Origin of the sequence: Arthrobacter sp. zg-Y238, from assembly GCF_024385525.1 — a bacterium.
Lineage (GTDB): Bacteria > Actinomycetota > Actinomycetes > Actinomycetales > Micrococcaceae > Arthrobacter_B > Arthrobacter_B jinronghuae.
The window spans coordinates 1-57,671 of the sequence record NZ_JANFLU010000005.1; the positions used below are offsets into that span (position 1 = coordinate 1).

General features: G+C 66.0%; 51 protein-coding genes (1 of these 51 running past the window's edge). 37 read left to right on the plus strand and 14 right to left on the minus strand.

The window, feature by feature from the left end:
* Positions 1 to 370 precede the first annotated feature (370 nt).
* Positions 371 to 1,741: a phosphoglucosamine mutase gene (gene glmM, locus NNX38_RS05050; protein WP_255797019.1), complete on the plus strand. Its 1,371-nt coding sequence runs from the start codon at positions 371 to 373 to the stop codon at positions 1,739 to 1,741.
* Between the two features lie 40 nt (positions 1,742 to 1,781).
* On the opposite strand, the gene coaA is transcribed toward glmM, so the two are convergent.
* Complete coding sequence (coaA, locus tag NNX38_RS05055; RefSeq protein WP_255797020.1) at positions 1,782 to 2,762, minus strand: type I pantothenate kinase; 981 nt, start codon at positions 2,760 to 2,762, stop codon at positions 1,782 to 1,784.
* A gap of 123 nt (positions 2,763 to 2,885) precedes the next feature.
* On the opposite strand from coaA, the gene glmS reads away from it, so the two are divergent.
* From glmS to treZ, 6 genes are all read left to right on the plus strand, one after another.
* Positions 2,886 to 4,772 (plus strand): glutamine--fructose-6-phosphate transaminase (isomerizing), encoded by a 1,887-nt coding sequence (gene glmS, locus NNX38_RS05060; RefSeq protein ID WP_255797021.1) that lies wholly within the window; start codon positions 2,886 to 2,888, stop codon positions 4,770 to 4,772.
* Between the two features lie 13 nt (positions 4,773 to 4,785).
* Positions 4,786 to 5,136, plus strand: a complete 351-nt coding sequence (locus NNX38_RS05065; RefSeq protein ID WP_229949943.1) for a holo-ACP synthase — start codon at positions 4,786 to 4,788, stop codon at positions 5,134 to 5,136.
* 10 nt (positions 5,137 to 5,146) lie between these two features.
* Positions 5,147 to 6,679: an NAD(P)H-hydrate epimerase gene (locus tag NNX38_RS05070; protein ID WP_255797022.1), complete on the plus strand. Its 1,533-nt coding sequence runs from the start codon at positions 5,147 to 5,149 to the stop codon at positions 6,677 to 6,679.
* A 74-nt stretch (positions 6,680 to 6,753) separates the two neighbouring features.
* On the plus strand, positions 6,754 to 8,934 hold the full coding sequence (gene glgX, locus NNX38_RS05075) for a glycogen debranching protein GlgX (RefSeq protein WP_255797023.1): 2,181 nt from the start codon (positions 6,754 to 6,756) through the stop codon (positions 8,932 to 8,934).
* Positions 8,931 to 11,267, plus strand: a complete 2,337-nt coding sequence (gene treY, locus NNX38_RS05080; protein WP_255797024.1) for a malto-oligosyltrehalose synthase — start codon at positions 8,931 to 8,933, stop codon at positions 11,265 to 11,267. Before glgX ends, treY begins: the two co-directional genes overlap by 4 nt.
* Entirely contained in the window at positions 11,264 to 13,006 is a 1,743-nt protein-coding gene (gene treZ / locus NNX38_RS05085) for a malto-oligosyltrehalose trehalohydrolase (protein WP_255797025.1), read from the plus strand. The genes treY and treZ overlap by 4 nt, the downstream gene beginning before the upstream one ends.
* Before the next feature lie 56 nt (positions 13,007 to 13,062).
* On the opposite strand, the gene NNX38_RS05090 is transcribed toward treZ, so the two are convergent.
* The 6 genes from NNX38_RS05090 to NNX38_RS05115 are packed head-to-tail and all read right to left on the minus strand — an operon-like array spanning position 13,063 to position 19,787.
* Positions 13,063 to 14,601: a mannitol dehydrogenase family protein gene (locus NNX38_RS05090; RefSeq protein ID WP_255797026.1), complete on the minus strand. Its 1,539-nt coding sequence runs from the start codon at positions 14,599 to 14,601 to the stop codon at positions 13,063 to 13,065.
* Positions 14,591 to 15,472: an ABC transporter permease gene (locus NNX38_RS05095; protein WP_255797027.1), complete on the minus strand. Its 882-nt coding sequence runs from the start codon at positions 15,470 to 15,472 to the stop codon at positions 14,591 to 14,593. Before NNX38_RS05095 ends, NNX38_RS05090 begins: the two co-directional genes overlap by 11 nt.
* On the minus strand, positions 15,472 to 16,398 hold the full coding sequence (locus NNX38_RS05100) for an ABC transporter permease (RefSeq protein WP_255797028.1): 927 nt from the start codon (positions 16,396 to 16,398) through the stop codon (positions 15,472 to 15,474). Before NNX38_RS05100 ends, NNX38_RS05095 begins: the two co-directional genes overlap by 1 nt.
* Entirely contained in the window at positions 16,395 to 17,528 is a 1,134-nt protein-coding gene (locus NNX38_RS05105; RefSeq protein ID WP_255797029.1) for an ABC transporter ATP-binding protein, read from the minus strand. The genes NNX38_RS05100 and NNX38_RS05105 overlap by 4 nt, the downstream gene beginning before the upstream one ends.
* The gene (locus NNX38_RS05110) at positions 17,525 to 18,748 is read right to left on the minus strand and encodes an extracellular solute-binding protein (RefSeq protein WP_255797030.1); all 1,224 of its coding nucleotides are present in this window, start codon (positions 18,746 to 18,748) and stop codon (positions 17,525 to 17,527) included. Before NNX38_RS05110 ends, NNX38_RS05105 begins: the two co-directional genes overlap by 4 nt.
* A complete protein-coding gene (locus NNX38_RS05115) occupies positions 18,735 to 19,787 on the minus strand; it encodes a LacI family DNA-binding transcriptional regulator (protein ID WP_255797211.1) in 1,053 nt (350 codons plus the stop codon). The genes NNX38_RS05110 and NNX38_RS05115 overlap by 14 nt, the downstream gene beginning before the upstream one ends.
* 216 nt (positions 19,788 to 20,003) lie before the next feature.
* Here NNX38_RS05115 and uxaC point away from each other — a divergent pair, with 216 nt between their 5' ends.
* The 13 genes from uxaC (at position 20,004) to tsaD (ending at position 32,310) form a co-directional block, all read left to right on the plus strand.
* The gene (uxaC, locus tag NNX38_RS05120; RefSeq protein WP_255797031.1) at positions 20,004 to 21,434 is read left to right on the plus strand and encodes a glucuronate isomerase; all 1,431 of its coding nucleotides are present in this window, start codon (positions 20,004 to 20,006) and stop codon (positions 21,432 to 21,434) included.
* Between the two features lie 37 nt (positions 21,435 to 21,471).
* Positions 21,472 to 22,698, plus strand: a complete 1,227-nt coding sequence (gene manD, locus NNX38_RS05125) for a D-mannonate dehydratase ManD (protein WP_255797032.1) — start codon at positions 21,472 to 21,474, stop codon at positions 22,696 to 22,698.
* Positions 22,695 to 24,218: an altronate dehydratase family protein gene (locus NNX38_RS05130; protein WP_255797033.1), complete on the plus strand. Its 1,524-nt coding sequence runs from the start codon at positions 22,695 to 22,697 to the stop codon at positions 24,216 to 24,218. The genes manD and NNX38_RS05130 overlap by 4 nt, the downstream gene beginning before the upstream one ends.
* Positions 24,194 to 24,913 carry a bifunctional 4-hydroxy-2-oxoglutarate aldolase/2-dehydro-3-deoxy-phosphogluconate aldolase gene (locus NNX38_RS05135; protein WP_255797034.1) on the plus strand — a complete coding sequence of 240 codons (720 nt, stop codon included), beginning with the start codon at positions 24,194 to 24,196 and terminating at the stop codon, positions 24,911 to 24,913. The genes NNX38_RS05130 and NNX38_RS05135 overlap by 25 nt, the downstream gene beginning before the upstream one ends.
* Entirely contained in the window at positions 24,910 to 25,914 is a 1,005-nt protein-coding gene (locus NNX38_RS05140; protein ID WP_255797035.1) for a sugar kinase, read from the plus strand. The genes NNX38_RS05135 and NNX38_RS05140 overlap by 4 nt, the downstream gene beginning before the upstream one ends.
* A gap of 27 nt (positions 25,915 to 25,941) precedes the next feature.
* The gene (mgrA, locus tag NNX38_RS05145) at positions 25,942 to 26,988 is read left to right on the plus strand and encodes an L-glyceraldehyde 3-phosphate reductase (protein WP_255797036.1); all 1,047 of its coding nucleotides are present in this window, start codon (positions 25,942 to 25,944) and stop codon (positions 26,986 to 26,988) included.
* Positions 26,989 to 27,513, plus strand: coding sequence for a GNAT family N-acetyltransferase (locus NNX38_RS05150; RefSeq protein WP_255797037.1), 525 nt, complete (start codon positions 26,989 to 26,991; stop codon positions 27,511 to 27,513).
* Entirely contained in the window at positions 27,510 to 28,760 is a 1,251-nt protein-coding gene (gene alr, locus NNX38_RS05155; RefSeq protein ID WP_255797038.1) for an alanine racemase, read from the plus strand. Before NNX38_RS05150 ends, alr begins: the two co-directional genes overlap by 4 nt.
* On the plus strand, positions 28,757 to 29,284 hold the full coding sequence (gene tsaE, locus NNX38_RS05160; RefSeq protein WP_255797039.1) for a tRNA (adenosine(37)-N6)-threonylcarbamoyltransferase complex ATPase subunit type 1 TsaE: 528 nt from the start codon (positions 28,757 to 28,759) through the stop codon (positions 29,282 to 29,284). Before alr ends, tsaE begins: the two co-directional genes overlap by 4 nt.
* Before the next feature lie 206 nt (positions 29,285 to 29,490).
* On the plus strand, positions 29,491 to 29,832 hold the full coding sequence (locus NNX38_RS05165) for a hypothetical protein (protein WP_255797040.1): 342 nt from the start codon (positions 29,491 to 29,493) through the stop codon (positions 29,830 to 29,832).
* Between the two features lie 221 nt (positions 29,833 to 30,053).
* Positions 30,054 to 30,722, plus strand: coding sequence for a tRNA (adenosine(37)-N6)-threonylcarbamoyltransferase complex dimerization subunit type 1 TsaB (tsaB, locus tag NNX38_RS05170; RefSeq protein ID WP_255797041.1), 669 nt, complete (start codon positions 30,054 to 30,056; stop codon positions 30,720 to 30,722).
* A 23-nt stretch (positions 30,723 to 30,745) separates the two neighbouring features.
* Entirely contained in the window at positions 30,746 to 31,231 is a 486-nt protein-coding gene (gene rimI / locus NNX38_RS05175; RefSeq protein WP_255797212.1) for a ribosomal protein S18-alanine N-acetyltransferase, read from the plus strand.
* Positions 31,228 to 32,310, plus strand: coding sequence for a tRNA (adenosine(37)-N6)-threonylcarbamoyltransferase complex transferase subunit TsaD (gene tsaD, locus NNX38_RS05180; protein WP_255797042.1), 1,083 nt, complete (start codon positions 31,228 to 31,230; stop codon positions 32,308 to 32,310). The genes rimI and tsaD overlap by 4 nt, the downstream gene beginning before the upstream one ends.
* A 98-nt stretch (positions 32,311 to 32,408) precedes the next feature.
* On the opposite strand, the gene NNX38_RS05185 is transcribed toward tsaD, so the two are convergent.
* Complete coding sequence (locus tag NNX38_RS05185; RefSeq protein WP_255797043.1) at positions 32,409 to 33,554, minus strand: glutamate--cysteine ligase; 1,146 nt, start codon at positions 33,552 to 33,554, stop codon at positions 32,409 to 32,411.
* A 160-nt stretch (positions 33,555 to 33,714) separates the two neighbouring features.
* Here NNX38_RS05185 and NNX38_RS05190 point away from each other — a divergent pair, with 160 nt between their 5' ends.
* A complete protein-coding gene (locus tag NNX38_RS05190; protein ID WP_255797044.1) occupies positions 33,715 to 34,527 on the plus strand; it encodes a shikimate 5-dehydrogenase in 813 nt (270 codons plus the stop codon).
* Between the two features lie 30 nt (positions 34,528 to 34,557).
* On the opposite strand, the gene NNX38_RS05195 is transcribed toward NNX38_RS05190, so the two are convergent.
* Positions 34,558 to 35,775, minus strand: a complete 1,218-nt coding sequence (locus NNX38_RS05195; RefSeq protein WP_255797045.1) for a methyltransferase — start codon at positions 35,773 to 35,775, stop codon at positions 34,558 to 34,560.
* 54 nt (positions 35,776 to 35,829) lie between these two features.
* On the opposite strand from NNX38_RS05195, the gene NNX38_RS05200 reads away from it, so the two are divergent.
* Positions 35,830 to 37,005, plus strand: coding sequence for a MalY/PatB family protein (locus NNX38_RS05200; RefSeq protein ID WP_255797046.1), 1,176 nt, complete (start codon positions 35,830 to 35,832; stop codon positions 37,003 to 37,005).
* Between the two features lie 53 nt (positions 37,006 to 37,058).
* Positions 37,059 to 37,448: a hypothetical protein gene (locus tag NNX38_RS05205; RefSeq protein WP_255797047.1), complete on the plus strand. Its 390-nt coding sequence runs from the start codon at positions 37,059 to 37,061 to the stop codon at positions 37,446 to 37,448.
* An 11-nt stretch (positions 37,449 to 37,459) separates the two neighbouring features.
* On the opposite strand, the gene NNX38_RS05210 is transcribed toward NNX38_RS05205, so the two are convergent.
* Positions 37,460 to 37,762: a hypothetical protein gene (locus tag NNX38_RS05210; RefSeq protein ID WP_255797048.1), complete on the minus strand. Its 303-nt coding sequence runs from the start codon at positions 37,760 to 37,762 to the stop codon at positions 37,460 to 37,462.
* Between the two features lie 245 nt (positions 37,763 to 38,007).
* Here NNX38_RS05210 and NNX38_RS05215 point away from each other — a divergent pair, with 245 nt between their 5' ends.
* The 4 genes from NNX38_RS05215 (at position 38,008) to NNX38_RS05230 (ending at position 41,524) form a co-directional block, all read left to right on the plus strand.
* Positions 38,008 to 38,367, plus strand: a complete 360-nt coding sequence (locus NNX38_RS05215) for a DUF6507 family protein (RefSeq protein WP_255797049.1) — start codon at positions 38,008 to 38,010, stop codon at positions 38,365 to 38,367.
* The gene (locus NNX38_RS05220) at positions 38,367 to 39,677 is read left to right on the plus strand and encodes a hypothetical protein (protein WP_255797050.1); all 1,311 of its coding nucleotides are present in this window, start codon (positions 38,367 to 38,369) and stop codon (positions 39,675 to 39,677) included. Before NNX38_RS05215 ends, NNX38_RS05220 begins: the two co-directional genes overlap by 1 nt.
* Before the next feature lie 87 nt (positions 39,678 to 39,764).
* The gene (locus NNX38_RS05225; RefSeq protein ID WP_255797051.1) at positions 39,765 to 40,154 is read left to right on the plus strand and encodes a hypothetical protein; all 390 of its coding nucleotides are present in this window, start codon (positions 39,765 to 39,767) and stop codon (positions 40,152 to 40,154) included.
* Complete coding sequence (locus tag NNX38_RS05230) at positions 40,151 to 41,524, plus strand: hypothetical protein (protein WP_255797052.1); 1,374 nt, start codon at positions 40,151 to 40,153, stop codon at positions 41,522 to 41,524. Before NNX38_RS05225 ends, NNX38_RS05230 begins: the two co-directional genes overlap by 4 nt.
* Here NNX38_RS05230 and NNX38_RS05235 read toward each other — a convergent pair.
* The 4 genes from NNX38_RS05235 to NNX38_RS05250 all read right to left on the minus strand — a co-directional run bounded on the left by NNX38_RS05235 (position 41,521) and on the right by NNX38_RS05250 (position 45,375).
* Positions 41,521 to 42,279 (minus strand): ABC transporter ATP-binding protein, encoded by a 759-nt coding sequence (locus tag NNX38_RS05235; RefSeq protein WP_255797053.1) that lies wholly within the window; start codon positions 42,277 to 42,279, stop codon positions 41,521 to 41,523. The genes NNX38_RS05230 and NNX38_RS05235 overlap by 4 nt on opposite strands.
* 37 nt (positions 42,280 to 42,316) lie before the next feature.
* On the minus strand, positions 42,317 to 43,333 hold the full coding sequence (locus tag NNX38_RS05240; RefSeq protein ID WP_255797054.1) for an iron chelate uptake ABC transporter family permease subunit: 1,017 nt from the start codon (positions 43,331 to 43,333) through the stop codon (positions 42,317 to 42,319).
* Positions 43,326 to 44,366, minus strand: coding sequence for an ABC transporter permease (locus NNX38_RS05245; protein ID WP_255797055.1), 1,041 nt, complete (start codon positions 44,364 to 44,366; stop codon positions 43,326 to 43,328). The genes NNX38_RS05240 and NNX38_RS05245 overlap by 8 nt, the downstream gene beginning before the upstream one ends.
* A 67-nt stretch (positions 44,367 to 44,433) precedes the next feature.
* The gene (locus tag NNX38_RS05250) at positions 44,434 to 45,375 is read right to left on the minus strand and encodes a siderophore ABC transporter substrate-binding protein (protein WP_255797056.1); all 942 of its coding nucleotides are present in this window, start codon (positions 45,373 to 45,375) and stop codon (positions 44,434 to 44,436) included.
* A gap of 335 nt (positions 45,376 to 45,710) precedes the next feature.
* Between NNX38_RS05250 and groES the strand changes: the two genes are divergently transcribed.
* The 10 genes from groES to NNX38_RS05300 all read left to right on the plus strand — a co-directional run.
* Positions 45,711 to 46,007 carry a co-chaperone GroES gene (gene groES, locus NNX38_RS05255; RefSeq protein WP_146361179.1) on the plus strand — a complete coding sequence of 99 codons (297 nt, stop codon included), beginning with the start codon at positions 45,711 to 45,713 and terminating at the stop codon, positions 46,005 to 46,007.
* Between the two features lie 82 nt (positions 46,008 to 46,089).
* Positions 46,090 to 47,700, plus strand: a complete 1,611-nt coding sequence (groL, locus tag NNX38_RS05260; protein WP_255797057.1) for a chaperonin GroEL — start codon at positions 46,090 to 46,092, stop codon at positions 47,698 to 47,700.
* Positions 47,701 to 47,914: 214 nt separating this feature from the next.
* A complete protein-coding gene (guaB, locus tag NNX38_RS05265) occupies positions 47,915 to 49,432 on the plus strand; it encodes an IMP dehydrogenase (RefSeq protein ID WP_230021053.1) in 1,518 nt (505 codons plus the stop codon).
* A 203-nt stretch (positions 49,433 to 49,635) separates the two neighbouring features.
* The gene (locus NNX38_RS05270) at positions 49,636 to 50,775 is read left to right on the plus strand and encodes a GuaB3 family IMP dehydrogenase-related protein (RefSeq protein ID WP_255797058.1); all 1,140 of its coding nucleotides are present in this window, start codon (positions 49,636 to 49,638) and stop codon (positions 50,773 to 50,775) included.
* A 64-nt stretch (positions 50,776 to 50,839) separates the two neighbouring features.
* Positions 50,840 to 52,564 (plus strand): glycerol-3-phosphate dehydrogenase/oxidase, encoded by a 1,725-nt coding sequence (locus NNX38_RS05275; protein ID WP_255797059.1) that lies wholly within the window; start codon positions 50,840 to 50,842, stop codon positions 52,562 to 52,564.
* Between the two features lie 122 nt (positions 52,565 to 52,686).
* Positions 52,687 to 53,145, plus strand: coding sequence for a PTS sugar transporter subunit IIA (locus NNX38_RS05280; RefSeq protein ID WP_255797213.1), 459 nt, complete (start codon positions 52,687 to 52,689; stop codon positions 53,143 to 53,145).
* Between the two features lie 68 nt (positions 53,146 to 53,213).
* The gene (locus NNX38_RS05285; RefSeq protein ID WP_255797060.1) at positions 53,214 to 54,032 is read left to right on the plus strand and encodes an SURF1 family protein; all 819 of its coding nucleotides are present in this window, start codon (positions 53,214 to 53,216) and stop codon (positions 54,030 to 54,032) included.
* On the plus strand, positions 54,029 to 54,445 hold the full coding sequence (locus NNX38_RS05290) for a DUF3817 domain-containing protein (RefSeq protein ID WP_227918609.1): 417 nt from the start codon (positions 54,029 to 54,031) through the stop codon (positions 54,443 to 54,445). Before NNX38_RS05285 ends, NNX38_RS05290 begins: the two co-directional genes overlap by 4 nt.
* An 82-nt stretch (positions 54,446 to 54,527) precedes the next feature.
* Positions 54,528 to 56,117, plus strand: a complete 1,590-nt coding sequence (gene guaA, locus NNX38_RS05295; protein ID WP_255797061.1) for a glutamine-hydrolyzing GMP synthase — start codon at positions 54,528 to 54,530, stop codon at positions 56,115 to 56,117.
* 147 nt (positions 56,118 to 56,264) lie between these two features.
* Positions 56,265 to 57,671, plus strand: the beginning of a protein-coding gene (locus NNX38_RS05300) for a DUF4011 domain-containing protein (protein WP_370646370.1). Its footprint extends 2,439 nt past the window's final position; the window shows 1,407 of its 3,846 coding nt (coding positions 1-1,407); it begins with the start codon at positions 56,265 to 56,267; its stop codon lies beyond the right edge, outside the window.

The following is a 57,671-nucleotide window of genomic DNA, read 5'->3' on the forward strand; positions in this document are numbered from 1 at the left end:
CCCCGACCCCCACTAACTTACACCACCCTAAAATACCGCCTTCCCGTTCGTGCAGTCGCTGGAGCGACTGCACGAAGGGCCCCTCGCGCTGAATTGGCGCTTGGCTCCACAAGCGCTAGTTGGGTGCTTGGGTGCACAAGCACTGAAGAGCGTGAGGTTTCACCAAGAGGCAGTCGCTACGGCGGCTGCCTTTTGGCGTTAAGGGATGCCTGCAGAGTTGCATTGGCCACACCGATGCCGGTATTTACCCGTCTGGTACGTGCAATGGTCCTTCCCGTTTCGGAGACCAGGGTGCACCGGTGGCAGAATGGGCCAGTAAGTTGCCCGTGAGCGGCTCCCGCTGTGGCTACAACCTGCTTGAGGATACGTAATGACTAGATTGTTTGGAACGGACGGCGTCCGTGGGCTGGCGAACGGGCTGATCACCGCCGAAGTTGCCCTCGGACTCGCTCAAGCCGCAGCAGTGGTGCTGGGCCATCGCCGGGTGGAACAGGGCCGTCGTCCGGTCGCTGTGGTTGCCCGGGACCCGCGCATCAGCGGTGACTTTATCTCCGCCGCCATGGAGGCCGGACTCGCCAGCTCGGGCGTTGATGTCTACGACGCCGGCGTGCTGCCGACCCCGGCCGCAGCGTACCTGGTTGCCGACCTTGGCGCAGATTTCGGCGTTGTCATCTCCGCCTCCCACAACGCAGCCCCCGACAACGGCATCAAGTTCCTGGCCCGCGGCGGGCAGAAGCTGGATGACGCCGTCGAGGATGCCATCGAAGCTGAAATGGCACTTCCCAGCATGCGTCCCACCGGAGGCGAGGTGGGGCGGATCCACCGCTTCGCCGATGCCGAGGACCGGTATGTGGTCCACCTGCTGCAAACCCTCCCCAACCGCATTGAGGGCCTGAAGGTTGTCCTGGACTGCGCGCACGGGGCGGCCAGCGGCTGCTCACCCCAGGTCTTCGCCGACGCGGGTGCCGAAGTAGTGGTCATCGGCGCCGACCCGGACGGCCTCAACATCAACGAGGGTTACGGCTCAACCCACCTCGAGCAGCTGCAGGCAGCTGTTGTGGCGCACGGTGCCGACCTCGGTATCGCCCACGACGGCGACGCCGACCGCTGCCTTGCAGTGGACCACGAAGGCACCGTGGTGGACGGTGACCAGATCATGGCGATCATGGCTGTCGCCATGAAGGAAGCCGGCAAGCTCAAAGACAATGCGCTGGTGGCGACGGTCATGAGCAACCTCGGCCTGAAGCTCGCCCTTCGCGAGGCCGGCATCGAGCTCATCGAAACCGGCGTGGGGGACCGCTACGTGCTCGAAGGTATGCGCCGCGGCGGCTACAGCCTAGGCGGCGAACAGTCCGGGCACGTCATTTTCTCCGAATACGCGACCACCGGAGACGGCGTCCTCACCGGCCTGCAGCTGGCAGCACAGGTGGCCCGGTCCGGCCGGACCCTGAAGCAGCTGGCCGGCGTTATGCAGAAGCTCCCGCAGGTGCTCATTAACGTCAAGGGCGTGGACAAGTCCGCCGTCGAGACCAACGAGCCGGTACGGCTCGCAGTCCAGCAGGCAGGGCAGGAACTGGGCGAAACGGGGCGCGTGCTGCTTCGCCCCTCCGGCACCGAACCGGTGGTCCGGGTCATGGTGGAGGCCGCGGACATGGAAACGGCAGCAGACACCGCACGGCGGCTCGCCGAAACGGTTGAAACCCATCTGGCGCTAAACGCAGGCGCCGGAGCGGCGGTCTAGCAGCACTGCGCCGGTGCGGGACCCGGGTCCCGCACCGGGCTCAGGTCTTGCGCAGGAGCATCCGCCTCACGGAGTGGTCGGCGTCCTTGGTCAGCACCAGCTGGGCGCGGCCCCTCGTGGGCAGCACGTTGGTGGTGAGGTTCGGCTCATTGATCCGCCTCCAGATGTCCAGGGCAGTGGCCCGGGCCTCATCATCCGTCAGGTCTGCGTAGCGGTGGAAGTAGGATGCGGGGTCAGCGAAGGCTCCGGTGCGCAGCGACTGGAAGCGCTGGACGTACCATTCCTCGATGTAGGAGGTGCGGGCGTCCACGTAGATCGAGAAGTCGAAGAAGTCGCTCAGCGCGAGGCCGGAACGCCCGTCGGCGCGTGTCCGGGCCGGGGCGAGGACATTCAGGCCCTCGACAATGAGCACGTCCGGCCGGCGGACCACTATCTCCTCGCCGGGGACAATGTCGTACGTCAGGTGCGAATACTTCGGCGCCCGGACCTCCTCGGCCCCACTCTTGACCTCGCTGACAAAGCGCAGCAGCCGGCGTCGGTCATAGGATTCCGGGAAGCCCTTGCGCTGCATCAGCCCGCGGCGTTCCAGCTCTGCGTTGGGGTACAGGAAACCGTCCGTGGTGATCAGTTCCACGTTCGGGGTTTCCGGCCAGCGGCGCAGCATCTCACGCAGGACCCGGGCCGTGGTGGATTTGCCGACAGCCACGGATCCGGCCACGCCGATCACGAACGGGGTACGGGTGGTCTTCTCGCCAAGGAAAGTGGTGGTGGCACTGTGCAGGCGGCCTGCGGCAGCCACATACAGGTTCAGCAGCCTGGAGAGCGGGAGGTAGACCTCCCTGATCTCATCAAGGTTCAACTGGTCACCGACGCCGCGCAGCCGGAGGATGTCCTCCTGGTTGAGCGGGGAGCGTATCTCGTGTGACAGCCGCGACCAGGTCTTGCGGTCCAGTTCGACGAAGGGAGTGAAACTGCTCTCGGGCGGCTGGGCCGCGGAGGACTTAACATGGCGTTCGGTCACCTTAGGAATTCTGCCCTGAACAGCAGGCAAACCCAAACGGCCCGAAGCGCGCAAAGACTGTGCAACAGGCTGAAGGACACCATGCTTTCGGTATCCCGTCCGCGGGCCGGTACGCTTAGTGCTATGTGTGGAATTATTGGATACGCAGGCCGTCCGGACGTCATTGCAGGTATTAGCGCCGGCGGGCACGGAGCTCTCGACGTAGTAATGGAAGGCCTTCGGCGGCTGGAATACCGGGGCTATGATTCGGCCGGCGTCGCCGTGCTCACTCCCTTGGGTATCGAATACCGCAAGAAGTCAGGCAAACTCGCCAACCTCGTGGCCGAGCTGGAAGCGGCTCCGCTGACCCCGGCCACCACCGGTATCGGGCACACCCGCTGGGCCACCCACGGCGGCCCGACCGACGAGAACGCCCACCCCCACCTGGCCGACAACGGACGCCTCGCCGTGATCCACAACGGCATTATTGAGAACTTCGCCGAGCTGAAGGCCGAACTGCTGAACGCCGGCGCCGAGTTTGTTTCTGAAACCGACACCGAGGTGGCCGCAGCACTGCTGGCCTCCATCTACCGCGGCGACGGCAACGCGGATCTGGCAAAGTCCATGCAGCTCGCCTGCCAGCAGCTCGAGGGTGCGTTCACCCTGCTGGCCGTTCACACCGATTCACCCGGCACAGTGGTTGCCGCCCGCCGCAACTCCCCGCTCGTCGTCGGACTGGGCGAAGGCGAGAACTTCCTGGGCTCCGACGTTTCGGGCTTTATCGACTTCACCCGCCGCGCCGTCGAGCTGGGCCAGGACCAGGTGGTAACCATCACGCCTGACTCGGTCCTGATCACCGACTTCTTCGGCGAAGTGGCCGAAGGCACTGAGTTCTACGTGAACTGGGATGCAGCAGCCGCCGAAAAGGGCGGTTACGACTCCTTCATGGAGAAGGAAATCAACGACCAGCCGCAGGCTGTGGGGGACACCCTCCTGGGGCGGTCGGACATCGACGGACGACTCACCCTCGATGAGCTGCGCGTCAGCCCCGAGGACCTCAAGAACGTCAACAAGATCATGGTCCTCGCCTGCGGGACCTCCGCCTACGCCGGACAGGTGGCCAAGTACGCCATCGAGCACTGGTGCCGGCTGCCGGTCGAGGTGGAGCTTAGCCACGAGTTCCGCTACCGGGATCCCATTGTTGACTCCAACACGCTGGTTGTGGCCATTTCCCAGTCGGGCGAGACCATGGACACGCTGATGGCGGTGCGTTACGCCAAGGAACAGGGCGCGAAGGTCCTGGCCATCTGCAACACCAACGGCTCCACCATTCCCCGCGAGTCGGACGCAGTCCTGTACACGCACGCCGGACCGGAAATCGCCGTTGCCTCCACCAAGGCGTTCCTGGCACAGATCACCGCCGCATACCTGCTCGGCCTGTACCTGGCGCAGCTCCGCGGCAACAAGTTCCAGGGCGAGATCAAGGACATCCTCGCAGACCTGGGCAAGGTGCCGGACAAGATCCAGCAGGTGCTGGACAACTCCGGGCTGATCAAGGAACTGGCGCAGCTGATGAAGGACGCCTCTTCGGTGCTGTTCCTCGGCCGCCACGTCGGCTTCCCGGTGGCCATGGAAGGCGCCCTGAAGCTGAAGGAGCTGGCGTACATCCACGCTGAAGGGTTCGCTGCCGGCGAGCTCAAGCACGGCCCGATAGCACTCATCGAGGAAGGCCAGCCCGTGTTCGTGGTTGTCCCGTCGCCCCGCGGCCGGGATTCGCTGCACGCCAAGGTGGTTTCCAACATCCAGGAGATCCGGGCCCGCGGGGCCAAGACGATCGTGATCGCCGAAGAAGGCGACGACGCCGTCAAGGCCTACGCCGAGCACATCTTCTACGTGCCGGAAACCCCGACCCTGCTGGCACCGCTGCTGACCACCGTGCCGCTGCAGATCTTCGCCTGCGAGCTGGCTACGGCCAAGGGCTTCGATGTGGACCAGCCGCGCAATCTGGCCAAGTCCGTCACGGTGGAATAAGGAGCGTGCTTCGGTGATTATCGGAATCGGCGTCGACGTGGTGGACGTGCCGCGGTTCGGCCGCCAGCTGGAGCGTACACCCGGGCTCCGGGCCCGGCTGTTCGCCCCGGCGGAACGGGAACTGAACCTGCGGTCACTGGCTGCACGGTTCGCGGCGAAGGAAGCCGTGGCCAAGGCCCTCGGCGCCCCTGCCGGCATGAACTGGCAGCACTGCCAGGTCCTGCTGGATCCCGCCGGAGCGCCGCTGCTGCAGATCGACGGAACCGTGGCCGCCGTGGCGGAGGGCAAAGGCGTGCAGACCTGGCACCTTTCCCTCAGCCATGACGGCAACATGGCTACTGCAATGGTCATCGCCGAAGGCTAGGACAAAGCGCATGATCAGTGCGTATACCGGTACCGCGGTCCGCCGGGCCGAAACCCCGCTGCTGGCCGAAGGCCGGGGCGGGGAACTGATGCAGCTCGCAGCCTACGGGCTGTACGCGGCGACCGCGGACCGGCTGGCGGCCCGCCGCGGCCGGATCTACGGAGCCGCGGTGACGGTTCTCGCCGGCCGCGGCAACAACGGGGGAGACGCGCTTTATGCCGCCGCAAGGCTGGCCCGGCGGGGAGCAGCGACGACGGCGGTGCTCACCTCCCACACAGCGCACGCCGAGGCGCTGGCAGCGTTCCGGGCGCAGGGCGGAAAGGTCCTGGCACTCACAGAGTCCAACGCCGCAGCCCTCGCCGGGGCCGCACTCGGGGCCGATGCCGTAATCGATGGTGTCCTGGGTACCGGCGGCAGCGGCGGACTGCGCGGCCCCGTCCGCCTACTCGCAGAGACACTGAACGCAGCACGGCTGCAGCGGCAGGGCCCGCTGGTTGTCGCCTGCGACCTCCCCAGCGGCGTCGACGCCGATTCCGGCCGGGTGGAGGGAACCTGCCTGCGGGCGGACCTCACCGTGACCTTTGGTGCCGTCAAGACGGGGCTGCTCGCCGGTCCGGGTGCCGCGGCCGCCGGGGAAATCCGCTGCATCGACATCGGGCTGGGCCCGCATCTGGGAGCCCCGTCCGCCTACCGCCTGCAGGCAAAAGACCTGGCCGGGCTCCTGCCGGTTCCAACGCCCGCGGACCACAAGTACAGCCGCGGGGTGCTCGGCATTGCCGCCGGCTCGGACACCTACCCCGGAGCCGCTTTGATGGCCACGGGCGCCGCCCTCGCCACCGGCGTCGGCATGGTCCGTTACTTGGGACCCGGCGCCGTCGCCCGGCTGATCAACCTGGCGCACCCCGAAGCGGTCTGCGGCTCAGGGACCGTAGGGGACACCCATGTCCAGGCCTGGGTTGCCGGACCCGGGGCGGGCAACGACGAGGACCAGCGCCGCCGGGCCAGCGACGCCATGGCGTCCGGGCTGCCCGCAGTGATCGACGCCGACGCGATCACGGCGGTCCGCGCGGGGCTGCACCCCGGCGTCGTGCTCACCCCGCACGCCGGCGAACTCACCGCGCTGCTGCGTTCGCTGGGCGAGGAGGCATCGCGGGCCGACATCGAAGCCGATCCCATCCGCTACGCCCGCCTCGCCGCCCAACTTACGGGCGCCACGGTCCTGCTCAAGGGCTGGGCCACGCTGGCGGCGGCTCCCACCGGTGAACTGTACAGCCAGGCCGAGGCGACGCCGTGGCTGGCGACAGCGGGAAGCGGAGACACACTCGCCGGCATCCTCGGCGCTCTCCTGGCGACGGACCGCACCCCGGACACGGAGCGGGAACCGGGACACTATGCGCGGCTGGCCGCGGCTGCTGCCCATCTCCACGGTCGTGCCGGCGCGCTTGCAGCCGTTGACGGGCCGGTCCAGCCGTCGCTGCTGGAACCGCAGATCCGCTCACTTGTGGCAAATCTCACTGGGCGGCCGCGCCGCAAATTCAAGTAAGCTCCAACTCTGGGGTAAAAAAGTAAGTAGACATATCAATTACGTGTTGTCAGGGAACTAGTCAGGAGCACTACATGGAAGTTTGGCCGGGAGATGCCTATCCGCTGGGCGCAACCTACGACGGAAACGGCACCAACTTCGCTCTCTACAGCGAGGTGGCAGATTCCGTAACCCTGTGCCTGTTCGATGAGGACGGCACCGAGCACCAGGTCCGGCTGACCGAGGTCGACGGGTATGTCTGGCACTGCTACCTGCCGCAGGTTATGCCGGGGCAGAAGTACGGGTACCGCGTGGACGGTCCGAACGATCCGGAGAACGGCAACCGGTGCAACCCGAACAAGCTCCTGCTGGACCCCTACGCCAAGGCTGTTGCCGGCGAAATCGACTGGGACCAGGCGCTGTTCGGGTACAACTTCGGCGACGAACACTCGCGCAATGACGAAGATTCCGCTCCGCACATGATGATGGGCGTCGTCATCAACCCGTTCTTCGACTGGGACGGAGACCGGAAGCCGAAGGTCCCGTACCACCAGTCCGTGATCTACGAGGCCCACGTCAAGGGCCTGACCGAGCTGCACCCCGACGTGCCCGAGGACCAGCGCGGCACGTATGCCGGTGTTGCCCATCCTTCCGTGATCGCGCACCTGCAGAAACTCGGCGTCACCGCCATCGAACTGATGCCGGTGCACCAGTTCGTCAACGACTCGACCCTGCAGGAAAAGGGGCTGTCAAACTACTGGGGCTACAACACCATCGGTTTCTTCGCCCCGCACAACACCTACAGCGCCACCGGCGACCAGGGCCAGCAGGTGCAGGAATTCAAGGCCATGGTGCGTGCCCTGCACCTCGCCGGCATCGAAGTGATCCTGGACGTGGTCTACAACCACACGGCCGAGGGCAACCACATGGGCCCGACCCTGTCCTTCCGCGGCATCGACAATGCGTCCTACTACCGGCTGGTGGAAGACGACAAGAAGTACTACATGGACTACACCGGCACGGGCAACTCGCTCAACGTCGGCAACCCGCACTCCCTGCAGCTGCTGATGGACTCGCTGCGCTACTGGGTTACCGAAATGCACGTGGACGGTTTCCGCTTTGACCTGGCCTCGACGCTGGCCCGTGAGTTCTACGACGTGGACCGCCTCTCCGCCTTCTTCGAACTGGTGCAGCAGGACCCGGTAGTCTCCCAGGTCAAGCTGATCGCCGAGCCCTGGGATGTTGGACCCGGCGGCTACCAGGTGGGCAACTTCCCGCCCCAGTGGACCGAGTGGAACGGCAAGTACCGGGATACGGTCCGCGACTTCTGGCGCGGAGAGCCCTCCACGCTTGGCGAGTTCGCCTCCCGCATCACCGGCTCCGCGGACCTGTACGAGTCCTCTGCCCGGCGCCCGGTGGCGTCCATCAACTTCGTCACCGCCCACGACGGCTTCACGCTGCATGACCTTGTGTCCTACAACGAGAAGCACAACGAAGCCAACGGCGAGGACAACAACGACGGCGAATCCCACAACCGCTCCTGGAACTGCGGTGTTGAAGGCCCCACGGACGATCCCGGGGTCCTGTCCCTTCGTGCCCGCCAGCAGCGCAACTTCCTCGCCACCCTGCTCCTTTCCCAGGGCGTGCCGATGATCGCCCACGGCGACGAGCTGGGCCGCACCCAGCAGGGCAACAACAACACCTACGCGCAGGACTCCGAGCTGAGCTGGATCAACTGGGAGACCATGGACGCACCGCTGCTGGAATTCACCGCGGCGGTCAACACCCTGCGTGCCGAGCACCCCACGTTCCGCCGGCGCCGGTTCTTCGACGGCCGTCCCGTGCGGCGCGGCGAGGGTGAGGCGCTGCCGGACATCGTATGGCTGAACGAGGACGGCACCACCATGTCCCCGGACGACTGGGACACCCCGGTCAGCCGTTCCCTGGGCGTCTTCCTCAACGGGCAGGGCATCTCGGGCAAGGACGCGCGCGGACAGCGGATCACCGACCTGAACTTCCTGCTGTACTTCAACGCGCATGACGAAGCTGTGAAGGTCACCCTTCCGGCCAAGGAATACGCACCCATGTGGGACACGGTGATCGACACTGCCGGCGAGTACGCCGACTCGGAGCCGGTTGCCGCGGACACCCAGCTGACCGTGGCTGCCAAGTCCATGGTGGTCCTGCGGGCGCACGAAGAGGAAGAGGAGCACGACCACTCCGTAGCTGCGTCCCTCGCGGCCATGGCCGCCCAGAACACCGAGGCTGCCGAATGAGGACACCCCTCTCCACATACCGTCTGCAGATCCGCCCGTCCTTCACCCTGTTCGACGCCGCGGAACTCGTGCCGTACCTGGCAGACCTTGGCGTGGACTGGGTGTACCTCTCGCCCATCCTCACGGCGGAAGAAGGCTCGGACCACGGCTACGACGTCACTGATCCTTCAGCCGTCGACCCGACCCGCGGCGGAGCGGAGGGGCTGAAGGCCCTCTCCGACGCCGCCCACGCGGCAGGCCTTGGCGTGCTGGTGGACATTGTGCCCAACCACATGGGCATCGCCACCCCGCACCGGAACAAGTGGTGGTGGTCCGTGCTGGCCGAAGGCCGCAACTCCCGGTACGCCGAAGCCTTCGACATCGACTGGGACGCCGGGAACGGGAAGCTGCGGCTGCCCGTCCTGGGCGACGGCGACAACGAGCTCGAGCAGCTCAAGCTGGCGGACAACGAACTGCACTACTACGACCACCGGTTCCCGGTGGCCGAAGGCACCGCAGCGGAAGGCGACAGCGCGCAGGACGTACACGCCCGCCAGTCCTACGAACTGGTGAACTGGCGCCGCGCCGACAATGAGCTGAACTACCGCCGGTTCTTCGGGGTCAACACCCTGGCCGGCATCCGAGTGGAAGAACCGTGGGTCTTTGACGAGGCACACGCCGAAATCCGGCGATGGTTCGACGAAGGCCTCGTGGACGGCCTGCGCATCGACCATCCGGACGGCCTCGCCGATCCCAAGGGTTACCTGGCACGGCTGCGCGAGATCACCGGCGGTGCGTACATCCTCGTGGAAAAGATCCTGGAACCGGGCGAAAAGCTCGCCGCGGACTGGGAAACCGAAGGCACCACCGGCTACGACGCGCTGGCCGACATTGACCGGTTGTTCGTGGACCCGGCGGGCAGTGACACGCTGACCGCACTGGTGCCGATGGAACCGTACGCACAGATGATCCACGGCACCAAGCGGGTCATCGCGGACAACCTGCTGCACTCCGAGGTGCAGCGCCTCGTGCGCCTGCTCCCGGCGGACAGCGGGCTGGACCCGGAAACGGCTGCAGATGCGATCGCGGAACTGCTGGCCTGCTTCCCGGTTTACCGCAGCTACCTGCCCGAAGGTGCCGACCACCTGACCGAAGCCGTCATCGCGGCCAAGGTCCACCGGCCGGATCTCGCGGCGGCGCTGGACATCCTGCACCCGCTGTTGAACCCGCTGCTGGATGAAGACTCCGCTGAGACGGTGTCGCTTTCCCGCCTGGGTGAGCTGGCGGTGCGTTTCCAGCAGACCTCCGGCATGGTCATGGCCAAGGGCGTCGAGGATACGGCGTTCTACCGTTACTCCCGCCTGACCTCGCTCAACGAGGTTGGCGCCGACCCGGCACACTTCGCCGTATCACCGTTTGAAATGCACACCCGGCTGCTCCGCCGGCAGCTGGAACAGCCGGCGGCCATGACGGCCCTGACCACGCATGACACCAAGCGCAGCGAGGACACCCGCGCCCGGATCTCCGTGCTCGCGGAAATCCCGGAGGAGTGGAGCGAAGCGTTCACGCGCCTCGATGCCCTTGTTCCGATGAAGGACGGGCCGATGGCGAACCTGCTCTGGCAGACCTTCGTCGGGGCCTGGCCGCTGAGCCGCGAACGCGCACACGCCTACGCCGAGAAGGCCTCGAGGGAAGCAGCCAGCAGCACCACCTGGACGGCTCCCAACGCGGACTTCGAAGAGCGCATGCATGCAGCCGTTGATGCGGCGTTCGACAATCCGGACGTCACCGCGGTGATCACTGCGCTGGTCGAGCGCATCCGCGAGGCGGGGTACAGCAATTCGCTCTCCGCCAAGCTCCTGCAGCTGACCATGCCCGGCGTACCGGACGTCTACCAGGGCACCGAGTTCTGGGACCGGTCACTGGTGGACCCGGACAACCGGCGCGAAGTGGACTTCGCCCGGCGACGCGAGGTCGCGGCGTCGTTCGCCGACGCCGGTGCACCCGCCCTGGACGAGGACGCGGCAGCGAAGCTGCTCATCACCACCCGTGCGCTGCAGCTCAAGCGGGGCCGGCCGGAGCTGTTCACGGGGTACGTCCCCGTAGCGGTGGAAGGATCCGCGGCAGAACACCTCTTCGGGTTCGACCGCGGCGGAGCGGTCACGCTGGTGACCCGTCTGCCGCTGGGACTGCAGCGTCAGGGCGGATGGCAGGACACCGCCGTCGTCCTGGCTCCGGGCACCTACCGTGACGTGATCACCGGGATAACGCACGAAAGCGGCGGCCGGCTGGCAGCTGCGGATCTGTTCGGCACTTATCCGGTGGCGCTGCTTGTACGGGAGGACGGCAAATGAGGACCAACTTCGACGTGTGGGCACCCAAGGCCGGCACCGTGACGCTGCTGGCCGACGGCCGGCGGCTGTCGATGACCCGCGGCGAGAACGGCTGGTGGCACGTCCAGCATGCCGAGCTCACCGAGGACATCGACTACGGCTACCTGATTGACGACGCCGAGACGCCCGTGCCGGACCCCCGGTCCCGGCGGCAGCCCGAGGGCGTGCACGCCCTTTCGCGCACCTTTGACCCGGATGTTTACCAGTGGCATGACGCCGGCTGGGTCTCCCCGGGGCTCGACGGCGGCGCCATCTACGAAATGCACGTGGGCACCTTCACCCCCGAGGGGACGCTGGACGCAGCAATCGGGCGGCTGGACTACCTGGTGGACCTGGGTGTGCGCTTTGTCGAACTCCTGCCGGTCAATGCCTTCAACGGAACCCACAACTGGGGTTACGACGGCGTGCTCTGGTACGCCGTGCAGGAAACCTACGGCGGGCCCGAGGCCTACCAGCGGTTCGTCGACGCGGCCCACCAGGCCGGACTCGGCGTTATCCAGGACGTTGTCTACAACCACCTTGGACCCAGCGGCAATTACCTGCCGATGTTCGGCCCGTACCTCACCGAGGGGAAGTCGAACACCTGGGGGGACTCCGTCAACCTGGACGGTCCGCTCTCCGACGTTGTCCGCGAATACATTGTGGACAACGTCCTGATGTGGTTCCGCGACTACCACGTGGACGGGCTGCGCCTGGATGCGGTGCACGCACTGCACGACGAACGCGCCGTGCACATCCTCGAAGAAATGGCAGCCGCCACGGACAAGTGCGCCGAAGCCCTGGGGAAGCCGCTGTTCCTCATCGCGGAGTCGGATTTGAACAACCCCCGGCTCATCACCCCGCGGAACGTCAACGGCTACGGCCTTGCCGGCCAGTGGTCCGATGACTTCCACCATGCCGCCCATACCAACCTCACGGGTGAAAACGGCGGCTACTACGAGGACTTCGACTCCCTCGAAGCGCTGGCGAAGGTGCTGCAGGAAGGGTTCTTCCACAACGGAACGTTCTCCTCCTTCCGGGAACGCGGTCACGGACGTCCGCTGGACAAGGAGGTGGTGACCGCGCGCCAGCTGGTCACGGCCATCCAGAACCACGACCAGATCGGCAACCGGGCGGCCGGTGACCGGCTGAGCGCGACGCTGGGGTACGAGCAGCTTGCCCTCGGCGCGGTGCTGAGCCTCGCCTCGCCGTTCACTCCCATGCTCTTTATGGGTGAAGAATTCGGGGCCTCCACGCCCTGGCAGTTCTTCACGTCCCATCCGGAACCCGAACTGGGGAAGGCCACGGCAGAGGGCCGCCTGAAGGAATTCGAGCGGATGGGGTGGGACCCGGCTACGGTTCCCAACCCCCAGGATCCGTCCACCTTCACCAACTCGAAGCTGGACTGGTCCGAGGTGGAAGAGGGCGATCACGGCCGGCTGCTGGACCTGTACCGCAGGCTCCTGACCCTGCGCCGGGAAACCCCCGACCTGATGGACCCGGACCTGCGCAACATCCGGGTGGACTATGACGAAGTGGGCCGCTGGCTGGTTATGCAGCGTGGTTCCACGGCGGTGGCGCTGAACTTTGCCGACACCCCGCGCGAGGTGCCGCTTCCGTTCGGCAAGCAGGCGGACGTCCTGCTCGAAACCGCGCCGGTTGAGCTCTACGGCGATGCCGTGCAGCTGCCGGCATACGGTGCGGCCATCCTGGCCGGCTAGCAGGCAGGAAAACGAATCCGGCCGGGGTGGTTAGGCAACCACCCCGGCCGGACCGGTTAAGGTGACTGGCTCAGGGAGCCGAGCAACTCCGCGGCGTGGGCAGCAACGGCGGTGCGGAAGCCGGGGTTCCCGGCCACCGGGGCTGAAAAAACGCCGGGCAACTCGAACATTCGGTCCACCAGGCCGCCCTGGGGTCCCCGGGCTTTCCCGGCCAGGACTTCTGCGAGCGGATCCTGGAGCGGCAGCTCGTTGCCGAACGCATCCCTGCCGCGGTAGACGAAGACCATCCACCCGGCCACGAGCCGGGCCAGCGCCTCGGGGACCACTCCCCGGGCCAGCAGGTCTTCCACCGCTCCCAGGGCCCGCACAGGCAGCTTCTGTGATCCGTCCATCGCCACCTGCAGGGTGGTGTGGCCCAAGGCAGGGTTCCGGAAACGGGCAAGGATCCCGGCGGCGTATTCCGCCAGGTCCACACCCGGGGGCGGGCTCAGCGTCGGGAGGACTTCGGCCTGCAGTGCGGCAGCCGCGGCCGCCAGCTCCTCGTCCGCGGCTGCCTCGGCAATGGTCCGGTAGCCCCGCAGCGCCCCCAGATAGGCCAGCAGTGAATGGGTGCCGTTGAGCAGGCGCAGCTTGGCCGCTTCGAAGGGCCGCACATCCCGGGTCACCACCGCGCCGGCCAGCTCCCATGCCGGCCGCCGTGCGGCGAAATCATCCGACAGGATCCACTGCCCGAACGGCTCTGCGACTACCAGTCCCTCGTCGCGCAGGCCCAGCAGCGTCTGAGCCTCCCGCCGGTCAGCCTCGGTGGCTGCGGGGACTATGCGGTCCACCATGGTGTCCGGAAAGGAAACGGATTCGCATACCCAGTCCCGGAAGCCGGAACCGCCGGCTGCAGCCATTTCCGTCAACAATGTGCGGGTGACGGACCCGTTGGCGCTGAGGTTGTCACACGAGATGACATTCAGCGGAGCACCCGATGAGCGGTACCGGGCGAAGAGCCCGCGGGCCAGCAGTCCCAGCGGAGTCCGGGCGGCGTCGTCGGAGTTCGCCGGCCGGCGGCTGTCCCGTTCAAGGACGGCCAGGTCCGCCGCAACGGCAGGACTATCCAGCGCCAGGTGCCCGGAGGCATCCCGGGGATACCCCTTTTCCGTGATGGTCATGGTGACGACCGTGGTTTCCCGTGCCGCCAGCGCCTGGATCACCCGCGGCGTGTCCCGGCCCGGGAAGGCAACGCCGCGCAGTGATCCGATGATGCGGGCACTGCTGTCCTCCTCCCGGGAGCCGGCCGCTTTGGTCAGCACGGTGTACAGCCCGTCCTGCGGCTGCAGGGCGTCCGCTACCTTGGCCGTCCGCCCCGTCACGCCGAGGATTCCCCATCCGGCGTCACCCGAGGCAGCGGCTGCGTCTTCCGTATAGACCGCTTGGTGGGCACGGTGGAAGGCACCGAGTCCGAGATGGACCATCCCGATGCGCAGACTCCGCGGCTCCACAGCGGGTCCCGCTGCGGAACCGGCTCCGGACGCAGCGAGGGCGGACAGGCTGAGGCGTTCGGACTCCTGCCCGGCCGCGGCGGCCACACCTGCCTCAGTCCGCATCTTGGCGCACCTGCGAAACCAGCTGGGTGGGGTTGACGAACCGCAGCGCGATCACCAGCAGCACCATCATCATGAGCATGTAGATCACCGCCATGGCGTCCACGGACTGCTGGGCACGGATCCCTGCCCCCGTCATCGCGGTAAAGAGCGCTACGACGAGGGTGTCGGATTCGGAGTTGGACGTGAGGAAGGTCAGTTCGAACATCCCCACCGTGCGGACCAGGACCAGCACTGCCGCCGCCAGGACGCCGGGAATCAGCAGGGGAGCGAGGATCCGGACAAACATGCGCGTCATGTTGGCCCCGCACATCCGTGCTGCGGACTCGATGGACGGGTTGATCTGTTCAATGAAGGGCGTCATGGTCAGGATGACAAACGGAACCGAGGGCACCAGGTTGGCAAGGATTACTCCGGTCAGCCCCGGTGCCAGGTGGTAGTACGTCAGCAGTGTGGCCAGCGGGATGCCGTAGGTGATCGGCGGCATCATGATCGGAAGCAGGAACACGAGCATCACGAGGGATTTGCCGGGGAAATTGCGGCGCGCCAGGACGTACGAGGCCGGCGCCCCGATCAGCACCGACAGGCTCACCACCGTGACGGCGACAATCACCGTGGTACTGACCACCTGGCCCAGGTCGTACTCCCGCCAGGCGTCGCCGTACCATGACGCCGTGTAGCTGGACGGGAACCAGGTGTCGAACCATTGGCCGGCCAGGGAATTGACCACTACCGAGGCAACCACGCCGAAGAGCAGGATGAGGAACAGGGCCATGCCGCCCCAGACCAGGAAGGTGCCCGGGGTCGCCCTGAGGCGGCGTCGTTCGGGCGGCGGCGACGTGGGTGTCCTGTCGTTAACTGTGGTGGTGCTCATCAGCCCTTACCTCCGGTGCTTCCCTTGTACATCCGGGAGCGCCACAGCAGCACCAGGACAATGACGGCGAGCTCCACCGCTCCCATCACAATCGCGGCGGCGGACGCCAATGGATAGTCGAACTGCTGGCCCCACGCGTTGTAGGCCACGTAGGCGATGACCCGGGTGGAACCGGACGGATCTCCCACAAGGATGGCCGAGGGGAAAACGCTGAACGCCAGTACGAAGGTCAGGCAGAACGTGATGGCAAGCCCAGGTGCCAGCAACGGAAGGGTGATTTTGCGGAACCGCTGTTTCCAGTCCGCTCCCAGCGTCCGCGCTGCGGCTTCGAGGGAGGGATCGATGCCCGAGAGGTAGGAGAGGATCAGCAGGAAAGCGAACGGGAACCCGGAAATGATGAGGGACCAGAGCACACCCCAGTAGTTCTGGACGAGGTCAAGCGGACCGACTCCGAACAGCTCAAGGAACCGGTTCAGCCAGCCGCGCTGGCCGAAGAAATTCAACAGGCCTTCCGCGGTGAGGACCGTGCCCAGCGTGATGGGGATGACCAGCACAGTGGTCAGCATCCGCTTGCCGCGGAATTTTCCGCGCATTTTGTAGGCGAGGGGAATGGACGCCGCTACATTGAACACGGCGGCCGGGACGGCGAGTTTGAGAGTGATCCAGATGGACTCCAGCCCGCGCATCGAGGGATCGGTGAAGAACTTGATGTAGGCGCCGAACAGCCCGCCTTCCCGGGGCTGGAAGGAAAGCCCCAGTCCGTAGACGAACGGGTAGACGAACAGGACCAGGGCAAACAGGAGGGCCGGCACCAGCAGCAGGAGCAGCCGGTCAATGCCCCGTTCGGCCAGCCTGTGGGACAGTGCCGGCCGGGAGCCGGGCGTCGGGGCGCCGGACCCGCGGGTTTTGCCGGTGGACACGCTCATGGCGTGGCTTCCTGCAGTTCACGTCCGGCAGGGGTTCCGCTGTCCATGGATGAGGCGAAGACAAGTACCCGCTCGTGGCGGGCTGAGACGATGATCCGCTGGCCCGGTTCGGCACGCCGGTGGGTGCGGATATGGAGCGCCTGCCCGGCGTCGGTGCGTGCCTCCACTGCAAACTCGCGTCCCTGGTACTCAACGACTTCGACTGTCGCTTCAAGCTGGGTGGTGCCGTCGGCCGCCGTCAGGGACCCGGCAATATCGAAATCTTCTGGGCGGATTCCCACCTTGACGGCGTCCCCGGGCGCCACCGGATCTTTGGTGGAGCCGGTGATGCCGGTGCCCGCCACGGACACGGTGGCGGAGCCTCCCCGGGTTTGCTCAACCACGCCGTCAAGCAGGTTCCGGTAGCCCATGAAATCGGCCACGTGCCAGTTGGCGGGATGCTCGTGCAGGTCCTGCGGCGTGCCGACCTGCTGTACCTCGCCCTGCCGCAGGACCACCAGACGGTCGGCCAGGGACAGGGCTTCCTCCTGGTCGTGGGTGACATAAATGGTGGTCAGGCCCAGTGACTGGTGGAGCCGGCGGATCTCCGTCCGCATTTCCAGCCGCAGCTTGGCATCCAGGTTGGAGAGCGGCTCGTCCATCAGGACCAGCGGCGGCCGCAGCACGACGGCGCGGGCGATTGCCACACGCTGCTGCTGGCCGCCGGACATCTGTCCGGGAAGCTTCCGGGCATGCGGTCCCAGCTGGACGAGCTCGATGGCCTCCGCGACACGGGTCTTAATCTCGGCCCGGGGCACCTTCCGCATTTCCAGTCCGAACGCGATGTTCTTCTCCACGGTGAGGTGGGGGAAGAGGGCATAGTTCTGGAAGACCATTCCAAACCCGCGTTTTTCCGGCGGCAGGCGGTCAATCTGGCGCCCGTCCATAAGGATCCGGCCGCCGGTCAGGGGAAGGAGCCCGGCCAGGCAGTTCAAGGCTGTCGACTTTCCGCAGCCCGAAGGTCCCAGCAGTGCGATGAATTCGCCGCTGCTGATGCTGAGGCTGAGGTTGGCGAGGGCTGACTGCCCACCGAAGTCCCGGGCAACCCGCTGCAGTTCGAGTGTCTTGAATGCAGTGGCGTGGATGCTCATTTCTTTTCTTCAATCTTTCCGCTCGCGACTTCGGTGTCCCAGGTGTTGAACGCGGTCACGAGGTCTTCCGCGCTGATCGGAGTGGCCTTGGGATTGTCCTCGATCAGGGCGTCGTACTCCGGCCGTCCGAACTTCTTGATGATGTCCTGGCTGCTCTGGGGAGCCATGTCCAGGGTCACGTCCTCCACCGCCGGGCCGGGGTAGAAATAGCCGCTGTCGTAGGTCTTGGCCTGCTGCTCAGGCGTCAGCGCATACTGCAGGACCTGGAGAATGGCAGACATCTTGTCGGCGGAAACACCCTTCGGAACAACCGCATACTGGGCATCGGTTACCCAGGTGAAGCCTTCCAGTGCCTGGACCTCGAAATTGGCCGGAACCTGTTCGAGCGCCCGCGGGTTGATGTCCCACCCGGTAGTGGTCAAGGCCATGTCCCAGGTGCCGTTCTTGAGGTTGTTCATGGTGACGCCGGTACCCGTGGGATATGAGGAGATGTTCTGGTTCAGCTGCTTGAGGTAATCCCAGGTCTTGGTCCAGCCGGCCTCCGGGTCCTTGGGATCGTCATCGCCCAGGATGTAGGGAAGGCCCATGAGGAACGTGCGTCCCGGTCCGGAGTTGGCCGGCCGCGCGTAGCCGAACTTCCCCGGGTTTTCCTGCGTCCATGCCAGCAGTTCCTCGGCGGTGGTGGGCGGGTTGGGGACCTTGTCCGGGTTGTACTCCAGCAGCGGGCCGGAGGGGTAATAGGTCAGAGCTACGCCCTTGCCCTCGGCCAGTTCCTGCATCTGTGCGGCCGGCTCCTGATAGTTATCCATATTGGACAACCGGTCCTTGTAATCCGTAGCGATCGGCACGAAAAGGTCTTCGCTGATCCCGGCGGAGAGGCCGTCGGTGCCGGTCAGCACCAGGTCGATCTGCAGGTTCCCGGCCTGCTGCTGGGCCTTGAGCTTGCCGGCCATGTCCGGGGCGCCTGCGGTTTCCCATGTCACGCCGGAGACGACGTCCGGATGTTCGCTGACGAAGTCGTTGAAGATCCCTTCCGTCAGTTGCTTGTTGCCGGCAACGTCCAGGATGTTCAACGTCACCGCCTCGGACGGGGCATCGGGAACATCGCTGGTGGACAGCGGTTCACTGCCCGCGTCGCTGCCGGGTGCACCGCAGCCGACGGCGATCAGCGCGGCCGCCGCGAAAACAGAAAGCATCTGCATTTTCTTACTGGTGCGCATTGCTTGACCTTTCATCGAGTCCGGCTTCTTCGCGGGACGTGAGGGGTGGACGGCTGGGAACGGAAGTGGAAGCACGCACAATCAATTCGACGGGCAGGGTCTCGGGGGGCAGAGGCGGGCGGTCGGGGAAAATGCTGTCGATCAGGGCATCCACCGCCGCTGTCCCGACTTTCTGCAGCGGTGCACGGACAGTGGTCAGTGCTGGAGAAACAAGGGTTGCCGCGCTGACGTCGTCGATCCCGACGACGCTCATGTCCGCCGGAACGTTGATGCCCCTTGCCTGGAGGCGTGAGAGGATGCCGAGGGCCATCAGGTCGTTGTAGGCCAGTACTGCCGTCGCGCCGGTGGCCACGGCCAGGTCTGCTGCCGACATCCCGCCGCCGAACACCGGCCGGAACGAGCCGATTTCCGCCACCTTGAGCCCCGGTAGGTCCGACAAGGCACTGCGGATACCGTTTCGCCGTTGGCCGTCGGACCACGACGTCGCGGGCCCGCCCGCATAGGCGACCGTCCGGTGTCCCAGGGCGTACAGATGGCCCAGTGCCTGCCGCACAATCTCGGTGTCGTCCACGGTGATGCTGTGGACCTGCGGCAGCTGCCGGTTCACCAGGACCACCGTGGTGCTTTCAGTGACCGCTGCCAGATCCCGGTTGCCCATACGCGGCGAACACAGGATGAGGCCGTCCACCTGGGAGGCCAGCTTGCGCGCCAGCTCGATTTCCGTGCGCACGTCTTCATCGGAGTCGGCCACGAAGACTGCGAAACCCTCGCTCAGCGCCCGGCTCTGGACTCCCTTGGTGACGGAGGCAAAGTAGGGATTCTCGAGGTCCGGGACAACCAGGCCGAAGTTACTGGTCCGCCCGGTGATGAGGCTCCTCGCCGAAGTGTTGGCGCTGTAACCGAGTTGCCGGGCAGCGGCCAGGATCCGGTCCCGGGTGTGGGGTGCCACTAGTTCAGACGCGGAAAGGGCACGTGAAACTGTTGAAGCGGAGACGCTCGCGAGCCTCGCCACGTCCCGAACAGTCACCGCACCGGCCATCGTGGCTCCCACCTAACATCGTTGTCGAGGCCACAAGGGTGTGGCGTAGACCACACACTGCAATCGTTTGCAAACCGTGTCAATACTTGTTTTCAGGAAAACCAAAACCCGTAACCGTGGCCGGGGAAACCCTTGCATTCCCGGTCCTTCGGCTGGATATTGGACTGCACCAGGCCCTGCAGGGCGTCGGCATTTTGTTTCAACGGAGAGGCAAACGTGAGCGAGCAGCCCCCTGGCTGGACCTTGGACCCTGACCGTGCGCTGCCGGCCGAGCCCGGTGTGAGGGCACTTGCCCGCGAAATCTACGCGGCCACGTCCCGGCTGCCGATCGTATCCATGCACGGGCATGTGGAAGTGGACCTGCTCGTGCAGGACTCTGCGTTCGAGAACCCGGCTGAATTGTTCGTCATACCGGACCACTATCTGGTCCGGATGCTGGTTTCCCAGGGAGAAAGTCCCGCGGACCTGGGAATTCCCACGCATGACGGCACACCCTTTGAAACCGATCCCCGGGAGATCTGGCGCCGGTTCTGCCGGAACTGGAAGCTTTTCCGCGGAACCCCCACCCGTTACTGGCTTGAGCATGAGCTGGCGGTGGTTTTCGGTGCGCCGGTGCCGCCGTCGGAAGAGGCCGCCGATGAGCTCTACGATTTCCTCCTGGACACCCTGTCCCGGGAGGAATTCCGCCCCCGTGCACTGCTGGACGCCTTCAACGTGGAGCTGCTCGCCACCACCGATTCCGCAGCATCCACCCTGGCCGGGCATCGCAAACTTGCGGAAACCGACGGCCGCCAGCGGGTCCTTCCCACTTTCCGTCCGGACGACCTGCTGCATATCCGCAGGCCCGGCTGGGTTGCGGATATCCGGGAACTCTCCGAAGTCTCCGGCATCGAGGCAGGGGACTTCGACTCCTTCCTGGCGGCATTGCGCGGGCGCCGGGCAGCCTTCCTGCAGGCAGGAGCACGGGCCACGGACCATGGGCACCTGAGTGCGGACACCACGCCGCTGGACCCTGCCGACGCCCGGGAAATCTACGCCGCAGGACTGCGCGGAGAAGCCAGCCCGGCGCAGGCCGACGCGTTTGCCGGCGGAATGCTGTTCGAGATGGCGCGCATGTCCGCCGAGGACGGATTGGTTATGCAGCTGCATCCCGGGGTGCTCCGCAACCACCACCGGGGCATCCGGACCCGGTACGGAACGGACCAGGGGTTCGACATTCCGGTGCGGGTGGAATTCACCAGGGCACTGCAGCCGCTGCTGAACAGCTTTGGTATGGATCCGGCTTTCCGCATGGTCGTCTTCACTACTGATGAAACGGTCTATTCCCGCGAGCTTGCCCCGCTGGCGGGGGCCTATCCGGGGCTTCGGCTCGGCGCGCCCTGGTGGTTCCTGGACAGCCCCGAGCAGATGCGCCGGTTCCGTGAATCGGCGGTGGAGACGGCCGGCTTCTACAACACCAGCGGATTTGTCGATGACACCCGGGCGCTCGCCTCGATCCCGGCGCGCCACGACCTGGCCCGGCGGATTGATGCGGGGTTCCTGGCCCGGCTGGTTGCCGAGGGCAGGCTCGGCCTCGATGAAGCGGTGGAAACGGGTGCCGACCTCGCCTACCACCTGCCCCTGCAGTCCTACGCGCCCCGCTCCTGATTCCCTGCCTGCCGAACACCTGACCCAAGGAGAGACCATGGCAATCCGCTCCGCAGAAGTGCTGGTCACCAGTCCGGGCCGCAATTTTGTCACCCTGCGGCTGACCACCGATTCCGGCGTCGTCGGGCTGGGTGACGCCACGGTAAACGGCCGTGAACTGGCAGTAGCCGCCTACCTGCGGGAACACGTGGTGCCGCTACTGATCGGGCGGGATGAACGGCGTATCGAAGACACCTGGCAGTACCTGTACCGCGGCGCGTATTGGCGGCGGGGCCCAATCACCATGGCGGCCATCGCCGCCGTCGATGTTGCCTTGTGGGACATCCTGGCCAAGGAGGCAGGGCTGCCGCTCTACCGGCTGCTGGGCGGTGCTTCACGGACGGGGTGCCTGGCCTACGGGCATGCCTCCGGCAGCAGCATGGATACGCTTTTCACCTCGATCCGGAACCATCTGGACGAGGGCTTCAAGGCAATCCGGGTACAGACCGGCGTTCCGGGCCTGGGCCAGATCTACGGCGTGGCCACGGACCAGCGGCCGGGACAGCGCTACGACTACGAGCCGGCGCTGCGGGCTCCGCTGCCCGCCGAGGAAGCGTGGGACACGCGGGCGTACCTGCGCCACGTGCCGGAAGTCTTCGCCGCCGTCCGGCGGGAGTTCGGGCCCGAACTCGTCCTGCTGCATGACGGCCACCACCGGATGACCCCCAACCAGGCGGCGGCACTGGGGAAAACGCTGGAACCGTACGATCTCTTTTGGCTCGAGGACTGCACGCCGGCGGAGAACCAGGAAGCCCTGCGGCGGGTACGGTCCCAAACCACGGTTCCGCTGGCCATCGGCGAAGTGTTCAACAGCGTCTACGACTACCAGACCCTGATCACTGAACAGCTCATCGACTATGTCCGCTCCGCAGTCACGCATACGGGTGGAATCACGGCCCTGCGGAAACTGATGGACTTCGCAGCGGTGTATTCGATCAAATCCGGCTTCCACGGGCCAACCGATATTTCCCCGGTAGGCCAGGCCGCCCAGCTGCACCTGGGCCTGGCGCTGCACAACTTCGGCATCCAGGAGTATATGAAGCACTCCGCCGACACGCTGCGGGTGTTCCGGACCAGCTATGCGTTTTCCGACGGGTTGCTGCATCCGGGCGACCAGCCGGGTCTGGGTGTGGAGTACGACGACGAGCTGGCCAAGTCCTTCGACTACGCCCCGGCCTATCTGCCCGTGAACCGGTTGCTGGACGGGACGGTGCATGACTGGTGAGCGCGTCCCAGAGTTCCGTCCTGCGTCTCTCACCCGCCGACGAGGTAGGCGTAGCGCTGCGCTTGTTGCCGGCCGGCGTCGGGCTCAATGGACCGGACGGGGGAATCCTGATCCCGGCCGCCGACATCCCGCAGGGGCACAAAATCGCCCTGGTGGATCTTCCAGCCGGCGCGACGGTCCACAAGTACGGTCAGGCCATCGGGCGGACGACGTCGGCGGTCGCGGCGGGCGGGCACGTCCACAGCCATAACCTCGCCATGGCGGAGACAGCGGCGGCCTACGAGTTCGGGACCGCCCGGTTCCAGCCGCCGGCCGAGGAGGGCCGGCACTTCCGGGGCTACCGCCGGCGCAACGGTCTGGCTGGAACCAGGAACTACATCGGGATCCTGACCTCGGTCAACTGTTCGGCCGGCACCGCCCGGATGATCGCCGATCAGTTCCGCGGACCGGTCCTGGACGCCTTTCCCAATGTCGACGGCGTGATGGCGCTGACCCATTCAAGCGGCTGCGGAATGGTGCTGGGGAGCCCCGGGGCCGAGGTGCTGTTCCGCACCCTGTCCGGTTATGCCCGGCACCCCAATTTCGCCGGACTGCTTGTGGTTGGGCTGGGCTGCGAAATGCTGCAGGCAGACCGGCTCATTGACGACACCGTATCGGCCGACGTCGTGGAGCGGCTGGTGATCCAGGAGTCCGGCGGGGTGCGTGCCTCGGTCCGGGCCGGCGTCGAACTGGTCCGGCAGATGCTGCCGGTGGTGAACCGGCTGCAGCGCATTCCGATCGATGCCGCCGAACTGGTGCTCGGGATGAACTGCGGCGGATCGGACGGCTATTCGGGGATCACCGCGAACCCGGCGCTGGGCGTCGCGTCCGACCGCCTGATCGGCTGCGGCGGCACGTCGGTACTGGCGGAAACTCCGGAAGTCTTCGGGGCGGAGCATCTGCTGACCCGCAGGGCGGTCTCCCGGGCGGTCGGCGAGCGCCTGCTCGAGCGGCTGCAATGGTGGCAGGAATACACGGGGCATGGAGGGGGCAGCCTGGACAACAACCCGTCACCGGGCAACAAGGCCGGGGGACTAACCACCATTCTGGAGAAGTCGCTGGGGGCAGTGGCCAAAGCAGGCCGGGCAGAGCTGCGTGAAGTGGTCGACTACGCAGGACGGATCCGCGGGCCGGGGCTGGTGTTTATGGATACTCCGGGTTACGACCCCGTTTCAGTCACCGGCATTGTCGCCGGCGGAGCGAACGTAGTGTGCTTCACCACGGGGAGGGGTTCCGTTCTGGGCTGCCGGCCCGCCCCCAGCATCAAGCTCGGCACAAACACGGAACTCTTCCGGCGGATGCCGGAAGACATCGATATCAACTGCGGCGAAATCATCGATTCAGGTGTGGGTGTCGAGGAAATGGGCGCCCGGATTTTCGCTCGGATTCTTGAAACAGCTTCCGGCCGGCAGACGGTGAGTGAAGAACTGGAACTCGGACAAGAGGAGTTTGTGCCATGGCAGCTGGGAGCAGTTACGTGAGCGCCGCGGGAAGCGCAGGGCCGCTGCGGCGTCCGGCGCCGGATGCCGGGGCCTGGCTGGCTGAACTGGCAGCTTCCCCGCTCATCGTGGTCCTCCGTGCGCGGCACGCCTCGGAGTACGCCCCGGTGATGGAAGCCTTGCTGGAAGGCGGAGTGAGGCACGTGGAACTGACCCTAAGCACCGCCGGAGTGCTGGAAGCGTTGGGGGACCTTGTCCGCCAATACGGCGCGGACGCGAGGATCGGCGTCGGCACGGTCACGGATGCAGTATCCGCCGGCAGCCTGATCGGGGCCGGAGCGGGATTCCTCGTCACCCCGGTGATGAGCGTTGAGGTGGTGGCTACCGCCACGGCCGCCGGCATTCCCGTGGTTCCCGGCGGCTTGACTCCCACTGAGCTTTACGCCGGCTGGCAGGCGGGTGCGCCGGCGGTCAAGGTGTTTCCGGCGTCGCTGGTCGGGCCCGGCTACGTTTCGCAGCTGCGCGGACCGTTTCCGGATATCCAGGTGATTCCGTCCGGTGGTATCGGAACGGAGGAAGCGGATGCATGGCTGCGGGCCGGAGCCCTGGCCGTGGGCATGGGCGGTCCGCTGGTCCAGGATGCCTTCGCCGGCGGCAGCCTGGCGGGACTGAAGGAGCGCTCGCGGAAACTCGTTGCCGCAGTGGCAGCAGCGCGCGGGAGCGGGACCGGGCAGTGAGCACGCCTTCATCCCGCGGACCGGTCGCCGCCGCAGCGGGGCCGGAGGAATTCCAGCCCGCGGAGGTAGTCACGCTGGGCGAAACCATGGCCGTGCTGCGTTCGCAGCATCCGGGACCGCTGGCCCATGCCGGCAGCCTGGACACGGGCATCGGCGGTGCGGAGAGCAACGTCGCCATCGGGCTTCGCCGGCTCGGCGTGGACGTCGCCTGGGTTGGAAGGGTTGGTGCTGACAGCCTTGGCGAGCTGGTGCTGAGGGAATTACGGGCTGAAGGACTCCGGGTGCTGGCCCGTGTCGATCCCGAAGCACGCACCGGGTTGATGATCAAGGAACGGCGGACGCAGGAGACCGTAAAAGTCTGGTACTACCGCAACGGCAGCGCCGGTTCCCGGCTCACTGTCGGGGATGTGCCGGCCGAGGCCATCGCCGGGGCACGCCTGCTGCACATTACGGGGATTACGCCGGCGCTCTCCGCGTCCGCTGCCGAGGCGGTCCGCTTCGCCGTCGACTGTGCGCACGACGCCGGAACCCAGGTATCACTGGACCTCAACTACCGCTCGGCGCTGTGGACCCCGGAGCAGGCCGCACCGGTGCTGCGGAAGCTGATAGCAGACGCCGACATACTGTTCGCCGGCCTGGACGAGGCCGCCATTGCCCTCGGTGCTCCGCACCGGCCGGAACGGATGGCTGCCCTGCTGGCGGGCATGGGGCCGCACCAGGTGCTGCTGAAACTCGGGCCGGAGGGCGCCCTGGGACTGATCGACGGCAGCGAATACGCGCAGGACGCCGTGCAGATCCAGGCGGTCGATACCGTAGGCGCCGGTGACGCCTTCGTAGCCGGTTACCTGGCTGAACTCCTTGCCGGGGAAGGGCCGAAGGCGCGGCTACAGACCGCTGTCCGGACCGGTGCCTTTGCCTGCCTGGGTCCGGGTGACTGGGAGAGCCTGCCGCACAGGAACGAGCTCGGCCTGCTGGATACCGCCGAAGGTGTTCAGCGGTAAACGGGACACAGTGGCAGTATGGTGCCCATGACTTATGTTGCTGCGGACAACCGATACGAATCCATGCCCTACCGACGCGTCGGACAGAGCGGACTCCAGCTCCCGGCGGTCTCGCTGGGACTGTGGCACAACTTTGGCGATGACAAGCCCTTTGAAACCCAGCGGGCCATCCTGCGGCGGGCCTTTGACCTTGGCGTCACCCACTTTGACCTGGCGAATAACTACGGCCCGCCCTACGGCTCCGCCGAAACGAACTTCGGCAGGCACTTCCGGGACGACTTCCGTCCGTACCGCGACGAGCTGGTGATCTCCAGCAAGGCCGGCTACGACATGTGGCCGGGCCCCTACGGCAACTGGGGATCCCGCAAGTACCTGCTCTCCTCCCTGGACCAGTCACTGGAACGCATGGGCCTGGACTACGTGGACATCTTCTACAGCCACCGCCCGGACCCCGAAACCCCGCTGGAGGAAACCATGGGGGCCCTGGACACGGCAGTGCGGTCCGGCCGGGCCCTCTACGCAGGCATCTCCTCCTACTCGCCGGAAAAGACCATCGAAGCGGCCCGGATTCTCCGCGAGATGGGCACCCCGCTGCTGATCCACCAGCCCTCCTACTCCATGCTGAACCGCTGGGTGGAAGACGGCCAGCCGGACCTGTTCGCAGCCTTGGACGAAGTAGGTGCAGGTTCCATTGCCTTCTCGCCGCTGGCCCAGGGGCTGCTTACCAATAAATACCTCAACGGCGTACCGGAGGACTCCCGTGCGGCTGCCGGAAAGTCCCTGGACCAGTCCCAGCTCTCGGAAGAGAACCTGGAACGGGTGCGGGGGCTCAACAGCATCGCCGAATCACGCGGCCAGAGCCTGGCCCAGATGGCCATCGCCTGGGTGCTGCGCAGCCGTCCCGACAGTGCGTCCATCACCTCGGCCCTGATCGGCGCCTCAAGCGTGAAGCAGCTGGAAGACTCGCTGGCTGCCGTGAACAATCTGGAGTTCACCGCGGACGAGCTGCGCCGGATCGACGAATACGCTGTCGATTCCAAGATCAACCTCTGGGCAGCAGCCCTCGACGCGTAAATGGGAGCACTGACCATCCGGGAGGCCCGGCCCGGTGACTGGCCTGCCGTCTGGAACCTGATGGAACCCATCGTGCGTGCCGGAGAAACCTACTGCTGGGACACCGGCACCACCGAGGAGCAGGCCCGGCGGCTGTGGCTGGAGCCTGCTCCCACTGTGGTGTTCGTTGCCCTGCAGGACGGCAGCGTAGCCGGGACCGCGCAGCTGCACCCCAACAAGTCCGGCAACGGTAGCCACGTAGCCAACGCCTCCTTCATGACTGCCTCGGAGTTCAGCGGCCAGGGTGTTGCGCGGGCACTCGGCGAGCACGTGCTGGCCGAGGCAGCCCGCCGCGGTTACCGCTCAATGCAGTTCAACGCCGTGGTGGAAACCAACATCCGGGCAGTGGCGCTGTGGCAGTCCCTCGGCTTTTCGATCCTCGCCACCGTGCCCGAAGCCTTCCGGCATCCTGTCGAAGGGCTGACCGGCCTGCACATCATGCACCGGACCCTGGACCTGGAGGGGAGTGAAAGAATAGGGACGTGAACTACCCTGAATTCCGGCCCCCGGCCGAACGTGCTGCCGTAATCGACCTGGCTGCCATCCGGCACAATGTCCGCCACCTGGCCCACGTGGTCAGCCCCGCCCGCGTCATGGCAGTAGTCAAGGCTGACGCCTACGGGCACGGCGCCGTCGAGACCGCGCGTGCCGCAGTCGAGGCCGGCGCGGCCTGGCTGGGCGTCGCGCACATCAGTGAAGCGCTGGCACTCCGGGCCGCAGGCATCACCGAACCGGTCCTTGCCTGGCTGCATACGCGGAATGCCGAATTCGGTGAAGCCATCCGGGCCAACGTGGATCTTGGGGTTTCCGGTTGGGATCTGGACGCCGTGGTCGCAGCCGCCCGGGAACTGGAAATGCCGGCACGGGTACACCTGAAGATAGACACGGGGCTGGGCCGAAACGGCTGCCCGGAGGACCTCTGGGAAGCCTTTGTGGGGAGGGCCCTGGCCTATCAGGAAGAGGGCCTGCTGCGCGTGGTCGGCATCTTCTCCCACTTCGCCGTCGCGGACGAACCCCACCGTCCGGAAACCGATGAGCAGCTGCGGAAGTTCCGCGAGGCCGTCGCCGTGGCCGAAGACGCCGGCGTGGACCGCGAAGTACGGCACATCGCCAATACCCCGGGGGCGTTGTCCCGCCCGGATGCCCACTTTGACCTGGTCCGGATCGGGCTGGGCATGTACGGGCTGTCGCCGTTCGCCGGACAGACCTCCGAGGAGCTGGGCCTGCGCCCGGCCATGAGCCTGAAGACCACCATCGCTGCGTGCAAGGAAGTGCCGGCCGGCCAGGGAGTCTCCTACGGGCTGCACTACCGCACCAAGGAGCCGACCACGCTGGCCCTGATCCCGTTGGGCTACGCCGACGGCATCCCCCGGGTTGCCACCGGCGCACCCGTCCAGGTGGACGGACAGACGTACCCGGTGGTGGGACGCATCGCCATGGACCAGATGGTGATTGACCTGCACCGGACCGGTATTGCCGGCACAGCTGATTCCTTCGAGGGCCGGGAAGTCGTTCTCTTCGGCGGCGAGGGCCAGCCGAGCGTCGATGAATGGGCGTCTGCGGCCGGGAGTATCAATTACGAGATCATCACCCGGATCAGCGGCCGGGTCCAGCGCGTGTATGTGGACAGCGCAGCGGACGACGACGCATCCGCTCCGCCCATCGCGTTGGAAGCAGCGCCCGGAGCGCAGGATGCAGAAGGCGAACAGGCACAGGCGGTACAGGCCAAGTGACGCAGGAACCTGCTTGGGAAGCTGAATTCCGGACCAACGGTGCCGAAGAGACCCAGGCGCTCGCCGAACGCCTCGGCCGCATCCTGCGCCGCGGGGACCTGCTGCTGCTTACCGGCGAACTGGGCGCCGGTAAAACCACCTTCACCCAGGGCCTCGGTGCCGGACTCGGGGTGCGGCCGGGCATCATCTCGCCGACCTTCGTCCTGGTCCGCGAACACCCGAACCTCGGGACCGGACCTGACCTCATCCACGTGGATGCGTACCGGCTGGGCTCCGAGGGAGAGGTGGACGACATCGACCTCGAAGCCTCACTGGACCGCTCGGTCACGGTGGTTGAGTGGGGACACGGATTGGTGGAGCACCTCTCCGACAGCCGGCTGGAAGTGACTCTGGTCCGCGCCGTGGGCGGTGACGCTCCGGGCGCCCCGGGCACGGACTACTCCGACGAGGACACCGACGAAGAGCGCACCATCCGGGTGGCCGGCTACGGTCCGCGCTGGGCGAAGGCCCCGGACCTGGGCTGAGAACCTGCACCTGGGCTGGGGCAGCCGGACGCGGTGCAGGCCATGGGTAGTTCTGCCCATGGCAAAGGCGCCGGATCAGGGTAGTGTTCCGGGGTAGTACACGGAGACACCTCGGCCGCGGCAGTACCACGGGGCGCTGCCGCGGTGAGCACACTGGGGAAACATGACCGCTTGCGGTGAAGGGGTGGAGAGAAGGTTCAGGAAATATGGGATTCCTTCTGGGACTCGCGTTGAGCCTGGCCACGATTTTCCAGGGCTGGCGGGCGTACACGGGCCGGTGGCGTACCTGGATCGGCTACCCAGGGCTCTTACCCCGCCTCCGCGCCTACCCCATGCTCGGAATGCTCTACGGGGGAATCGGCCTGCTGGCGGGCACTGTCCTGGTGGAAGCAGACACCGATTCCCTGCCGCGGCCGGTCCTGGCTGTGTTGATGATGATCTTCCTTGCCGGCATCTGGACGTTGCTGATCAGCGTTGTCTGGCTGCCCCGGTTCATGGTGCCACGCTGGGTGGAAGCCGCCGAACGGGCGAACGGACTTCGGCCATGATTGACACCGGATGCTGCAACCGCCTGTTCCGGCCGGCTGGGAAAACACCGGAGGGACGGTGCGGCAGCACCCGCGGCGAATCGGGTCCGGTTCTTTCGGCGTGGCCGGCGGGTGCCATGTAGCGCACCCTCGTGGCAGCCCTGGCGGGCGTGACGGCTGCGGTTCCCACCTGGCCGGCAGCAGAAAACAGGTAAGCCGGGCAGCGCCGTAGAATAGGAACCGTGCTGATTCTCTCCATTGATACCTCCGCCATCGCCAGTGCGGCACTGCTCAGCGGGGAGGGAGAGATCCTGGCGTCGTTCGCCACCGAAGACACCCGCTCCCACGCCGAAGTCCTCGCCCCAGGCATCGCCGGCCTGCTGGCCGAAGCCGGGATGGCCGGGCAGGACCTGGATGCAGTGGTCGTAGGGGTAGGTCCCGGCCCCTTCACGGGCCTGCGCGCCGGAATCGCCACCGCCCGAACCCTCGCCTTCGCCTGGGACAAGCCGCTGCACGGGGTGATGAGCCTGGACGCGATTGCCGTGGACGCCGCCCTGGATGCCTGGCGCCTGGGCATTGACGAGTTCGCCGTCGCCACCGATGCCCGGCGCAAAGAGGTCTACTGGGCGGCTTACCGCAGTACCGGCGGCACGCCGGAACTGCTGGACGGGCCGCACGTGACCGCCCCCGGCGAGGTTCCCGCGCTCCCCGTGTACGGAGCAGGAGCCGGCCTGTACCCGGACACCCTGCACGCCGTGGAGGGTTTCGCCGACGCGCAGCCCACCGCCGCCGCACTGGGACGCACCGCCGTCGTCCGTTTGGTCCGCGGGCTGCCGCTGCTGCCCAGCACCCCGCTCTACCTGCGCGAATCCGACGCCAAGGTCCCCGGCCCGCGGAAGCGCGCACTGTGACCGGGCCGGTGCGCATCCGGCAGATGGACGTCGGCGACATTCCCGCCGTCGATGCCCTGGAACGCCGCCTGTTTCCCGTCGACGCGTGGCCGCTGCAGATGTTCCACGACGAGCTGGCCCAGACATCCACCCGCTCCTATTACGTGGCGGTGGACCCGGCCGGAACCGTCATCGGCTATGCCGGCCTGATGTGCGTGCTGCCGATCGCGGACGTCCAGACCATCGCCGTCGTGCCCGAAAACGAAGGGGCCGGCATCGGTTCGCGGCTGCTCACCACCCTGGTGGACGAAGCGAAGCAGCGCGGCGCCGAGGACGTGCTCCTGGAAGTGCGGGACGACAACCCGCGTGCCCAGCGCCTGTACCGCTGGTTCGGCTTCGAACAGATCCACGTCCGGCCGCGTTATTACCGCGACGGCGCCTCCGCGCTGATCATGCGCCTGTCCCTGGCCGAGTGGTCCGGCGCTCCGACGGTTACCGGGACTGCTACAGAAACGAAGGACAGTAAATGAACCGCACCGACCCACTGGTGCTCGGCATCGAATCCTCCTGCGACGAAACGGGAATCGGAATTGTCCGGGGGACCGATCTGCTGACCAACACGGTGTCCTCCTCGATGGAGGAACACGTGCGGTTCGGCGGCGTCATCCCCGAGATTGCCTCCCGCGCGCACCTGGACGCCATGGTCCCGGCACTGCAGGCGGCCCTGGCCGAAGCGGGCGTGACGCTCGCCGACCTCGACGCTATTGCCGTCACGTCCGGCCCGGGCCTGTCCGGGGCACTGATGGTGGGGGTCAGCGCCGCGAAGGCCCTGGCCCTGGCCACCGGCAAGCCGCTCTACGCGATCAACCACCTGGTGGCGCACGTGGGGGTGGGTGTGCTCGACGGCGGCGCCCTGCCGGAAAACCTCGGGGCGCTGCTGGTCTCCGGCGGGCACACCGAGATCCTTCGCGTAACCGACCTCACGAGCGATGTGGAACTGCTCGGTTCCACCATCGACGACGCCGCGGGCGAGGCTTATGACAAGGTGGCCCGCATCCTCGGGCTGGGCTACCCCGGCGGACCGGCCATTGACCGCCTGGCGAGGGAAGGCAACCCGAAGGCCATCCGCTTCCCGCGCGGACTGACCCAGCCCAAGTACATGGGCACTGCCGAAGCGCCGGGGCCGCACCGCTACGACTGGTCCTTCTCCGGGCTCAAGACGGCCGTGGCCCGCTGCGTGGAGCAGTATGAGGCAGCCGGGCAGGACCTTCCGGTGGCCGACATTGCCGCGTCCTTCCAGGAAGCCGTGGTGGACGTGATTACCGCCAAGGCGGTGCTGGCCTGCACGGAGCACGGTATTACCAACCTGCTCCTGGGCGGGGGAGTGGCGGCCAACTCGAGGCTGCGCGCCCTGACCGAGGAACGCTGCTCCGCGGCGGGCATCAAACTGCGGGTCCCGCCGATTTCCCTGTGCACCGACAACGGCGCCATGGTCGCCGCGCTCGGCGCGCAGGTGGTCATGGCGGGCGGCGAACCCTCGGGGATCGGCTTCGGCACGGATCCGTCACTCCCGGTGACCAGCATCCACGTGGCGGCGGCCGGCGCCTGATCGGCGGGTCCGGCGCCTGACGACGCATCCGGCGCCTGACGACGGAAAGGGCCCCGGCGGAATACCGCCGGGGCCCTTTCGTACGCAGGAAACGGTGTTTAGGCGCCGCGCAGCCGGCGGATACCGTCGAAGACGACGGCGCGCAGGTCGCCGTCGTTCTCTTCCGCTACCCGCCGCTGCTGCTGGTACCCGGCACCGCGCTCGATGATGGTCCGGACGTCGGCCAGTTCGGCGCTGCAGCCCAGTTCGGCGGCGATCGGTGCCAGCCGGGGCAGGACGTCCTCGAGCAGGTGGTCGGTGACCAGCTTTTCGTTGCCCTCGGCATCGAGGATCACGATGGCTTCCAGGCCGTACCTTGCCGCACGCCACTTGTTTTCCTGGACGTGCCAGGGCGGCATGGTGGGGATGGTGCCGCCGGCGTCGATGATCGAGGAGAACTCGTGCACCAGGCACTGCGTGAGTGCGGCGATGGCCCCCACGTCCTGGATGTCCGCCAACCCGTCGCAGACGCGCATCTCGATGGTGCCCAGCCCCGGAACGGGCCGGATGTCCCACCGGATTTCACTGATCGAGTCGATGACACCGGTGGTGAACATGTCCTGGACGTAGGACTCGTACTCGGCCCAGGAGCCGAACTGGAACGGCAGGCCCGCGGTGGGCAGCTGCTGGAACATCAGGGCGCGCTGGGAGGCGTAGCCGGTGTCTTCCCCGGACCAGAACGGGGAGGAGGCGGACAGGGCCTGGAAATGCGGGAAGTAGTTCACCAGCCCGTCCAGCACGGGCAGCACCTTGTCCCGGCTGTCCAGTCCCACATGGACGTGTACCCCGTAAATGAGCATCTGCTGGCCCCACCACTGGGTCCGGTCAATGAGTTTGGCGTAGCGTTCCTTGTCCGTGACCGGCTGCGAACGCGGTGTGCTGAACGGGTGGGAACCTGCGCAGAACAGTTCGACGCCCATCGGGTCGGTCACCCGCCGGACCGCAGCGAGTGAACGGGCAAGATCCGCCTTGGCCTCCGCGACGGTGCCGCAGATCCCGGTCACGAGTTCAACGGTGTTTTCCAGCAGTTCCTGCTTGATGTGCGGATGTTCGTCATCTTCATGCAGGGCGGGGTCATTGACGTTCACGCCGCGCAGCACCTCATCCGCCACGGAGACCAGGTCTCCCGTAGTGCCGTCCACAAGGGCCAGCTCCCACTCGACTCCCAATGTTGACTGGGCCGACTTGGCGAACTCGATTTCCAAACTGTCTCCTGCTTTATGCGTTACCACTGAAGTACTCGGACCCGCATCTTTGCGTTGAGAACCGTACCAATCCTATAGCCGCGCGACGCCTGCTCCGGGCCTCGGCCCCGAACACGCCGGGAAATCGAACGCAGCGGGCAGCCGCAGACATAATGGGGGAATGCCGATCCTGAACAAAGACATGACCCTGTGCATTTCCCTGGCCGCGCGGCCAAGCAACATCGGTACGCGTTTCCACAACTACCTGTATGACCAGCTGGGCCTGAACTACGTGTACAAGGCTTTCGCCCCCGCAGACCTGGCACAGGCCATTGCCGGGGTGCGCGGCCTGCCGATCCGCGGCTGCGCCGTGTCCATGCCGTACAAGGAAGATGTGATTGCGCTCGTGGACCGGATGGATCCGTCAGCGAAGGCCATCGAATCGGTGAACACGATAGTCAACGACGACGGCGTGCTCACCGCCTACAACACCGATTACCTGGCCATCGCCCGGCTGCTGCGGGACCACCGGGTGCCGGCCACGCACTCGGTGCTGCTGCGCGGATCCGGCGGCATGGCCAAGGCGGTGGCCGCAGCCCTGCGGGACGCGGGGTTCTCCGATGTCACGGTGGTTGCCCGCAACGAGGCCACCGGCCGTGCGCTTGCCGACCTTTACGACTTCGCCTGGCAGGCGGAGCCCGGCACGTCCACGGCGGACCTGCTCATCAACGTCACCCCGCTGGGCATGTCCGGGCAGGACGAGGACGTGCAGTCCTTCGGCGACGACGCCGTGGCCGCCGCCCGGGTGGTGTTCGACGTCGTCGCGCTGCCTGCGGAAACCCCGCTGATCGCTGCCGCCCGCGCTGCCGGGAAACCGGTGATCACCGGAGCGGAAGTCATTGCCATCCAGGCCGAGGAACAGTTCGTGCTCTACACGGGGGTGCGCCCGACGCCGGAGCAGGTGCGCGAAGCCAGCGAGTTCTCCCGTTCCTGACCCGTTTTGCCGAGCCGGCGCCCGCACCGCCTACGCGGAGGGAACCGGTTCCACCACCAGGGCCACGCGGTCCTCGCCGATCCGGGTGAGGACCAGTGTCGCTTTGTTCGGACCTTTGCCGGAGCCCGTGAGCAGGGCCTTGCGCAGCTCCTCCGGCGTCACTGACATTCCCCGCTTCTTGATGTCCAGCACGCCGATCCGGTTTTCCCGGACCCAGGCCTTCAACGCCTTCACGTTGTACGGGCGGACTTCGAGGATGCGGTAGGCCCGGGCAAACGGGGTATCGCGCAGTTCAGGGGCGCAGATGTAGGCAATATGCGGATCCAGGAGATGCCCGTCCAGGGTGGCCGCGACGTCGGCCACCAGTCCGGCCCGGATCACCGCGCCGTCGGGCTCGTACAGGTAGCCCTCGGCGGGGCCGGTTCCCACGTCCTGGGCGGCGGCGTCGTAGTCCACCGGGGAGGTCAGCTCGGCTGCGCCGCCGGAACCGATCACCAGGGCGGCACGCCGGACGCCCTCGCGGCGCAGCGCGTTGAACCACAGGGTCGCCTCGGTGACGTCGCCGTCCACGGACACCCACTGCGCCTCGCAGCCGGCAGGCACTGCTTCGTGCGGGATGCCGGGACCCATCTTCACGCCGACGGGGAGGCCGGAATCCGCCAGGGACTCCACAAAGGACAGGGGAGGGGAGAAGGCCTCCGGGTCGAAAATGCGGGTGGTGCCCGACGTCGACGTGGTCCTGCGCGCCGGATCCAGCCACACGCCGTCGAACCCGGTCAGGTCGAATTCCTCGGCTCGGCCCTGGACCACCGTTGCTTCCGGCCAGGGCATGAGGTTGATGGTGGCTGCCGCAGCGGTGATCTCATCCAGTTCGACGGCGGTCACCTGCCGGTCCAGGGTGGCCAGGGCGAGGGAATCGGCACCGATTCCGCAGCCGAGGTCCGCCACCTTCTGCAGTCCGGCCTCCTGATAGCGGCGGGCGTGCAGGGCGGCCACGTTCAGCCGGGTGGCCTGCTCCAGGCCGGGCTGCGTGAAGACCATGTGTTCGGCGAACGGGCCGAACTTCGCCCGGGCCTTCATCCGCAGCTTCGCCTGGGTCAGCACAGCGGCCACCAGCTCCGGGGAATGCCCGGCCTTGCGCAGATCCGTGTTCAGCTTCAGGGACTCGGATTCGAGATACGGGGGAAGCGAGTTCAGCAGCTGCCATCCCTCGGGGGTCAGAACATGGGCAAGGGAAGTATCGGGCATGCCCTCCAGCCTAGTTGTTCTGCCCGCGGGCACGTTAGCTGTAGGTTGGGCGGCATGACGAAGATCGCCGCCGAGCCGCTGGCTGCACTGCGGGCACGCACCAGCTACAAATGGCAGACCTATCCGGCGGACGTGCTGCCGCTGTTCGTGGCCGAAATGGATTACCCGCTGGCGGAACCGGTGCAGCGGGCCATCATCGACCGGGTGCTGGCCTCGGACACCGGGTATATCGCCGGGCCTGCGCCGGTGGCGCAGGCCTTCGCGGGGTTTGCCGCCCGGACCTGGGCCTGGGCGGTGGATCCGGATGACGTGCGGAGCACCACGGATGTGAGCGTGGCGATTGTGGAATGCCTGCGGCGGGCAGTACCTGTGGCCGGCAGCGTGGTCATCACTCCGCCGGTCTACCCGCCGTTCTTTGAGCTGCCGCTCGAAGCGGACTCCTCGGTGGTGGAGGTTCCGCTCCTGTTGAACGGTGAGGGCTGGGAACTGGACCTGCCCGGGCTGGAGCGGGCCTTTGCCCGCGGCGCGGACGCCCTGCTGCTGTGCAATCCGCACAATCCGCTGGGGCTGGTCCACTCGGCCGAGACCCTGCGGGCGCTCGCCGACCTCTCAGCGAAGTACGGCGTGGCCGTGATCAGCGACGAGATCCATGCCCCCTTGACCTACGCGCCCGGGGAGTTCACCCCGTACCTCACCGTCTCGGAGAACGCGCGGGAGTACGGCCTCTGCGTCACGGCCGCCAGCAAGGCGTGGAATATTGCCGGTACCAAGTGCGCGGTGATGATCGGCCAAAGCGACCGGACCCGGTTGATGCTGGCGTCCATGCCCGAGGAAGTCTCCGCCCGCACCAGCATCCTCGGCCTGCATGCCACGGCGGCGGCCTATAACGACGGCGGTGCCTGGCTTGCCGGGGTGATGGAATCCTTGGCCGCGAACCGGCGCCTGTTGGCTGAGCTTCTGGCGGAGCGGTTGCCCGGCGTGGGGTACCGCCCGCCGTCGGCCGGCTACCTCGCCTGGCTGGATTTGCGGGCTCTGGGCTGGGGAGACGATCCCGCGGCGGTGGCCCTGGAACAGGCACGGGTGGCGCTGGAGCCGGGGCCGCGGTTCGGGCACCAGGGCGCCGGATTTGTCCGGCTGAACTTCGCCTGCTCCCCGGAGGTGCTGGCCGAGGCCGTGGGGCGGCTCGCCGCAGTGGCAGGCCAGGCGGGCCGGCGGAATATATTAGGCTGACCCGCGCACGTGTGTCTCCTGGAGTTACAACAAATTGAATGAGTGCTGAATAGATGAACGCCGATACTCTCGTGGCATTGATTCTGATTCCGATGGGAATCATTCTTATGCTTTGCGGTCTCCTCGTTTACAACGGCAGGTTCCGCCACTATCGGACGGGTCTCAACATTGTGATGTCCGGGGAGCCGGCGCTTGCCACAACGTACCTTGGTGCGGCTTTTATTCTGATGCCGCTGACGCAGTTCGCCATGGACGGTGGGCTAAACGCGCTGGTGACCATGTTCTTGATCCTTCTGATGTTCATTGCTGGAATATTGGGGGTCCTGGGCAGTTTCTGGATGCCGCCGTTCCTGCAGCCGCAGTGGATACGAGATGAAAAGAGAGCCGCACGGCGTCGGCGCATGGAAGAAGCGGCGAGGCAGGCCAGCGGAGGGGGTAGGTAACCGGCGGGGGGCTATGCAGCCGGGGCGAGGACGCTTAACTGGCGGGGTGCAAACGTTCCCTGGATCAGCCCGCCGGTCAGCACGGGCAGGTGCCCGGTTTCCGAACTGTGCGACAGTGCCGCCAGTGCCCCGTCGGTTGCGGACGCTTTCTGAAGGTCCAAAACCACGAACAGGCCGGGAAGGGCAGCGTTGGCACGTCTGGCCAGCACGTACAGGACCCTGCAGTTCTGCTCGGTGACCCGCCCATGCACCTCAAGGCATGCCTGACGCGCGTCCAGATCAAGCCGGACAGCTACGCGCAGTTTGGACTCCATCGCAGGTCCTTCCCAAGAGACCGGTGTGTGGGTCTCTCAACGTAGGAGAACCCTCCGGCAGGGCGCAACGGGGCCGGTCCATATTGGCTGCGTCCCGGGCGCAGTTGGGTCCGCGCTTCTTTTTCCGGCGGAACCCCGGCCGTCCATGGGTAGTTCTCCCCATGGGCGCAATGTTTTATTTCTTGTACCTTAGGGTGCAGAAGTCTTCAGCATTACGGGATAACGGGGGAGTGGGGATTATGCCGTTGAGCGGCTACGACGTGAATCCGGAGGGGTGCGCCCGGGTTCTTGGGCAGGTGGAAAGCGATCCGGGGCGCCCGGCGGCACTGACAGCTTTGCAGAACGCAGTGGCGGACGCCCAGACGGCCTGCGGACCCGGTGGCACGGGCGCCGTGGCCCAGGCGTTGGGGGAGCTGTGGCTGAACACCCTCGCGCTGCAGGCCGAGGCAGCAGAAGCCCGGATCGGCAACGCCGTGGCGGGTGTCCGCGAGGCTGTGTCCATCATCGCGGAAGCGGATGCGTCAATGGCGGACGCCGCCAGGGCAAGCCTTGCCGAAGCACAGTCCGGTATTTTCCAGGCTCCTGAGCCGGAGGGCGGGAACTGATGTCGATCGATACCTCCGGACTCTTCGGATGGGCGTCTCCGGATGCCATTGAAGGCGCCGCGCCGGCCCTCGGCAAGGGAGGCACGTCCTACCTGCAGAGCGTCGAAGACGCTGCGGACACCTGGCGGCAGCTGAACGCGCATTACGAGGGCGACGGCGCGGCCGAGATCGTGGACGTCTTCAGGACGGTCACACCGCACGCGGAGCTGCTGGAGCAGACCGCCAAAGAAGCAGGCGATACGTTGCTGGCCTTCGCGTCAGGCATCCGCTGGCTCCAAATCCGCCGGGATCAGTTGATGGTGCGGGTGGAAGCGGCCGATTCCCGTGCCGAGCAGGAAGCAACCCAATGTCTGGCGCCCGCTGACCCTCTCGCCCCGTCGCCGCCGGTCGACCTGCTGCTGCCGGCCGAGGTGGCGGCGCTCACGAACGATTATCGGGCACTTGAGGAGGAAACAGCGGCAAAACTGCTCACTGTCGTCCTCGGGGATGATGCGTTCGTCAATGAGGTCACTAATAAATGGGGCACCGCCGTGACCGGATTTGTGGGTGCCGCTGCCAAGCTCGCGACCTCACGCCAGACCGTCGTAAAAGTTCCCACAGCCAAGCCTGTCTACGTCCGCTACGAGACGTCCGCCGAGCGGATTCGGCACATGGCACGAGGACGGTGGGTCAGCGACGGGATATGGAAGCTCACCTCCGTGAATACGTTCGAGCTCAGGCCCCAACCCAGCAAGCTGCTGTACAACACCTGGGACGGCTACAAGAACAGGGTGGATGCGGACCCGTCCAAATGGGCTACCACCCCGGGAAAGTTCTCAGAGCTGACCAACAGTGCCAAGGGCTTCAAAATAGGCGGCGGTGCGCTGACTCTCGTGACGGCCGGTTTGACCGTCAAGGACGAGCGGCAGGATGCCTATAACGAACTCCTGCAGGCAAATCCCGGCATGGACCCTGATGAACTGGACAAGCGCGCGGACGCCATGGGTGCAGTGAAAGGCGGCACCAAGGCGGGAATTGACCTTGGCGCAGCTGCCGCAGGTGCAATGATCGGCACTGCCATAGGCGGACCGGTGGGAACAGTGGCAGGGGCTGCCATAGGTATCGGGATTTCGGTTATCACTTCGGTGGAGTTTGATTTCCTGGGCGGCAAATCGATTAAGGATGTCGCGGCAGACGGGATCATGAATGCGGCCGATGACTTCATGGAGTCGGACCTGATGAAGTCTGATGCCGGCAAGGCTGCGCGCAAGGCAGCGGACAATGTCGCGGAAGCTGCAGGGGATTGTTGGAATAAGCTTTTCGGCAAATAGCCGGTAGTTTGTGATGGGGAGCACTTCAATGCAACCCGGCGGCAGACCCACGTGACGGGCTGCCGCGCGGCGAGATAGGGGACGGCATTGGAAACAGAAACCAACTATTGGGCATTCTTTGCCATCGTTTTTCCGTTCGGGTTGCTGCTTTTTGTGGGCGGAATCCTGGTCTACCGGAAAATTTTCGTGGGAATGATTGTCCTCGACGGTTTCTTCCCCGGTAAGCCTTCCCTCGCCTCCACCTATCTGGGCGCATGGCTGATGCTGGTGTCAGCCCTGCACTTTGTGCCGGACAACGAAGCGGTGTCGGTTCCCTATACCCTCCTCATGTTTGCCTGCCAGGGTATCGGCATGCTCGGCTGGCTCTGGATGCCCAAGTTCATGCAACCGGAGTGGATGAAGGAAGTGGACCGGCTCATGGCCCGCGGGGAGGACCGGTTCACCAGAGAGTTCCTGAACGGGGAAGGGAAATCATGAGTATGGACACCGAGGGCTTCAGCTATGAGCTGCTCGATTCTTTTGGGTTGCCGCGCCCGGACGGCTGGGAGCGGATCGAGGCTCCGGGAGGCATGCTGGCTGTTGCACATCCACCTGTCCCGGCGGGAACCTTCCGACCGAATATGGTTCTGAGGTGGGCACCCGCCGCGCGGGCGTCGGTTGCCCGGTACGCGACAGCGGCTCTCGCCTCAACCCTGGAACAGTTTGAGGATGTGCGGATCGTTTCCCATGATCTCTGGGAGTCCACGGCAGACGGTACGTCTGTCACGGGCCGCCGCCAGCGGTTTGTCCATCAGGTAGGCCCTCATCCTGTCTGCGTGGACCGCTGGATCTGGCTGGCCGGCGGATACGCACTCGAGGCAACTGCCAGCTACACCGTTGACCAGCACATCGGAATGAAGCTGCTGTTCGAGCACATGGTCGCAGATATCAGAATCGACGGATCAGTACCGGAAGGCGGCCTCTACAGCGGGCAACAGCCTGAACTGGACCGCATCGCCCCGCAGGAACCTCGGCGCGACGAGTTCGCCTCCCGTTGGATGGGAGCCGACGTCGAGGACCTGGCCGGGATCTCCGGTGCGCAGCCGTACCGTGAATCCGGGGATGTATTTTCCATTGCCTCCCTCGAGCTGCTCGACACCCTCGCGGACAGGACCCGGCTGGGCCGGTTCCAGCGGAAGGACGCCGCCGCGCTGGAGCTGCAGTCGGCCGGACTGCTCACCGCTGACGGCACGCTGACCTCCGCCGGCGAGCAGTTCCTGACACCCACCCGGGGAAATGACGCAGCGTTCCTGATCGAAGCCTCGGGTGCAGCCGGGGGATCCGTGATGCAGGCGTGGATCGGAGGCGGCCTTGCGAAAGTCACCACGGCGCCGTCGCTGTTTTCTGCTTCTCTTCCGTCCGATGCGGAGCTGGGGTCCGACGAACTGTTCGTTCGCCTCACGCAGGCCAATGCCGTACCGAAGCTGATAGCGGATTGGGCGGGTCTGTCTCCGGCCTGGAGCCTCCCGCACCAGGCGCTGATCCTGCCGAAGAAGCATTATCTGGACCGGCTTGAGGACGCCCGGACCATCGCGCCCAAGGACCTGGACGAGGCCGGAACACGGATGTGGGAGCAGCCGTGGACGCAGTGGGAGGTGCTGGAGGAGCGTACAGGCGCATGGTTCGGCTGGGTGAACGCCGGATCTGCCGGTCAGTATCGGCTGACGCCGGGTCCGGGGGAAAACGTCCGCCTGGAGCCTATGCCTTCGGACGTGGTCTGGGACGTGCTGGTCCGGTTCATCCATGCCTCGGTGGAGGGGATTCCCCTGATGCTGCCGGAGCTGCCGGACTTCAGCACCAACGGCTAGGCGAAATAGACGCCGATCCGGTTTCCGTCGATCTCTTCGATCCGGATATCGATTTCGTAGATATCCTTCAACACGTCCGGCTGCATGATGGCCGCCGGCGGTCCCTGGTGGATCAGCCGGCCGTCACACATGGCAATGATGTCGTCCGAGTAGCAGGAGGCGAAGTTGATGTCGTGGATGACCAGCACCACGGTCTTCCCGAAGTCGTCTGTGAGCCGGCGCAGCAGCCGCATCATTTCCACGGAGTGCTTCATGTCCAGGTTGTTCAGCGGCTCATCCAACAGCAGGTAGTCGGTGTCCTGTGCCAGCACCATGGCGATGAACGCGCGCTGGCGCTGACCGCCGGAGAGCTCGTCCACAAACCGGTCCGCCAGTGCCGTCAGGTCCAGATAGGCCATTGCCTGCTCGATGTGGACCTTGTCTTCGGGTCCCGGCCGGCCGGCGTTGTGCGGGTAGCGGCCGAAGCCCACCAGATCCCGAACGGTCAGGCGGACGGTGAGCTGGTTGTCCTGGCGCAGGATCGCCATTTTCCGGGCGAGGTCCCGGCCGGGGGTGGAAACGACGTCGAGCCCGTCCACGGCAACTGAGCCGGAGTCCATGGGCAGCAGCCGGCTGATCATGGAGAGCAGCGTCGATTTGCCCGCACCGTTGGGTCCGATGATCGAGGTGATGCCGCCCTCCTTGATCTCGCAGCTCACCCCGTCCACGACGACGGTGGAGGAGTAGCGCTTGGTGACGCCGTTGACGGAGATCATGAAGAGGGGCCTTTCGCGCGGTGCAGGGGGAGGAGGGTCATTTCACGTTTCCCCTCAGGAGCAGGATGAGGAACACGATGCCGCCCACGAACTCAATGACGATGCTCAGCGCGGTGTCGAAGTCGAAGACCCGCTCCAGCACCAGCTGCCCGCCCACCAGGGCGATGATTCCCAGCAGCACGGCAATCGGCAGCACCGAGGCATGCCGGAACTTCGCGCACAGCTGGTAGGCCAGGGACGCAATGAGGAGCCCGAAGAAGGTCACCGGTCCGACCAGGGCCGTGGACACCGCAACGAGCACCGAGCAGATGATCAGCGTGGCGGTCACCGCCCGCTTGTGGTCCACCCCCAGGTTGACCGCGGTCTCGCGGCCCAGGGCCAGGACGTCGAAGGAGTGGCGCATCCGCCAGGCGAGAGCACTGACCAGCGCGACGGCGGCGGCGGAGTAGCCCAGCAGGGCGGCGTCGACATTGTTGAAGCTGGCAAAGAAGAGGTCCTGCAGGATGATGAACTCGCTCGGGTCGATCAGCCGCTGCAGCAGCGAGGAGAAGCCGCGGAACATGGTGCCGAAGACGATTCCCACCAGCAGCATCAGGTGCAGGGACTTCCCGCCGCCGGTGAACAGCCAGCGGTAGAGCAGGAACGAGAAGCCGACCATCAGCAGCACTTCGAGGCAGAAGCGGATCGGCGCGCCCAGCGACAGCAGGGCACCGCCGCCCAAGGCAAACACCAGGACCGTCTGGATCAGCACATAGAGGGCATCGAAGCCCATGATCGACGGCGTGAGGATCCGGTTGGCGGTGACCGTCTGGAACAGGACGGTGGAGACCCCGACGGCGTACGCCACCAGGATCATGGAGCCTACCTTCACAGCCCGGCGCGGCAGGGCATAGCCGAGGTTTCCGCGCAGCTCAATGGTCATGAACACCGCAACCAGTGCTGCGGCGACCAGGCCGAGGGCGATGATCCAGAACCCGGCGGGAACGGTCCGGACGGGCCGCCGGCGGTGCTCGGTAAGGGCTGCGGGCAGCGCGCTGGTGGATGTCTCAGGCATGGGAACCGCGCTTGCGTAGGAGGAGATACAGGAAAATGACGCTGCCAACGGCGGAGACCACTACGCCCACGGGGATTTCATACGGGTAGCGGATGGTGCGTCCGATGATGTCGCAGAGCAGGACGAAGCCCGCGCCGAAAACGGCGACCCAGGGCACCGCCCGGCGGACGTTGTCACCGATCAGCAGGGACACCAGATTGGGCACAATCAGCCCCAGGAACGGGATGGAGCCGACGCTGACCACCACCACGGCGCTGATGAGCGAGACAATGACCAGTCCGAGCGCCATGACCCGGTTGTAGTTCAGGCCGAGGTTGGTGGTGAAGTCCTGCCCCATGCCCGCGACCGTGAAACGGTCCGCCGCAAGGTAGCCGATCAGGGTAAGGGCACCGACAATCCAAAGCAGTTCGTAGCGGCCGCGCAGGACGCCGGAGAAATCGCCGATCATCCAGCTGTTCAGCGTCTGGAGGAGGTCGGTGCGGTAGGCGAAGAAAGTAGTGACGGCGGAAATCACGCCGCCGAGCATGATGCCCACAAGGGGCACGATCAGTGTGTTGCGCAGCGGGATCCGGCGCAGGATGAGCAGGAAGAGTGCGGTTCCTGCGGCGGCGAAAACCGAAGCGGTGGACATCTTCAGGAACATGGAGGCGCCCGGCAGCAGCACGGTCACCGCCAGGATTCCCAGCTGGGCCGACTCCACCGTGCCGACGGTGGAGGGTTCCACGAACTTGTTCCGGGCCATTAGCTGCATGATCAGTCCGGCCACGCTCAGGGCCATGCCCGCCAGGACAATACTGAGCGTGCGGGGCAGCTGGCTGACCCAGAACAGCATGTGCGTGGTGGGATCCCCGGACAGCAGCGAGGAGAGCGAAAGGTCGCCGACGCCGACCAAAAGGCTCACGGCCGCCAGCAGGACGACAACGCAGACCCCTAGGACCAGTGCTGCGGTGGAACGCAGAAAGCGCCGCCGTTCCAGGGGAGCGGCGGCGGACGCGGGGGCCGGCTTTTCAGCGGGCACGGCGGGGGCAGTCATATATCGGTATCCAGTTCCTCCGTGGCCCGGCACGAGCGGTGCCGGGCCACGGAGCGCAGAAGTGCGGCTAGAGAGCGTCGTGGACGGTATTAACCATGGTGTCCACGTTGTTCAGGCCGTATCCGACCAGGTACCAGCTGGCGGAATCCAGCATGGTGATGTTTTCGTTCTGTGCAGCCTTGGTGCTCTTGACCAGTTCGTTGTCGAGCACGGCGGAGGCGGCTTCGCCGGAGGTGCCGACGGCTACGTCGCGGTCAATGACGAACAGGTGGTCCGGATTGGTATCCGCGATGTAGTTGAAGGAAACGGATTCGCCGTGCTTGCCCTCGCCCTTAACCTCGGCGGCCGGCTCCAGGCCCAGGACGTCGTGGATGATGCCGAAGCGGGAGCCCGCGCCGTAGGCGGTCATTTCCCCGCCGCTGGTCATAACGATCAGGCCGTTGCCGGCGTCGGCTGCCAGTTCCTTGGTGTCCTCGACCTTGCCTTCAAGGGCACCCAGCTTCTCTTCAACCAGGTCTTCCTTCTCGAAGATCGTGCCGATGGTCTGGGTGTTTTCCTTGAAGGAGTTCCAGGAATCGGCGTTGTCGACGCTGAGGTCGATGGTGGGGGCAATCTTGCTCAATTCCTCGTAGGAATCGGCAACCCGGCCGGAAATGATGATCAGGTCCGGAGCGCCGGCGTTGATCGCTTCGAAGTCGGGCTCCTTCATGCTCCCGATCTTGGTGATCTCTTCGGCGCCGTACTGGGAGAGGCTGTCCGGGAAGTTGGCGGCAGGCACGCCGTCGACGTCAATGTCGAGGGCATCCATCGTGTCGAGGGCACCGAGGTCGAAGGTGTAGACGGTCTCCGGGTTCACCGGAACTTCGGTGCTTCCCTGGGCATGCTCAACCGTCACGGTTGAGGCCTGTGCGGACTGGACGTCGGCATCTGCTGCTTCAGTCGAGCAGGCGCTGAGGGCGAGGAGGGACACAAGGGCGGTTCCGGCCAGCAGGCGGGACTTGGTGATCATGGGGGCTCCGGTGAGACTCGATGTGCCTATCGGGGGATTAGGACACAGAAATGTTTTCTAATGGTGCGCGCAGATGAAAACTATCCCGGTTAGGACAACCTAAGCAAATCCCCTGTCTCATTCGGTTGCCTGCCATTACGGGGGAGAGGGGTGCGGACGGGGTGCGCACTGGCACTCACCTTGACCGAGTGCTAACCGTTGCATAAAGTCTGAGTTAGCACTCCGAACGTGAGGGTGCTAACTCCCGAAGGGAAAGCGCGAACCGGCACCGCGACGACGGCCAGCGCCAGACCAACGGCCCCATTCCGTTAGAAACTACGCAAAGGAGAGCCCGAGTGTCGGTCTCGATTAAGCCCCTTGAGGATCGTATTGTTGTCCGCCCCCTCGAAGCCGAGCAGACCACTGCTTCCGGCCTCGTTATCCCGGACACTGCAAAGGAAAAGCCCCAGGAGGGTGAAGTAGTTGCAGTTGGACCCGGCCGCGTTGATGACAACGGCAACCGCATCCCGGTTGACGTTGCCGAAGGCGACGTAGTCATTTACTCCAAGTACGGCGGAACCGAAGTCAAGCACGGCGGCCAGGAATACCTGGTGCTGTCCGCCCGCGACGTGCTGGCCGTCGTCGTAAAGTAGTTCCCCTGGAAAACCCCGGCCACGATTCTGGCCGGGGTTTTCTGATGTAGGTGCAGATGTAGTTGTCGGAAAGGACACACACATGGCAAAGCAGTTGGAGTTCAATGACTCCGCCCGTCGCTCGCTGGAAGCCGGCGTCGATAAGCTCGCCAATACGGTCAAGGTGACCCTCGGCCCGCGCGGCCGCAACGTCGTCCTGGCCAAGAACTGGGGTGCTCCCACCATCACCAACGACGGCGTGACGATCGCCCGTGAAGTTGAGCTGGAAGACCCCTACGAGAACCTCGGCGCACAGCTGGCCAAGGAAGTAGCCACCAAGACCAATGATGTTGCCGGCGACGGCACCACCACGGCAACCGTGCTGGCACAGGCCCTGGTCAAGGAAGGCCTGCGCAACGTTGCCGCCGGTGCCGCCCCCGGGCAGCTCAAGCGCGGCATCGAGGTGTCCGTTGACGCCGTCGCCAAGCGCCTGCTGGAGAACGCCAAGGAAGTTGAAGGCAACCAGGTTGCGCACGTTGCGGCCATCTCCGCGCAGAGCACCGAGATCGGCGAGCTGCTGGCCCAGGCCTTCGACACCGTCGGCAAGGACGGCGTGATCACGATCGAGGAGTCCTCCTCGACGCAGACCGAACTGGCCATCACCGAGGGCATGCAGTTCGACAAGGGCTACCTCTCGCCGTACTTCGTGACCGACCCGGAGCGCCAGGAAGCCGTCCTCGAAGACGCGCTGATCCTGATCAACTCCGGCAAGATCTCCTCCGTCGCCGAGTTCCTGCCGCTGCTGGAAAAGGCTCTGCAGACCTCCAAGCCGCTGTTCATCATTGCCGAAGACGTAGACGGGGAAGCCCTGTCCACCCTGGTGGTCAACAAGATCCGCGGCACCCTGAACGTCGTCGCCGTCAAGGCTCCGGGCTTCGGCGACCGCCGCAAGGCCATGATGCAGGACATCGCGACCCTCACCGGCGCCCAGGTGGTCAGCCCCGACCTCGGCCTGAAGCTGGACCAGGTTGGCCTTGAGGTGCTGGGCTCCGCCCGCCGCATCACGGTCACCAAGGACAACACCACGATTGTTGACGGCACCGGCTCAGAAGCCGACGTCGCCGACCGCGTGGCACAGATCCGTGCCGAGATCGAGCGCACCGATTCGGACTGGGACCGCGAGAAGCTGCAGGAGCGCCTCGCCAAGCTGTCCGGCGGCATCGGCGTCATCCGCGTCGGCGCAGCCACCGAGGTGGAGCTGAAGGAAAAGAAGCACCGCATCGAAGATGCTGTTTCCTCCACCCGCGCTGCCCTGGAAGAAGGCATTGTGGCCGGCGGCGGGTCCGCACTGGTCCACGCTGCCCGCGCACTGGACACCGATCCGGAGGTGACGAAGCTGGAAGGCGACGCCGCCACCGCCGTCGGCCTGGTCCGCCGTGCACTGGCACAGCCGCTGCGCTGGATCGCCGAGAATGCCGGTTCCGAAGGCATGGTCGTCGTCGCCAAGGTCGGTGAGCTGGAAGTCAACAACGGCTTCAATGCCGTCACCGGCGAGTACGAAGACCTCATTGCCGCCGGCATCATCGACCCGGTCAAGGTCACCCGCTCGGCCCTGCGCAACGCCGCCTCGATCGCTTCGCTGGTGCTCACCACCGAAGCCCTCGTGGTGGAGAAGCCGGCCGAAGAGGACAACGACCACGGTCACCAGCACTAATCAGCCCTGATCCGCGCCGTGCGTGCGGAAATCGGCCCAGGCCCCGCTCCCGGAACCAGTTTCCGGGAGCGGGGCCTTTGCTATTGGCCGTGGCATCCCTCACAGGCGGTAGATACCCTCGGGGAGGAATAGGGGCGGGCCCGCTTTCGTTTTACGATAGGTACAGGCTAAATCGGGCCTTTTCCTTCCTCTCATCCCCGAAAGAGGCGCAGCTTTGAGTCAGCAGTACCCAGAACACGATCCGTTCGGCTTCGTCGGCCTGACCTACGACGACGTCCTCCTGCTGCCCGGCCCGACGGATGTCATTCCCTCTGAAGCCGACACCAGCTCCCGGCTGTCCAAGCGCATCACCGTGCAGACACCGCTGCTCTCGGCCGCGATGGATACTGTGACCGAATCCCGCATGGCCATCGCCATGGCCCGGCAGGGCGGCCTCGGCGTGATCCACCGGAACCTTTCCATTGCGGACCAGGCGGAGCACGTTGACCGGGTCAAGCGCAGCGAATCCGGCATGATCACCAACCCGGTGACGATTTCCCCCGACGCCACCCTGCAGGAACTCGACGACCTCTGCGCGCATTTCCGCGTTTCGGGCCTGCCGGTGGTGGATGCCGAAAACACCCTGCTGGGCATTGTCACCAACCGCGACACCCGCTTCATTCCGCGTGCCGACTACCCGAGCCGCAAGGTCGAAGAGGTCATGACCCGCATGCCGCTCATCACCGGCCGGGTGGGCATCAGCGCCGCGGAAACAATGGAGCTGCTGGGCAAGAACCGGATCGAGAAGCTTCCCCTGGTGGATGACGCCGGCAAGCTGCAGGGCCTGATCACCGTCAAGGACTTCGACAAGGCCGAGCAGTACCCGCTGGCCACCAAGGATGACGAGGGCCGCCTGCGCGTCGGTGCTGCCATCGGCTTCTTCGGCGACGGCTACGAGCGGGCCATGTCCATGGTCGAGGCCGGCGTCGACATTCTCGTGGTGGACACCGCCAACGGCCACAGTGCAGGCGTGCTGGAAATGATTGCCCGCCTCAAGAAGGACCCGGCAGCTGCGCACGTGGACATCATCGGCGGCCAGGCAGCCACCCGCGAAGGCGCCCAGGCCCTGATCGACGCCGGCGCCGACGCCATCAAGGTAGGCGTGGGGCCGGGTTCCATCTGCACCACCCGCGTGGTTGCCGGTGTGGGCGTCCCGCAGATCACCGCCATCTACGAAGCCTCCAAGGCAGCCATCCCGGCGGGCGTCCCGCTGATCGCCGACGGCGGCCTGCAGTACTCGGGCGACATCGGCAAGGCAATCGTGGCCGGGGCCGACACCGTAATGCTTGGCGGCCTGCTGGCCGGCTCCGCGGAAAGCCCGGGCGACCTGGTCTTCGTCAACGGCAAGCAGTTCAAGTCCTACCGCGGCATGGGCTCGCTCGGGGCCATGCAGTCCCGGGGCAAGAACACGTCCTACTCGAAGGACCGGTACTTCCAGGCCGACGTCCCCAGCGACGAGAAGCTGATTCCGGAAGGCATTGAAGGCCAGGTGCCCTACCGCGGACCGCTTTCCGCCGTGGCCCACCAGCTGGTCGGCGGCCTGCGCCAGACCATGTTCTACACGGGTGCACGCACCATTGAAGAGCTGAAGGCCAAGGGTAAGTTCGTCCGGATCACCCCGGCCGGGCTGAAGGAATCCCACCCGCACGACATCATGATGACGGCTGAAGCGCCGAACTACGGACGCCGCTAACCCGGCTTAGCCGCCGAAGGGCAGCCCCTGCGTACTGCGCAGCGGGGCTGCCCTTCGGGGTTTAAGGACCCTGCGTTTTCGGCATTGAAAGTACAGCTGACGGGTCTATGCGGCGGCGGCAGGCCCGTTATCTGTACTTTCGGCGGCCGTCCGGTAGCGGGGACTTTCGGGCCGACGCCGCGCACTGGGATAACCTAGGGAACGTGAGTAACGAGATAGAAATTGGCCGTGGCAAGCATGGGCGCAGAGCCTACTCCCTGGATGACGTAGCGATTGTGCCCTCGCGGCGCACCCGCGACCCCCAGGATGTGTCCATCAACTGGCAGATCGATGCCTACCAGTTCGAGATGCCGGTCATCGGCGCCCCGATGGACTCGGTGATGTCTCCGGCGTCTGCCATTGCCCTGGGCAGGCTCGGCGGACTCGGTGTGCTGAACCTCGAGGGGCTGTGGACCCGGTACGAGAATCCGGAACCGCTGCTGGACGAAATCGCGGCCCTCGGCAGCGACAATTTCAATCCTGCAGCCACCCGCCGCCTGCAGGAAATCTACAACGCACCGATCCAGGCCGAACTGATCAGCTCCCGCCTGGCCGAAATGCGCGACGCCGGCGTGACGGTTGCCGGTTCGCTCACCCCGCAGCGCACCCAGGAGTTCTACAAGACCGTCCTCGCCGCCGGCGTCGACGTCTTCGTCATCCGCGGCACCACCGTTTCGGCCGAGCACGTGTCCAAGACCGTGGAACCGCTGAACCTGAAGCAGTTCATCTACGAACTCGATGTTCCGGTGATCGTCGGCGGGGCCGCCGGCTACACCCCGGCCCTGCACCTGATGCGCACCGGCGCGGCCGGCGTGCTCGTAGGGTTCGGCGGCGGCGCGACCACTACCACCCGCCGTGCGCTTGGCATCCACGCCCCCATGGCCACCGCCATCTCCGACATCGCCGAGGCCCGCCGGGACTACATGGACGAGTCCGGCGGACGCTACGTGCACGTAATCGCCGACGGCGGCATGGGTACCAGCGGCGACATCATCAAGGCCTTCGCCATGGGTGCCGACGCCGTGATGCTCGGTTCCGCGCTGGCCCGTGCCGAAGAGGCGCCCGGCCAGGGCTGGCACTGGGGACAGGAAGCACACCACAGCGAGCTGCCGCGCGGCGACAGGGTCCGGCTGGACACCGTGGGACCGCTGAAGGAGGTCCTTTGGGGGCCGTCCCACCACGCCAACGGCACCTCCAACCTCATGGGTGCGCTGCGCCGGGCAATGGCCACCACCGGCTACTCGGACCTGAAGGCGTTCCAGCGCATTGAAGTGCTGGTGTCGCCCTACCAGTACAACCTGTAAATACCGGCGCCCAGCCCATAGAGTGGACGCAGCTACGGCAGGACCCTAGAGAGGAACCTGGACCATGACTGCAGACGCCCTGAGCCCCGAGTACCGCATAGATGCCATGGATAAGCTCCGGGCGACCACCGCCCCGGGCAATGAGCTGGACATCCTGATCGTCGGCGGCGGCGTAGTCGGGGCGGGCGCGGCGCTGGACGCGGTGACGCGCGGGTTGAAGGTCGGCATGGTGGAGGCCCGGGACTGGGCGTCGGGAACGTCGTCGCGTTCCTCCAAGCTGATCCACGGCGGCCTGCGCTACCTGGAGATGCTCGATTTCGCGTTGGTCCAGGAAGCACTGAAGGAACGCGGGCTGCTGCTGCAGCGGATTGCTCCGCACCTGGTGAAGCCCGTGGCGTTCCTGTATCCGCTGACGAAGCGGTTCGTCGAGCGGCCGTATGTGGGCGCCGGCATTTTCCTGTACGACACCATGGGCATGACGTCGGGAAACTCCCGCGGGGTGCCCAGGCAGAAGCACCTGACCCGGAGCCAGACACTGCGGATGGCCCCGAGCCTGAAGGATGACGCCATGGTGGGTGCCATCCGGTACTACGACGGCCAGGTGGATGACGCCCGGTACGTGGCCAACATGGTCCGCACAGCAGCGCATTACGGTGCCGCAGTGGTGAACCGGCTCGCCGTCGTCGACTTCCTGCGCGAGGGCGAACGCGTGGTCGGGGCCCGCGTCCGCGAACAGGAAACCGGCAACGAGTTCGACATCGCCGCAAGCCAGGTGGTCAATGCCACGGGCGTGTGGACCGATGAAACCCAGGCCATGGTGACCGACCGCGGGCAGCTGAAGGTCCGCGCCTCCAAGGGCGTCCACCTCGTGGTTCCCAAGGACCGGATCCAGTCCACGGTCGGCATGATCCTGCGGACGGAAAAATCCGTACTCTTCGTGATCCCGTGGGGGCGGCACTGGATCATCGGCACCACCGACACCGACTGGAACCTGGACAAGGCCCACCCGGCGGCCACCTCGGCGGACATCGACTACATTCTCGAGCATGTGAACCTGGTGCTGAAGACGCCGCTGACCCGCGAGGACGTTGAGGGTGTCTATGCGGGACTGCGGCCGCTGCTCGCCGGGGAAAACGATTCCACTGCCAAACTTTCGCGCGAACACGTGGTGGCCCACCCGGTACCGGGACTCGTGGTGGTTGCGGGCGGCAAATGGACCACTTACCGGGTGATGGCCAAGGATGCCGTGGATGAGGCGGCCCGGGCGCTGGATGAGAAGGTTCCCGAGAGCTGCACCTCCACCATTCCCCTCCTGGGCGCCGTGGGCTACAAGGCGGCATGGAACCGCCGGCACCGCACCGCGGACGAGTACGGGGTGCACGTGGTGCGGGTGGAGCATCTGCTCAACCGTTACGGCTCCATGAGCGAGGACCTGCTCGAGATCATCAAGGCGGACCCGTCCCTCGCGGAACCGCTGCCCGGCGCCGACGACTACCTGCGCGCGGAAGTCGTGTACGCCACCACCCATGAAGGCGCCCGGCACGTCGAGGACGTCCTCGCCCGGCGGACCCGCATCTCGATTGAAACCTTTGACCGGGGCGTCTCGGCCGCACCGGTGGTGGCCGAACTGATGGCGCCGCTGCTGGGCTGGGACCTCGAACGCGTGGAAAGCGAAGTTGCCCACTACCTTGCTCGGGTCGACGCCGAACGCCGCAGCCAGGAACAACCGGATGACAAGAGTGCCGACGCCGCCCGCCTGGCGGCCGAGGACATAGCACCGCGCATCTAGTGCGGCAGCACGGACCAACGGAAATGCAGAAAAGCCCCTTGAACGAACACCTGTCACCGAACGCTGAACACCCCTGGGAACCACCGCGGAATGAAGAACTCACCCTTAACGAAGCCGGGGCGGTGCTGACCGAACCCGGGCTGGTGATCCTCGGTATGGAGGCGGCAGACAGATACGATGCCGCCGCGCAGCTGGCCGAGCGGTTGTACCGTTCCGGCAGGATCAGCAATCTCGAGGGGTTCCTCGAACAGGTCAGCGCCAGGGAGCACCAAATGGCCACCGGCCTGCCGGGCGGGATCGGTCTCCCGCACGCCCGCAGCCAATACGTTCGCGAAACCTCCATCGCAGTAGGCATCACCCGCTACGGCCACAGCGTCGATTTCGGAGCAGCCGACGGGCCGGCGACAGTGGTCCTGCTCATTGCCACGCCGGCGGCCTCCTTCTCCCAGCACCTGGAAGTCCTTGCCACCCTGGCCCGGTCCCTGTTCCGGCCCTCCTTCCGTGATTCCCTGCGCCGGGCCAATGACGCAGAGGTCATCGCCGAGCTGATCAATTCGTCCCTGGTCTTTTTCGACCACTGAGTTTTGACCACTGAGCGGCCGCACACCGGCATTGGGTTTTCTACAGCTTGACGAAGTACCGTTAACGAGTGCTCAAAACTGCCCTGCAGCCGCGTTGGATCGCCGGCCTGCTTTTTGCCCTGGTCATCTCGACGGTCTTTGTGCTGTTGAGCCAATGGCAGTTTTCCAGTGCCGAATCGGAGGAGTCCGGCGAGCCCCGCGCCACCGAGGACGTCCGGCCGCTGACCGAGGCCTTCACCCCGGGTAAGCCGATGTACGAAACCGAAGCGGACCAGATGGTGTCCTTCACGGGGTCCTTCGATCCGGACCGGTCCGTCCTCGTGAAGGAGCGGCTCCAGGACGGCGACATGGGCTACTGGGCGGTTACTGCCTTCAACGTCGACGGCGCACCCGCGGGCGAATTCATCCCGGTGGTCCGCGGCTGGGTCTCCGACCCGGAAGACGTCACGGAGCCACCGGCCGGCGAGGCCGCCGTCGTCGGGCGCCTGCTGCCTTCCGAGGCACCGCTGCCCGCGACCCCCGAGGACGGACGGGTTACCGCGCTTTCCACCGCCGAACTGATCAACCTCTGGGACGCGCCCGCCTACTCGGCGTTCGTCACGGCTACGGAAATCACCGTCGACGGCGCCCCGGTCGACGCAGGCAGCATGGAAACCGTGGACGTGAGTGCCCAGCCAGAGGAAACCCCGGTCAACTGGCTCAACATTTTCTACGCACTGGAGTGGATCGTCTTCGCCGGCTTCTCCGTCTTCCTGTGGTGGCGCCTGGTAGCCGACGAGCACAACCGCAGCCTCGAGGACGACGAATATGAGGACGAGTACGACGACGAGTCCACCGACGCAACCGAACCCGACAACGACCATCCCAGCAACGAGGTAACCAAGTGAGCGAATCCGCAAGCACCGCCAAGGCACCCAGGAAAAAGAAGCGCCGGTTCGGCGGTACCCACGCCCAGATTCGTTCGGCCCTGAAGTTCTACAAGGTCTTTTCCTATGTGACCGGTGTGCTGCTGCTCGCCCTCGTCGTGGAGATGATCGCCAAGTACGGCTTCGACACGGAGATCATCGTCGGCAGCGTCAACCTCTCCATCGGCGTGCTCATCCTGCACGGCTGGATGTACGTGGTCTACCTGCTCTCTGACTTCCGGCTGTGGCAGCTGATGCGCTGGCCGTTCTCCAAGTTCATCCTGATTGCGCTCGGCGGCGTTGTGCCGTTCCTCTCCTTTGTGGTCGAGGGACGGATCCACAAACAGGTCCTGGCGGAGCTCGAAGCGCATCCTGAAGCGGCCAAGCGCTACTAGGGGAGAGGTCCGCCGGCTGCGCGCCGCCGGCGGACCCTGGCCCGGTGTGCATGGCCGGGGGCGGGCCGACTATCCTTGAAACGTGACTAATCCCGCGACAGACCCCATTGAAGAGCGGCCCGTCCTCGTTGTGGACTACGGAGCGCAGTACGCCCAGCTGATTGCCCGCCGGGTGCGCGAAGCCGATGTCTACTCCGAGGTGGTTCCCCACACCTACAGCACCGAGCAGCTGCTCGCGAAGAACCCAGCTGCCATTATTCTCTCCGGCGGACCCTCCAGCGTGTACGCCGAAGGCGCCCCCAAGGTTGATGCAGAGCTGTTCGAATCCGGTGTTCCGGTCTTCGGCATCTGCTACGGCTTCCAGGCGATGGCGGCGGCCATGGGCGGCAAGGTCGCCAAGACGGGGCTGCGCGAGTACGGTTCCACCGACGCACGCGTCGTCGGCGGCGCCCGGTCCATCCTGGAAGGCACCCCGGACGAGCAGAACACCTGGATGAGCCACGGCGACAGCGTGCAGGAAGCACCCGAGGGCTTCGACGTCCTGGCCAGCACCGCCGGCGCACCCGTCGCTGCCTTCGCCAACGAGGCAAAAGGCCTTTACGGCGTGCAGTGGCACCCCGAGGTCAAGCATTCCGCGCACGGCCAGGCCGTCCTGGAAAACTTCCTCTTCAAGGGCGCCAAGCTCGAACGCAGCTGGACCACCGGCAACATCGTCGAAGAGCAGGTTGCACGCATCCGTGCCCAGGTAGGCAACGCCCGCGTGATCTGCGGCCTGTCCGGCGGCGTCGACTCCGCCGTGGCTGCCGCCCTGGTGCAGCGGGCCGTGGGGGACCAGCTGACCTGCGTCTTCGTTGACCACGGGCTCCTCCGCGAAGGCGAAGCAGAGCAGGTTGAACGCGATTTCGTGGCAGCCACCGGCGTCAACCTCTACGTCGCCAACGAGCAGGAACGCTTCCTGAGCGCCCTGGCCGGGGTCTCCGATCCCGAGACCAAGCGCAAGATCATCGGCCGCGAGTTCATCCGCGCCTTCGAAGAAGCCGAGCGGGCCATCATGGCCAAGGCCGAAGCCGAGGGCGAGCCGATCCGCTTCCTGGTGCAGGGCACCCTGTACCCGGACGTCGTCGAGTCCGGCGGCGGTGAAGGCGCAGCCAACATCAAGAGCCACCACAACGTGGGCGGCCTGCCGGAGGACATGAAGTTCGAACTGGTGGAACCCCTGCGGGCGCTCTTCAAGGACGAGGTCCGTGCGGTCGGCGCCGAGCTCGGCCTGCCGGCCGAGATCGTCGGCCGCCAGCCCTTCCCCGGCCCCGGGCTGGGCATCCGCATCGTCGGCGAAGTTACCCACGAGCGGCTGGAACTGCTGCGCCGCGCGGACGCCATCGCCCGCGCCGAACTGACCAGTGCAGGCCTCGACGACGAAGTGTGGCAGATGCCGGTAGTGCTCCTGGCCGATGTCCGCAGCGTCGGCGTCCAGGGCGACGGCCGTACCTACGGACACCCCATCGTGCTGCGTCCGGTCTCGAGCGAAGACGCGATGACAGCTGATTGGTCACGGCTTCCGTACGATTTGCTGGCCCGGATTTCGAACCGCATCACCAACGAGGTGGACGGAATCAACCGCGTGGTGCTGGACGTAACCAGCAAGCCGCCGGGAACAATCGAGTGGGAATAGCGTAAAGGGGACCGAGGACGGCCGTTTCGGCCGTCCTCGGTTTTGTCCCCCGCGTTGCTATGTTCGGGAAACCTTCCCCGACGCGATAGTTTTGAAGGTATGCCAATTTGGTCGAGAACGCGCGGAAGTGCAGAAAAGAGGGCACTAGTGTCTGAGCAGAATACCGGGGAGAATCCCTCGGACTTCCTGCTGCCGTGGCTGGGACAATTGGGACAGCACGCCGGAACGGACACACTGCTCCATTTCACGCCGTCCGCCGCCAACAGCATCGACCTGACGCACGCGCACCCGTCCGGCCTGGCCCAGCTGCTCGCCGGCCGGCGTACCCGCCTGTCGACCCTGCTGCGGGACCCGGACCAGTACGGCGCCGCCATGAAGGCCGGGCGCCTGCTGCGCGCAAAGATCTACGAGCTGGGCACCGACCGCGGCATCGACGTCGGCTATATGGCCGCGGGTACCGCATCCTGGCGCTACGCCTCCGATGAAGCGCTGCGCCCGGAGTCCCTGACGGCTCCCGTGCTGCTCACGCCCGTTGCGCTGACGGTCCACGCCTCACAGGATGACTATGAGCTGCAGCTGACCGAAAAGGCGGCGCTGAACCCCGCTTTGGTCCGCCACCTGCAGCATGAGCAGGGCCTGGACATCGACGTCGACGCGCTCACCCGCCTCGCCTACGGCACCGCCCGCTTTGATCCCCACCCCGTGCTGGAAAAGCTCCGCGCCGTCACCGGCAGCGTCCGTGGAATCAACATTGAACACCGGCTGCTGGTTTCCACCTTCGCCGACCTGTCCGACCTGTCCGAGGATCCGGCGCTGGACCCGGCGCATCCGATCCTCCGCGCACTGATCGACGCTGCCCGGGACGGGTCTGCCAATCCGGCCATCCCCGAGCCGCTGGACCTGCCGGCACTGGACGAGCGGGATCCCGCGGATGAACTGCTCATCCTCGACGCCGACCGTCAGCAGCAGGAAGTCCTGGACCTGATCAACGCGGGCCAGTCGCTGGTAGTCTCCGCTCCGGCCGGTACGGGCCAGACCCAGACGGCGCTCAACGCGGTTGCCGCGCTGGCCAACGCCGGCAAGTCCGTCCTGGTAGTGGCGGAACGTCGCAGCACCCTGAACCAGTTCGTCTCCGAGCTGGACGCGATGCAACTGGGCTCCCTGGTCCTGCAGGCCAACGCCGGCCTCACGCAGCAGCAGTTGAAGGACCAGCTGGTCCGCGCCATCGTGCGCAACGAAAAGGCGCAGGCCCCCGAACTGGACAGCCTGCACAAGGTCCTGCTCGAAAACCGCCACCAGCTCCGCGACCATGTGAAGTCGCTGCACAACGTCCGCCGCCGCTGGGGGTGCTCGCCCTACCAGGCCATGCAGTCCCTGGCCGAGCTGACCTCCATGAACCCGGCGCCGGCCACCACGGTCCGGCTCAAGCGGAGCGTCCTGGACAGCATCACCGACCGCACCGAACTCTCCGGCCGCCTGCGCCGGGCCGCCGAACTCGGCAGCTTCAGCCGGGCAGCAACCACCAGCCCGTGGTACGGAGCCAAGCTGCTCAAC

Coding starts and splice junctions, on each gene's coding strand:
- groL (WP_255797057.1), top strand. CDS start 46,090: ATGGCAAAGCAGTTGGAGTTCAATGACTCCGCCCGTCGCTCGCTGGAA.
- NNX38_RS05250 (WP_255797056.1), bottom strand. CDS start 45,375: ATGATCACCAAGTCCCGCCTGCTGGCCGGAACCGCCCTTGTGTCCCTC.
- NNX38_RS05090 (WP_255797026.1), bottom strand. CDS start 14,601: ATGCGGACTGAGGCAGGTGTGGCCGCCGCGGCCGGGCAGGAGTCCGAA.
- NNX38_RS05150 (WP_255797037.1), top strand. CDS start 26,989: ATGGGAGCACTGACCATCCGGGAGGCCCGGCCCGGTGACTGGCCTGCC.
- NNX38_RS05195 (WP_255797045.1), bottom strand. CDS start 35,775: ATGCCCGATACTTCCCTTGCCCATGTTCTGACCCCCGAGGGATGGCAG.
- NNX38_RS05190 (WP_255797044.1), top strand. CDS start 33,715: ATGCCGATCCTGAACAAAGACATGACCCTGTGCATTTCCCTGGCCGCG.
- NNX38_RS05095 (WP_255797027.1), bottom strand. CDS start 15,472: ATGAGCACCACCACAGTTAACGACAGGACACCCACGTCGCCGCCGCCC.
- NNX38_RS05165 (WP_255797040.1), top strand. CDS start 29,491: ATGGGATTCCTTCTGGGACTCGCGTTGAGCCTGGCCACGATTTTCCAG.
- NNX38_RS05110 (WP_255797030.1), bottom strand. CDS start 18,748: ATGCGCACCAGTAAGAAAATGCAGATGCTTTCTGTTTTCGCGGCGGCC.
- mgrA (WP_255797036.1), top strand. CDS start 25,942: ATGACTTATGTTGCTGCGGACAACCGATACGAATCCATGCCCTACCGA.
- NNX38_RS05115 (WP_255797211.1), bottom strand. CDS start 19,787: ATGGCCGGTGCGGTGACTGTTCGGGACGTGGCGAGGCTCGCGAGCGTC.
- NNX38_RS05235 (WP_255797053.1), bottom strand. CDS start 42,279: ATGATCTCCGTCAACGGCGTCACCAAGCGCTACTCCTCCACCGTCGTC.
- glgX (WP_255797023.1), top strand. CDS start 6,754: ATGGAAGTTTGGCCGGGAGATGCCTATCCGCTGGGCGCAACCTACGAC.
- NNX38_RS05200 (WP_255797046.1), top strand. CDS start 35,830: ATGACGAAGATCGCCGCCGAGCCGCTGGCTGCACTGCGGGCACGCACC.
- NNX38_RS05135 (WP_255797034.1), top strand. CDS start 24,194: ATGGCAGCTGGGAGCAGTTACGTGAGCGCCGCGGGAAGCGCAGGGCCG.
- glmS (WP_255797021.1), top strand. CDS start 2,886: ATGTGTGGAATTATTGGATACGCAGGCCGTCCGGACGTCATTGCAGGT.
- tsaD (WP_255797042.1), top strand. CDS start 31,228: ATGAACCGCACCGACCCACTGGTGCTCGGCATCGAATCCTCCTGCGAC.
- NNX38_RS05210 (WP_255797048.1), bottom strand. CDS start 37,762: ATGGAGTCCAAACTGCGCGTAGCTGTCCGGCTTGATCTGGACGCGCGT.
- NNX38_RS05220 (WP_255797050.1), top strand. CDS start 38,367: ATGTCGATCGATACCTCCGGACTCTTCGGATGGGCGTCTCCGGATGCC.
- treZ (WP_255797025.1), top strand. CDS start 11,264: ATGAGGACCAACTTCGACGTGTGGGCACCCAAGGCCGGCACCGTGACG.
- glmM (WP_255797019.1), top strand. CDS start 371: ATGACTAGATTGTTTGGAACGGACGGCGTCCGTGGGCTGGCGAACGGG.
- NNX38_RS05275 (WP_255797059.1), top strand. CDS start 50,840: ATGACTGCAGACGCCCTGAGCCCCGAGTACCGCATAGATGCCATGGAT.
- NNX38_RS05245 (WP_255797055.1), bottom strand. CDS start 44,366: ATGACTGCCCCCGCCGTGCCCGCTGAAAAGCCGGCCCCCGCGTCCGCC.
- NNX38_RS05070 (WP_255797022.1), top strand. CDS start 5,147: ATGATCAGTGCGTATACCGGTACCGCGGTCCGCCGGGCCGAAACCCCG.
- manD (WP_255797032.1), top strand. CDS start 21,472: ATGGCAATCCGCTCCGCAGAAGTGCTGGTCACCAGTCCGGGCCGCAAT.
- NNX38_RS05230 (WP_255797052.1), top strand. CDS start 40,151: ATGAGTATGGACACCGAGGGCTTCAGCTATGAGCTGCTCGATTCTTTT.
- NNX38_RS05240 (WP_255797054.1), bottom strand. CDS start 43,333: ATGCCTGAGACATCCACCAGCGCGCTGCCCGCAGCCCTTACCGAGCAC.
- NNX38_RS05105 (WP_255797029.1), bottom strand. CDS start 17,528: ATGAGCATCCACGCCACTGCATTCAAGACACTCGAACTGCAGCGGGTT.
- treY (WP_255797024.1), top strand. CDS start 8,931: ATGAGGACACCCCTCTCCACATACCGTCTGCAGATCCGCCCGTCCTTC.
- NNX38_RS05100 (WP_255797028.1), bottom strand. CDS start 16,398: ATGAGCGTGTCCACCGGCAAAACCCGCGGGTCCGGCGCCCCGACGCCC.
- NNX38_RS05205 (WP_255797047.1), top strand. CDS start 37,059: ATGAACGCCGATACTCTCGTGGCATTGATTCTGATTCCGATGGGAATC.
- rimI (WP_255797212.1), top strand. CDS start 30,746: ATGGACGTCGGCGACATTCCCGCCGTCGATGCCCTGGAACGCCGCCTG.